This window comes from Streptomyces sp. NPDC046887 (assembly GCF_040644755.1).
Taxonomy (GTDB): Bacteria; Actinomycetota; Actinomycetes; order Streptomycetales; family Streptomycetaceae; genus Streptomyces; species Streptomyces lichenis.
Genome location: NZ_JBEYXH010000042.1, coordinates 1 through 56,393, shown reverse-complemented (window position 1 = coordinate 56,393; position 56,393 = coordinate 1). Strand labels below are relative to the sequence as shown.

Below are 56,393 nucleotides of genomic sequence, written 5' to 3'. Positions count from 1 at the left end.
TTTAGGGTTACCAGTACGCCTGTCCGCTGGACTCTTCTCCGAACAGGACACTAAGTCGACAAGTGGCGCGCGTTCAACGAACACGCCGAACCTCCCGTTTTTCTTTTCACCCTATGTGATCACCCGGAGCGCTGACCAACCAGGGTGCTGGCCAGGGCATATGTGCGTCAACCGCGCGAAGCGGCCGGGGCGGTCGGAGCACTGACGTCGAACGTCCGCGCACGGGGTTCGGCCTTCATCAGGGCGGTCAGCGCACGGGACTTGGGCTCGCCGTTCCCGGCGCTGCCCCACACCACCCGGCGCCCCCGGGTGAGTTCCAGAGTGACCGCGTCATAGGAGGTCACCCGCAGCAACCGGGTGTCCTTGGCCACGGCCTCGGGCAGCGCGCCCGCCACCGCCACGGCGGACACGGTGAGTTCCTCCCGGCCGAAGCGGCGCAGGCTGGCGGAGTCGGCCGGCTTCAGCTCCAGCAGCGGTACGCCGGCGGGTGCCCGCTTCACGGTGGCGTACCGGGAGCCGGTGGCGTCGATCTCGGTGTAGCCGCCGCGCGAGGGGGCAAGGAGCACCGGGGTCCGCTCGGTGACGGTGAGTTCGACGGTGTCCGGCCAGGAGCGGGTCACCTCCACCGTGTCGATCCGGGGCAGCTTCCGGACCAGCCGGCCGGCGATGGCCTCGGTGTCCACCGAGGCGAGCGGGGCGCCCCGGGGGACGTCGGCGGCGGCCTCCACCTGCGCGGGGGTGAGCACCCGGGTGCCGGAGACCGCGGTGGCCTCCACCCGCAGCCAGGAGGAGCCGTACACCACCCAGGCCCCGCCGCCGGCCAGGGCGAGCGCGGCGAGGCCGAGCAGCAGCACCCGGGGCGGCGGCAGCCGGCGGCGGGGGGCGGGGCGGGAGGGCCGGGCCGGCGCCGGGGCGCCCTTCTTCGGCCTGCGGGCGCCACGTTCGGCGGTACTCGGTCCGGCCATGCTCCCTGCCTCCTCCTGCGTGCGGCCGACCGGGGCTAGCCCCGGCGGGCGGCGATCGCCTCGCGGACCATGCCGACGAGCAGCTCGTCGGCGTCCCGGCGGCCGAACTCGGCGGCCGAGCGGGACATCTCGTACAGCCGGTGCGGGTCGGCCAGCACCGGCAGCACGTTGCCCTGGACCCACTGGGGCGTCAGCTCGGCGTCGTCGACCAGCAGTCCGCCGCCGGCCTTGACCACCGGCTGGGCGTTGAGCCGCTGCTCGCCGTTGCCGATGGGCAGCGGGACGTACGCGGCGGGGAGCCCGACGGCGGAGAGTTCGGCGACGGTCATCGCGCCCGCGCGGCAGAGCATCATGTCGGCCGCGGCGTACGCGAGGTCCATCCGGTCCACATACGGTACCGGGACGTACGGGGGCATCCCGGGCATGTTCTCGACGTACGGCAGTTCGTTCTTCGGGCCGACGGCGTGCAGGATCTGGATCCCGGAGCGCTGGAGGATCGGGGCGGCCTGCTGGATGACCTCGTTGAGCCGGCGGGCGCCCTGGGAGCCGCCGGAGACCAGCAGGGTCGGCAGGTTGGGGTCGAGCCCGAAGGCGGCGCGCGCCTCGGGGCGGACCCGGGCCCGGTCCAGGGTGGCGATGGAGTAGCGCAGCGGGATGCCGATGTAGCGGGAGTTGCGCAGCTTGCTGTCCGGGGTGGCGACGGCGACCCCGGCCGCGTACCGGGAGCCGATCTTGTTGGCGAGCCCGGGGCGGGCGTTGGCCTCGTGGACCACGATCGGCACGCCGAGCCGCTTGGCGGCGAGGTAGCCGGGCAGCGCCACATAGCCGCCGAAGCCGACCACGCAGTCGGCCTTGGTGCGCTCCAGCACCTGCTCGGCGGCCCGGATGGTGCCGCGCAGCCGGCCGGGGACGGTGATCAGCTCCGGCGTGGGCTTGCGGGGCAGCGGCACGGCGGGGATGAGCGCCAGCTCGTAGCCCCGCTCGGGCACGAGCCGGGTCTCCAGGCCGCGCTCGGTCCCGAGGGCCGTGATCCCCACGGTGGGGTCCTGCCTGCGCAGGGCGTCCGCGAGGGCGAGCGCCGGCTCGATGTGGCCGGCGGTCCCCCCACCGGCGAGTACGACATGCACCGAAATTCACCGCTCTCCGGACGGACGCTTCTTGACGCGCCGTCGCATCGACTTCCAACTCACCCCGGCCCGGCCGCCCTGCCTGGGCCGGCGCAGGGCGAGGGCCGCTCTCGCCGCCGGCTCGTCTCGCGCGAAGGCGATCAGCAGTCCGATGGCGAACATGGTCGGCAGCAGGGCGGAGCCCCCGTAGGAGAACAGCGGGAGGGGGACGCCGGCGATGGGCAGCAGCCCGAGCACCGCACCGATGTTGACCACGGCCTGGGCCGTGATCCAGGTGGTCACTCCTCCCGCGGCGTACCTCACGAAGGGGTCCTCCGTGCGTCCGGCCACGCGGATACCCGCATAGCCTAGAGCCGCGAACAGGGCGAGCACCGACAGCGTCCCCGCCAGTCCCAGTTCCTCCCCGGTGATGGCGAAAATGAAGTCGGTGTGCGGTTCGGGGAGTTGGCCCCATTTCTCCACACTCGCCCCGAGTCCGGAACCGAACCATCCGCCGGACGCCAGCGCATAGATCCCGTGCACGGCCTGCCAGCAGGCGTCCCCGGGCCCGGGGTCGGCGGCGCCGATGCAGCCGAGCCGGGCCATCCGGTTGCTGCTGGTGCCGATCAGCGCGGCACCGAGCACGGCGGCTACCAGCAGCACCCCGACGAACATCCGGGTGGGCGCCCCGGCCAGCCAGAGCAGCCCGAAGAGGATCGCGGTGAGGATGATCGCGGTGCCCATGTCGCCGCCGAGCATGATCAGCCCGAGCAGCAGGAAGGCGACCGGGACCAGCGGCACCAGCATGTGCTTCCACTGGCCCAGCAGCCGCCGGTCCTGCTTGCGGGCGAGCAGGTCGGCGCCCCACAGGATCAGCGCCAGCTTGCCGAACTCACTGGGCTGGAGCTGGAAGGGGCCACCGAGGGAGATCCAGTTCTGGTTGCCGTTGACCGCGTGCCCTATCCCGGGGATCTGCACCAGCACCATCAGGAAGACCGCGCCGACCAGCAGCGGGTAGGACAGCGCCCGGTGCAGCCGGACCGGCATCCGGGAGGCCATGAGCAGCAGTCCGGCGCCGATCGCGGCGGCGAAGAACTGCTTGCGGAAGAAGTAGGAGTCGGGCAGCGAGAAGTTCAGCGCCTGGATCTGGGAGGCCGAGTAGACCATCACCAGCCCGAGGACGGTGATCAGCAGGCTGGCGCCGAGGATCACGTAGTACGCGGTGAGCGGCCGGTCCCAGGCCCGCCGGGCCCGCTCGTAGGCGGCGCGCAGCCCGCCGCCGCGCGGGGGCCGGCCGGGGGCCGGGCGGCGGGGGCGGCGGACGGTGGCGGGGGTGCGTGCTCCGGCGGTGCGGCCGCGCAGGGCGATGCCCGCCCAGCGGGGCGGGTACGCGGTGTGGTCGGCCCGCATGTCGCTGTCCCCTCCGGTGGTGTCCGGTCCGGTGGTGTCCCGGCGCCCTGGCCGCGGCGGCCCCACGGCCCGACGGTCAGGCGCGTTCGGCGGCGAGTGCGCGGACGGCGTCCGCGAACGCCTCGCCCCGCTTGGTGTAGTTGGTGAACATGTCCATCGACGCGCAGGCCGGGGCGAGGAGCACGGTGTCCCCGGTCCGGGCGAGCCGGGCGGCCTCGGCGACCGCCTCGGACATCGCCCCAGTGTCGGTCCGGTCGAGGTCGACCACCGGGACCTCGGGGGCGTGTCGCGCCAGGGCTTCGCGGATGAGGGCGCGGTCGGCGCCCATCAGCACGGCGGCCCGCAGCCGGGGCGCGGAACGCTGGACCAGTTCGTCGAAGGTGGCGCCCTTGGCGAGGCCTCCGGCGATCCAGACGATGCCCTGGTAGGCGGCGAGGGAGGCTTCGGCGGCGTGGGTGTTGGTGGCCTTGGAGTCGTCCACATAGGCCACGCCGTCCACGTCGGCGACATGCTCGATGCGGTGGGCGTCGGGCCGGAAGGCGCGCAGGCCCTCGCGGACCGCGCCGGCCGGGACGCCGAAGGCGCGGGCCAGGGCGGCGGCGGCGAGCGCGTTGGCGATGTTGTGCGGGGCGGGCGGGTTCACGTCGGAGACCTGGGCGAGCTCCTGGGCCTGCTGCTGCCGGTTCTCCACGAACGCCCGGTCCACCAGCAGGTCGTCCACGATGCCGAGCTGGGACGGCCCGGGGGTCCCGAGGGTGAAGCCGATGGCCCGGCAGCCCTCCTCGACGTCGGCCTCCCGGACCAGGTCCTCGGTGGCCTTGTCGGCGGCGTTGTAGACGCAGGCGACGGTGTTGCCCGCGTAGATCCGGCCCTTGTCGGCGGCGTACGCCTCCATGGAGCCGTGCCAGTCCAGGTGGTCGGGGGCGAGGTTGAGCACGGCCGCGGAGTGGGCGCGCAGCGAGGGCGCCCAGTGCAGCTGGTAGCTGGACAGCTCGACCGCCAGCACGTCGTACCGCGGCTCGCCGAGCACGGCGTCCAGCAGTGAGACGCCGATGTTGCCGACGGCCGCGGTGCGCAGCCCGGCGGCCTCAAGGATGGAGGCCAGCATCCGTACGGTGGTGGTCTTGCCGTTGGTGCCGGTGACCGCCAGCCAGGGCGCGGCGTCCGGGCCGCGCAGCCGCCAGGCCAGCTCCACATCGCCCCACACCTCGACGCCGGCCGCCTCGGCGGCGGCGAACAGCGGCTTGTCGGGGCGCCAGCCGGGGGCGGTGACGATGAGTTCGGTGCCCTCCGGCAGGGTGTCGCCGTCCCCGAGGCGTACCGCGATGCCTTCGGCCCGCAGCTCTTCCGCCTGCGTACGGGAGCGCTCGTCGTCGCCGTCGTTGACGACCGTGACGTGCGCGCCGAGACCGGCCAGGGCGCGGGCGGCGGGGATGCCGCTCACGCCGAGGCCGGCGACGGTGACGTGCGTGCCCTGCCAGGAGGTGGTGCTCACTTGTCGGCTGCCCATCCCGCGTAGAAGAGGCCGAGGCCCACGATGACGCACATGCCCTGGATGATCCAGAACCGGACCACCACCAGGACCTCGGACCAGCCCTTGAGTTCGAAGTGGTGCTGGAGCGGCGCCATCCGGAAGACCCGCTTGCCGGTCATCCGGAAGGAACCGACCTGGATGACGACGGAGAGGGTGATCAACACGAACAGGCCGCCCAGCAGCGCGAGCAGCAGCTCGGTGCGGGAGCAGATCGCGAGGCCGGCCAGCGCGCCGCCGAGGGCGAGCGAGCCGGTGTCCCCCATGAAGATCTTGGCGGGTGAGGTGTTCCACCACAGGAAGCCGAAGCAGGCGCCCATCAGCGCGGAGGCGACCACCGCGAGGTCCAGCGGGTCGCGGACCTCGAAGCAGGCGTTGGGGTTGGTCAGCTCCAGGGCGTTGGCGCAGGACTCCTGGAACTGCCAGAGCCCGATGAAGGTGTACGCGCCGAAGACCATCACCGAGGCGCCGGTGGCCAGGCCGTCCAGACCGTCCGTCAGGTTCACGCCGTTGGACATGGCGAGGATCATGAACAGCGCCCACACCACGAACAGCACCGGGCCGATGGACCAGCCGAAGTCGGTGATGAAGGACAGCTTGGTGGAGGCCGGGGTCTGGCCGCGGGTGTCGGCGAACTGGAGCGCCAGCACCGCGAAGGCGATGCCGACGATCAGCTGGCCGGCCATCTTCGCCTTGGCCCTAAGGCCCAGCGAGCGCTGCTTGACGATCTTGATGTAGTCGTCCAGGAAGCCGACCAGGCCCATGCCGGCCATCAGGAACAGCACCAGCAGGCCGGAGTAGGACACCTCCCCGCCGGTGATGACCTTGGCCAGCGCGTACGCGATGAGGGTGGCGAGGATGAAGGAGATACCGCCCATGGTGGGCGTGCCCTTCTTGCTGCCGTGGGTGCGCGGGCCGTCGTCGCGGATGAACTGCCCGTATCCCTTGCGGGCCAGGAGCTTGATCAGCAGCGGGGTGCCGATCAGGGTGAGGAAGAGCCCGATGGCCCCCGCGAAGAGGATCTGCCTCATCGGCCGGCAACCTCGCCCTCGGCGGTCTCCAGCAGCGCCTGGGCGACCCGCTCCAGACCGACCGACCTGGACGCCTTCACCAGCACGACGTCTCCCGGGCGCAGTTCCCTGCGCAGCAGGTCGACCGCCGCCTGTGCGTCGGACACGTGCACCGACTCCTCACCCCACGAACCCTCGTTGTATGCGCCCAGTTGCAGCCAGGACGCTTCCCTGCCCCCGACCGCGACGAGCTTGCCGACATTGAGCCGGACGGCGAGCCGTCCGACCGCGTCGTGCTCGGCGAGCGCCTCGTCGCCCAGCTCGGCCATGGTGCCGAGCACCGCCCACGTACGGCGCCCCCGGCCCATGGCCACCAGCGCGCGCAGCGCGGCCCGCATGGATTCGGGGTTGGCGTTGTAGGCGTCGTTGACGATCGTCACACCGTCCGGACGCTCGGTGACCTCCATACGCCAGCGGGAGAGGGTGCCTGCCCCGGAGAGCGCGGTGGCGATCTCCTCGGCGGACATGCCCAGCTCATGGGCGACGGCGGCCGCGGCGAGCGCGTTCGACACGTGGTGCTCACCGTACAGGCGCAAGGTCACGTCGCTGCACCCGGTGGGTGTCCGAAGCCGGAACGAGGGCTGCCCGGCATCGCTGAGGTGCACGTTCTCGGCCCGTACGTCCGCTTCGTCGGCCTCGCCGAAGAGCAGGACGCGGGCCTTGGTGCGGGAGGCCATGGCCTTGACGAGGGGGTCGTCGGCGTTGAGGACGGCGGTGCCGCCGTCCTCGGCGGCCGGCAGGGACTCGACCATTTCGCCCTTGGCCTGGGCGATCTGCTCGCGGCCGCCGAACTCGCCGATGTGGGCGGAGCCGACGTTGAGCACCAGCCCGATGGAGGGCGGGGTGAGTTCGGTGAGGTAGCGGATATGGCCGATTCCGCGCGCTCCCATCTCCAGCACCAGGTGCTCGGTGGTGGCGTCGGCGGTGAGCGCGGTGAGCGGCAGGCCGATCTCGTTGTTGAGGGAGCCGGGGGTCCAGACCGTGGGGCCCTTGCGCTGGAGCACCTGGGCGATGAGGTCCTTGGTGCTGGTCTTGCCGGCCGAGCCGGTCAGCGCGACCACGCGGGTGCCGAGCCGGGCGACCACCGCGCGGGCGAGCGCGCCGAGGGCTCTCTGCACGTCGTCCACGACGATGGCGGGCACGCCGAGCGGCCGGGTGGCGAGCACGGCGACGGCGCCCGCGTCGACGGCGCCGGCGGCGTAGTCGTGGCCGTCGACGTTCTCACCGGCGAAGGCGGCGAACAGCGAGCCGGGTCCGACCTTGCGGGAGTCGATCACGACCGGACCGGTGACCTTCAGCTCCGGGTCCGGTATGTCGTGCGGCTGCCCGCCGGTGAGGGTGGCGACCTCGGCGAGGGAGAGGGCGATCACTAGGTCATCCCTGGGTGTTCGGGTGGGGTGAGGCGGGGGTCTGGAGGTGCGCCTGGATGGCGTAGCGCAGGACCTCGCGGTCGTCGAAGGGGCGGATGACCCCGGCGATGTCCTGGCCCTGCTCGTGGCCCTTGCCGGCGACCAGCACGGTGTCACCGGGCTTCGCACGTGCGACGACGGCCGCGATGGCGTCGGCCCGGTCCTCCTCCACGATCACGTCGCCGCGTTCGTGGGTGGGCACCTCGGCGGCGCCGGCCAGCATGGCGGCGAGGATCGCCAGGGGGTCCTCGGAGCGGGGGTTGTCGGAGGTGAGCACGGCGGTGTCGGCGAGCCGCGCGGCGGCGGCGCCCATCGGGCCGCGCTTGGTGGTGTCGCGGTCGCCGCCGCAGCCGAGCACGATGTGCAGCCGGCCCTCGGTGACCTTGCGCAGCGAGCGCAGCACCGACTCGACGGCGTCGGTCTTGTGCGCGTAGTCGACCAGCGCCAGATAGGGCTGCCCGGCGTCGACGCGCTCCAGCCGGCCGGGGACGCCGGGTACGGCGGCCACCCCGTCGGCGGCGGTCTGGGGGTCGATTCCGGCCACCGCCAGGACGGTGATCGCGGCGAGGGTGTTGGCCACGTTGAACGGGCCGGGCAGCGGGGCGGCGGCGTTGATCCGCCGGCCGTCGGGGGCGAGAACGGTGAACGTGGAGCCGGTGGCGCCCACTTCGACGTCCTCGGCACGCCAGTCGGCGTCCGGGTGGCCCTCCGCGGAGAAGGTGGTGATCGGCACGGAGGCCTCCTTCACCAGCCGCTGGCCGTACTCGTCGTCGAGGTTGACGACCCCTCGGCGGGAGCGGCGCGGGGTGAACAGCTGCGCCTTGGCCTGGAAGTAGTCCTCCATGCCGGAGTGGAACTCCATGTGCTCCGGGCTGAGGTTGTTGAAGACGGCGACGTCGAAGACGCAGCCGTCGACCCGGCCGAGCACCAGGGCGTGGCTGGAGACCTCCATGGCGACGGCCTCGGTGCCGCGTTCGCGCATCACCGCGAAGAGCGCCTGGAGATCGGTGGCCTCGGGGGTGGTGCGCTCGGACTTGATGCGCTCGTCGCCGATGCGCATCTCGACGGTGCCGATCAGCCCGGTGGACCGGCCGGCCGCCTTCAGTCCGCCCTCGACCAGATAGGCCGTGGTGGTCTTGCCGGAGGTGCCGGTGATGCCGATCTGCAGCAGGTCCTCGCCGGGCCGGCCGTAGATGTCGGCGGCCAGCTCGCCCATCCGGCCGCGCGGCTGCTCGGTGACGAGCACCGGCAGCCCGGTGGCGGCGGCGCGTTCGGCGCCGGTGGGATCGGTGAGCACGGCGACCGCGCCCAGGTCGGCGGCCTGCCCGGCGAAGTCGGCACCATGGGCGCGGGCGCCCGGCAGCGCGGCGTACACGTCTCCGGGGCGTACCGCCCGGGAGTCGTGGGTGATGCCGGTCACCTGGGCGTCGCCGGGGGCCGTCGTCCCCAGCTTCGCGGCGAGTTCGCCCAGGGGTACGGGGCGGGTGCGGTCCGGCCGGGGCGCTCCGGGGCGGGTGGCGGGCGCGTCCGCGGGGGTGGTTCGGGACTGATCAGCGTGTGGCACGGCGGTGAGCGTACCGGGCGGGGGCGGCATCGGGCCAAAAGAGGCCGCCGGGGCGGCGTGGCCGGGGGCCCCTCCGGTGGGGGAGGCTGCTTCCCCGGTGGGGGCGGCGGAGGGCGGGCCTCCGGCCTCGTTCACGGTCGGCTGCCGCGGCCGGTCTCCGGGCTGGTCGGCTGATCGGGGGGTGAGGGTTGTCACTGGTGGCTCCCGCCCGGCTCACTGGCCGGGTTCGAACGTGACCGGCATCCGCGGGGGTTGCTTGCCGGTCGGTGCGATGTACAGGGTCTTGAGGGCGAACTCCATGACCTTCTTGTAGACGGGGCCGCAGATCTGGCCGCCGAAGTAGCTGCCCTTGGTGGGGTTCTGGATGGCGCAGTAGACGGTGAGGCGGGGCTGGTCGGCGGGGGCGAAGCCGGCGAAGGAGGCGGTGTAGCCCTTGTAGCGGCCGAGTTCGGGGTCGACGCGGTTGGCGGTGCCGGTCTTGCCGGCGACCCGGTAGCCGGGGATGGCGGCCTTGGTGCCGGTGCCCTCCCGGTCGTCGACCACGGACTCCAGCATGGCGGCCAGGGTGGTGGCGGTCTTCTCGCTGACCACCCGGGTCTTCCTGGGCGCGGGCGCCGGGGTGAAGCGCCCGTCGGGGCCCCGGGTGCCGCGGACCAGGGTGGGTTCGACGCGCTGGCCGCCGTTGGCGATGGTGGAGTAGACGGAGGCGGCCTGCATGGCGCTGACGGACAGGCCCTGGCCGAAGGGGATCGTGTACTGCTGGGAGGTGGACCACTTCCCGGGGTCGGCCAGGATGCCGGGGGTCTCGCCCGGGTAGTCGAGCCCGGTGGGCCGGCCGATGCCGAACTTCCGCAGATAGGAGTGGAGGACCCGGTTGGACTCGGCCTGGTTCTTCCCCAGCTGGCCGGTGGCGAGGATGGTGCCGATGTTGCTGGACTTGGCGAGCACCCCGTTGAGCGTGAGGTACCAGGTGGGGTGGTCGATGTCGTCCTTGAACAGCCGGTCGCCGCGGTGCAGCCGGTTGGGCACGGTGACATGGGTGGAGGGGGTGGCGGCGCCCTCCTCCAGCACGGCGGCCATGGACATCACCTTGGAGGTGGAGCCCGGCTCGTAGGCGTCCTGGAGGGCGGCGTTGCCCATGGCGGCGGAGTCGGCCTGGGAGAGGTCGTTGGGGTCGAACCCGGGCGAGTTGGCCATGGCCAGCACCTCGCCGGTGCGGGTGTCCTGGACGACGACATAGCCGCGGTCGGCGGCGGACTCCTCGACCTGGCGGCTGATGGCCTGCTGGGCGGCCCACTGGATGTCCCGGTCGATGGTCAGCTCGATGTCCGACCCGGGCACGGCCGGGGTCTCGTTGGCGCCGGCGGTGGGCACCCGGCGGCCCCCGGACTGGGCGTACTTGACCTTGCCGTCCCGGCCGGCCAGCTGCTCGTCCAGCATGGACTCCAGGCCGCCTCCCCCGCGGCCCTCGGCGTTGACATAGCCCAGTATCCCGGCGGCCAGCGCCCCGTTGGGGTAGACCCGCTTGCTGCTGGGCTCGTTGAAGACGCCGGCCAGCACGCTGACCCCGCTGCCGCCCTTCGCCTTGCCCTCACGGGCCTTGCGGGCGTAGACGCTCTTGAGGTCCCGGATCTGGTTCCAGACCTGCGGGGTCTGGCGGCGGGCGAGCAGCGCGTAGCGGGAGCCGGGCGCCTTGAGCTTCTTCACCAGCTCCCCGGAGTCCTGGCCGAGGATCGGGGCGAGCAGCGCGGCGGCCTGCTCGGGCGCGTCCGGGGCCTTGGCCTCCTGGGGCGTGAACATCTTGGGGTCGGCGGTGATGTCGTAGGCGTCGACGCTGGTGGCGAGGGCCACCCCGGCCCGGTCGGTGATCTCGCCGCGCTCGGCGGAGAGGGTGATCTCCTGGTAGCGGTTCTTCCCGGCCTTGGCCGCGTAGGCGTCGGCGTCCAGCGCCTGCACCTGGAGCAGCCGGACCGTGAAGACCAGCATGACCAGGGTCAGTCCGAGGCTGACCAGCCGCAGCCGGGGGCGCGGGTTGCCGAGCCGCAGGGTGCCGGGGCGGCCCGGCCGGGGCCGGCGGGCGGCCGGGCGGGACACCCGGGCCGGGGCGGGTACCCGGCGGCGCGGGGGCTGGGTGGTCGGCACTGCGTCACCTGCCGGGCGTGGTCGGGAGGGCGGACGGGGCGGCGGGGCCGGGGGCGGCCTCTGGGGCGGGTGGGGCTTGTGGGGCCGGTCCGGTCGGCGGTGCAGGAACGGGCGCGGACGGGGGTACGGCGCCGGGCGCCGGTACCGGCCGCTGGCCGCCGGTCTGCGGGGCGGTGGCGGTGCCCGGTGGAGCCTCCGGGGCACCTGTGCCGAGGAGCGCGGCCGGGTCGGCGGGGGGCGGGGACGGCTCGGCGGTGGCCCGGCTGGGCTTGCCCCGTACGGTGCCGTCGGGGTCGAGGAAGGCGGGGCTGCCGCCGGGCACCATGCCGAGCTGGCGGGCCCGGCGCTCCAGCGCGTCGGGGGCGGAGCGGCCGTCCACCTCGCGCTGGAGTTCCTGCTCCTCGTCGGTCAGCCCGGTGGTCCGCTTCTTCAGCTCGCTGAGCTCGAACGAGCCCTGGTTGAGCGAGGAGTTGAGCAGCAGCAGGGTGATCAGCCCGCCGCCGAGCAGGACCACCACCAGCAGGACGAAGGGGGTACGCGCGGCGGTGCTCGGCCCGGACGGCAGCAGCCGCGCCAGTCGGCCGGCCCGCCCCCCGAGGGGTCCAGCTGTGGTCACCGCTCCTCCTTACTCCGCCTCACCGTCAGGGGCGCTCACCGATGGTCCTCCCTGATCCGCTCGGCGCCGCGCAGCCGGGCCGGGGCGGCGCGCCGGTTCTCGGCGATCTCCTCCTCGGTGGGGAGTTCGGCGCCGCGGGTGAGCAGCTTCAGCCGGGGCTGGTACTGCTCGGGGACGACCGGCAGTCCGGGCGGCGCGGTGGTGGCGGCGCCGGCCGAGAGCACCTGCTTGACCAGCCGGTCCTCCAGGGAGTGGTACGACAGGACGGCGATCCGCCCGCCGACCGCGAGCGCCGCGACGGCGGCCGGGATGGCGCTCTCCAGCACCGACAGCTCGCCGTTGACCTCGATGCGCAGAGCCTGGAAGGTGCGCTTGGCGGGGTTGCCGCCGGTGCGCTTGGCGGCCTGCGGCAGGGCCTCGCGGATGAGCTCGACCAGCCGGGCGCTGCGGGTGAAGGGCTCCTTCTCGCGCTCCCGCACGATGGCCGAGACGATCCGCTTGGCCTGCTTCTCCTCGCCGTAGGCGCGCAGGATGCGGACCAGTTCGCCGGGCGGGTAGGTGTTGAGGACCTCGGCGGCGCTGACGCCGGCCGTCTGGTCCATCCGCATGTCGAGCGGGGCGTCCTGGGCGTAGGCGAAGCCGCGGTCGGCCTCGTCCAGCTGCATGGAGGAGACGCCGAGGTCGAACAGGACGCCCTGGACGCGGGGCAGGCCGAGCCGGCCGAGGACCTCGGGCAGCTCGTCGTAGACGGCGTGCACCAGGGTGGCGCGCTCCCCGAAGGGGGCGAGCCGCTCACCGGCCAGCCGCAGCGCCTCCTTGTCCCGGTCCAGGGCGACCAGCCGGGCCTCGGGGAAGCGGGTGAGCAGCGCCTCGCTGTGCCCGCCGAGGCCGAGGGTGCAGTCGACGACGACGGCGCCCGGCCGCCCCATCGCGGGGGCGAGCATGTCCAGGCACCGCTGGAGCATCACCGGGACATGTCGGGACGGGGGGGTCACAGCGCCCTCTCAGGGATCGGGCCCGGCCGTTACGCCTGCGGGTCGGCGCCCGAGGGAGCCCGTGGCCGGCGCCGGAAGGGTCGGCCGGTCCGGCGAGCGGGAGCCGAGCCGTGCGTATCGCCGCGCACACGGGGGAGAAACCGCGGATTCGCTGGGATTCGCTCGATTGTCTCCGTAAGAACTGCGCGTCACTCTAGTCCACCGCCCCGCACGGTCAATCAACCGCCTCTCGCGTGGCGGCCGCCCTCACCTGGCGGTCCCCCCGCGGGCCCGAAGGGCGGCGCGGTCCCGTCGGGCCGCGCGCCCGGTGCGCGCCCCCACCCGCTCCCGTACCTCCTGTGTGTTGGCTCACAGCGGGGGCGCGTTGAGGTTCTTTGTCCGCATCCCACACCGCGCCGCCCACGAAGCTGACCAGTAACGTCTGTGCCATGTCGACTCCTGCTTCCGCGCACTCCGCACCCTCCGCGGCACCCGACGCCGGCACGGTCACGGACCGCCTCGTCGAAGCCAACCGGGCCTACGCCGGCGAGTTCACCGACCCCGGCATGGACGCCCGGCCGGTCCTGAAGGTCGCCGTGGTGGCCTGCATGGACGCCCGTCTCGACCTGCACGCCGCCCTCGGCCTCGAACTGGGCGACTGCCACACCATCCGCAACGCCGGCGGCGTGGTCACCGACGACGTGATCCGCTCGCTCACCATCAGCCAGCGCGCGCTGGGCACCCGCAGCGTGGTGCTGGTGCACCACACCGGCTGCGGCCTGGAGCAGCTGACCGAGGACTTCCGGCACGACATCGAGCGCGAGGTCGGCCAGCGTCCGGCCTGGGCGGTGGAGGCGTTCCGGGACGTGGACCAGGACGTGCGCCAGTCGATGCAGCGGGTGCGCACCTCGCCGTTCCTGCTCAGCACCGAGGATGTGCGCGGCTTCGTCTTCGACGTGAAGACCGGCCTGCTGCGCGAGATCACCCCGGCCGTCTGAGCCGGCGGCCGGCGCACACGGCACTCCGGAGGCCCGGTCCGATCATCGGACCGGGCCTCTGGCGTAGGAGTGTTCCCAGCTCGGGTGACCGTTCCAGCCACCGCAAACGCGGCGCACCCGGCAAATCGCCCGCGGTTGTCCACAGGCGAGTGACACGGACGGGCCAGGGCAACAAGAATGCTCGAAAGGCACCGCCCTTCGAGTGATCCGGGTCCGGTGTCCGTGTTTCTGGATGGGCCGGTGCCGTCAGCCTCGCACCCGCCCATGGACGGGCCGAGGAGGGCCGTGTGACGACCTACGACGACCGAGCGAGCCTCACCGATCTCACCACCACGGCGGACCGGATCCGCCGCTCGGTGGAGAGCGTGATCGAGGGCAAGCCCGAGGTCGTTCGGCTCTCGCTGACCGTGCTGCTGGCCGAGGGACACCTGCTGATAGAGGACGTTCCCGGGGTGGGCAAGACCATGCTCGCCAAGGCGCTGGCCCGGTCGATCGACTGCTCGGTGCGACGCATCCAGTTCACCCCGGACCTGCTGCCGTCGGACATCACCGGGGTGTCGATCTACGACCAGCAGCGCCGGGACTTCGAGTTCAAGCCGGGCGCGATCTTCTCCCAGATCGTGATCGGCGACGAGATCAACCGCGCCTCCCCCAAGACCCAGTCGGCGCTGCTGGAGTCGATGGAGGAGCGGCAGGTCACCATCGACGGGCAGAGCTACGAGCTGCCCAGCCCCTTCATGGTGGTGGCCACCCAGAACCCGGTCGAGATGGAGGGCACCTATCCGCTGCCGGAGGCGCAGCGGGACCGCTTCATGGCCCGGGTCTCCATCGGGTACCCGAGCCCCGAGGCCGAGCTGCGGATGCTCGACACCCACGGAGCGCTCTCGCCCCTGGACGACCTCCAGCCGGTGGCGCACGCGCACGAGGTGCTCAAGCTGGTGGAGGCGGTGCGCGGGGTGCATGTGGCGGAGGCGGTGCGGCGGTACGCGGTGGAGCTGGTCGCCGCCACCCGCACCCACCCCGATCTGCGGCTCGGCGCCTCGCCGCGGGCCACCCTGCATCTGCTGCGGGCCGCGAAGGCGTCCGCCGCGCTGGACGGCCGGGAGTACGCGCTGCCGGACGACGTGCAGGCCCTGGCCTCCGCCGTGCTGGCGCACCGGCTGCTGCCGACCGCCCAGGCCCAGCTGAACCGGCGCACCTCCGAGCAGGTGGTGCACGACATCATCCAGCGCACCCCGGTGCCCTCGGCCGCGCCGCCGGCGGCCCCGCTCTTCGGCCGGCAGCACCCCGGGGCGCGGCGGCCGTGATGGCGGCCGTACGCCGGGGCGCCGCCACCCGGACCGGTGAGGCCGGGACGGAAGCGGCCGGGATGGGTGAGGCCGCCCGGGCCGGTGAGGCCGGGACCGGTGGGGCCGCCCGGGCCGGTAAGGCGCGGACCGGCGGAGCGCCCGGCGGGCTGCGGACGGCCCTGCGCGGACTGACCACCCGCGGGCGGTCGTTCCTGGCGGCCGGGATCGCCGCCGGGGTGTGCGCCTATGTCCTCGGCCAGAGCGACCTGCTGCGGGTCGGGGTGCTGCTCGCGGTGCTGCCGCTGGTGTGCGCCGCGGTGCTCTACCGCACCCGCCACCAGGTGGCGGCGGCCCGGCGGCTGACACCTCGCCGGGTGGCGGCCGGCGAGGAGGCCCGGGTGCATCTGCGGCTGGACAACGTCTCCCGGGTGACCACCGGTCTGCTGATGCTCCAGGACCAGGTGCCCTACGTCCTCGGCCCGCGCCCCCGCTTCGTGCTGGAGCGGGTGGAGGCGGGCGGCCGGCGCGAGGTGTCCTACCGGGTCCGCTCCGATCTGCGCGGCCGCTATCCGCTGGGCCCGCTCCAGCTGCGGCTGACCGACCCGTTCGGGATGTGCGAGCTGACCCGGGCGTTCAGCGCCCATGACGACCTGATCGTGGTCCCGCGTACCGAGCCGCTGCCGCCGGTGCGGCTGGCCGGCGACGGCGCCGGGTACGGCGACGGGCGGCAGCGTTCGCTGGCCCTGGCCGGCGAGGACGACGTGATCCCGCGCGGCTACCGGCACGGCGACGACCTGCGCCGGGTGCACTGGCGCTCCACCGCCCGGCACGGCGAGCTGATGGTGCGCCGGGAGGAGCAGCCGCAGCGGGCCCGCTGCACGGTGCTGCTGGACACCCGGCGGACCGCCTACCGGGGCGCCGGGCCGGGCTCGGCGTTCGAGTGGGCGGTGTCCGGGGCGGCCTCGGCGGTGGTGCACATGCTGGGGCGCGGTTTCGCGGTGCGGCTGCTCACCGACGAGGGCAACGCGCTGCCCTCGGAGAGCGTGGACGACTTCGCCGCCGCGGCACAGGACTCCGCCGAGGCGGCCGGGCTGATGCTGGACACCCTGGCCGTGCTGGACCACTCCGAGGGCTCGGGGCTGTCCCGGGCGTACGACGCGCTGCGCGGCGGCGGTGAGGGGCTTCTGGTGGCGTTCGTGGGCGATCTGGACGAGGAGCAGGCGGCGGTGGCGGCCCGGATGCGGCACCGCGGCGGCGGCGCCGTGGCGTTCGTGCTGGACAGCCGCGCCTGGGCACACGGCGGCACCGGCGGCGACGCGCTCGCGGAGCGGCTGCGCACCCTGAACGAGGCCGGCTGGTCGGCGGTGGCGGTACCCCCCGGCGCGCCCCTGGCCGAGCTGTGGCGGCACATGGGCACAGGCGGCCTGGGCGGCGGCCCGGCGGTGCCCGGCCCGGCGGCGTCCTCGGCGTCGTCGGCGTCTACGGCAGCTACGACGGCGGGCGGGACGGTTCCCGGTGGATCGGTCTTCTCCGCCGGTACGCGGGGAGGTGGTCGGTCATGAGGGGGCGGGTGCGGCTGGTGCTCGCGGCGTACGCGGCGACGCTGCTGGCGTCGGGTGCCCTGCTGCCGCTGATCTCCTCGGAACGCTGGCTGCTGGAGGCGGCGGCCCTGCTCGCGGTGGTGTCCGCCACCGGTGTGCTGGTGCGGCTGCTGTCGGCGGCCCGGGTGCTCACGGTGGCCGCGCAGGGCGTGGTGGTCCTGCTGCTGCTCACCGTGGTGTTCGCCCGGGAGCGGGCGGTCGCCGGGTTCCTGCCGGGGCCGGATGTGGTGGCCCGGTGGAGCGCCCTGCTGACCGAGGGCGCCGAGGACGTGGGGCGGTACGCGATACCGGCGCCGCCGACGGAGGGCATCCGGCTGATGCTGGTCGGCGGGGTGCTGCTGGTGGGGCTGGTGGTGGACGCGCTGGCGGTGACGCTGCGCACCGCCGCGCCCGCGGGGCTGCCGCTGCTGGCGCTGTACTCGGTGGCCGCGGGGTTGTCCGGCGGCGAGGCGGTCTGGATGTGGTTCCTGCTGGCGGCGGGCGGCTATCTGCTGCTCCTGCTGGCCGAGGGACGCGACCGGCTGGCCGGCTGGGGCCGGGTGCTGGGCGGCGCCGAGTCCGCGCGGCCGGTCGGCGGCTCCGGTCCGTTCGCGGGCCGCACCGGGCCGCCGGTGCGCTTCGGGCGGCGGATCGGCGTGCTGGCGCTCGGCGCCGCGCTGGCGGTGCCGGCCGCGCTGCCGTCGCTGGACGGCGGGCTGCTGGGCGGGGTCGGCGGCCAGGGCGGTTCCGGCGGCGGGGGCACCATCTCGGCGGTCAACCCGCTGGTGTCGCTCCAGGACAACCTGGTCCAGCCGGAGGACCGGGAGGTGATCCGCTACGCCACCAACGCGAAGGACACCTCCGGGATGTATCTGCGCATGGTCGCCATGGACGAGTTCGACGGCACCACCTGGCGCACCTCCCGGCGCGGCATCGAGGACGTGCCGGAGGTGCTGCCCCGCCCCGACGGGCTGAGCGGGGCGGTCGCCACCCGGGAGGTCACCACCGAGCTGGTCGTCAGCGACTACTTCGAGCCGAACTGGCTGCCCATGCCGTTCCCGGCCTCCCGGGTGGACATCGACGGCCGCTGGCGGTTCGAACCGGCCGGCCGGCTGATCGTCGGCGACAAGGGCCAGACCGCGCAGGGTGAGAAGTACACGGTACGCAGCCTGGTGACCGAGCCGACCCGCGAGCAGCTGGCCGCCGCGGCAGCGGCGCCCGAGGAGCTGCGCCGCGAGTACACGCGGGTGCCGGACTCGCTGCCCGCCGATGTGAAGGTCACCGCGCTGGAGGTCACCCGGGGCGCGGCCAACGACTACGAGCGCGCGGTGAAGCTCCAGGACTGGTTCACCGCGGAGGGCGGCTTCCGCTACGACGTGAAGGTGTCCTCCGGCACCGGCGTGGAGGCCATCTCCCGCTTCCTCAAGCAGCGCGAGGGCTTCTGCGTCCACTTCTCCTTCGCCATGGCGGCGATGTCCCGGACGCTGGGCATCCCGGCCCGGGTGGCGGTCGGCTTCACCCCGGGCACCCCGCAGTCCGGCGGTCTGATGTCGGTCGGCATCCGGGACGCCCACGCCTGGCCGGAGCTGTACTTCGAGGGCGTGGGCTGGACCCGCTTCGAGCCGACGCCGTCCCGGGGCAGCGTGCCGGAGTACACCCGGGCGGTGTCCCCGGCCGATGAGGCCCCGGTCCCGGACCGGCCGCAGGAGTCCGAGGCGGCGATGCCGTCCCGCGCCCCGGAGCGGGAGGAGAGCTGCCCGCCCGGGGTCACCGGGATCGCGGGCTGCGGCCCGGAGAAGGAGCAGGACGCGGCACCGGCCGCCGACTCCGGCTTCCCCTGGTGGCCGGTCCTGCCGATCGCGGGCGGGGTGGCGCTGCTCATGGTGCTGGCGCTCCTGCCCCTGCTGTGGCGGATCCGGATACGGGCGCGGCGGCTGGACGACTCGGCCGGGCGCACCGAGCAGGACGCGGCCGCCCGGACCCTGGCCGCATGGCAGGAGGTGGAGGACACCGCCTGGGATCACGGCATCCCACCGGACGGCGCCCACACCCCGCGCCGGGCGGCGGAGCGGATCGTCCGGCAGGGCCGCCTGGAAGGTGAACCGGCCGCCGCGGTGCACCGGCTGGCCGGTGCGGTGGAGCAGGTCCTCTACGCCCCGCACCCGCGCCCCGCGGGCTCCCTGGCGGATGACGCGGCCCGGGTCCGTACCGGGCTGACCGCCTCCGCCGACCGCTCCACCCGGATACGCGCCCTGCTCCTGCCCCGGTCCTCGGCCCGGGTGCTGTGGGCACTGGCCGACCGCCGCCGGGCCCTGGCCGCCCGCTGGTCCCGGACCCGCCGCCGCCTGACCACCCGCCTGGCCACCGCCACCCGCCCCCTGGCCCTCCCGGGCCGCCGGCGGGGGTAGCCCACGGGAAGGGTGCACCGGGACGAGCCTGCCCCGGTGCACCCTCGGGCGGGGCCTCCATCGGCGGCCCCAGCGTCCGGGCGCACAGGGGGAGCGGCTCGCGCGGGAGGCTTCGGCCGCCATCGCCGCGTCCCCGGTGGCGCGGTCGGTGGCCGCGGGCGCACACGTCTGCGGGGCGGCCACCGAAGTGGCCGCCCCACAGGCGAAGTCATGGTGCCGAAGGCCGTACGGGCGGGAGCCGCCCATACCGTCAGCCGACGGGCGCCGTCACCGGCGTGATGCGCGCCCCGGGCTCACTGGCCCTGTTCGTCGCGGCGGCGCTGCCAGCGCTCCTCGATCCGGTTCATCATGGAGCGGCGCTGCCGGGACTGCCGGCCGCCACCGCCCTGCTGTCCGCCCTGGCCGGGCGCGGCCTGGGCCTCGCCGGGCTTGGGGGCCTTGCGCCATCCGGTGACCGCGAGGACCGCACACCCCAGCATGACGAGGAAGCCCACCACGCTGATCCAGATCTGCTGGGCGACCATTCCGGCCATGAGGAGGGCGATACCCACCAGGAAGCCTGCGACCGCTTGGTAGACCCGTCGCCGGGTGTACGTACGCAGCCCGCTTCCCTCGAGCGCTGTCGCGAACTTGGGATCTTCGGCGTACAGCGCTCGCTCCATCTGCTCGAGCATGCGCTGCTCGTGCTCCGAGAGCGGCACGGAGTCCTCCTCGTCGTCGGTCGCTGGGGGCGACCGGTATGCGGCCCTTCCAGGATAGGCAGGGAATCGCCCCCGTGAAACCCGCCCTCGTGCCTTTCACCGCTGGGACCGCCATGCCGGTACGGCCGGTGAGGTTGTGGTTCCCCGTCCTGCGTTCCGTCATGCCCGAGTGGTGTCCCTCGATCATACGGGGCTTCGGGCCGGCACGGGTGGCGTGTGGCGTACTCCATGTGCGGCTGCGCCGCAGGTCGGCGCCGGTCGCCGGGCGCGGTGAGGGTCAGCCCCGGCGTTCACCCAGTACGTGCAGCTGGGTGGCGACCGAGCGGAAGGCGGGCAGCTCGGCGGCGGCCGCCTCCAGCTTCAGCAGGGCCTCCACGGCTCCCGGCTCGGTGTCGACCAGCACTCCGGGCACCAGGTCGGCGAAGACCCGCACCCCGTGCACCGCCCCCACCTCGACGCCCGCCGCCTCCGCGGCCTCGGTCAGCTGCTCGGCGGTGAAGCGGCGCGGCACCGGGTCGCCCTCGCCCCAGCGGCCGGCCGGGTCCTCCAGGGCACGGCGGGCCTCGGTGAAGTGCCCGGCGACCGCCCGGGCCAGCACCGCGCCGCCGAGCCCGGCGGCCAGCAGGCTCAGGATGCCGTCGGACCGCAGCGCGGCGACCGCGTTGCGCACGCCCTCGGCGGGGTCGTCCACATACTCCAGGACCCCGTGGCAGAGCACCGCGTCGAAGCCGCCGCGCTCGACCACGTCGAACAGCCCGTGGACATCGCCCTGCACTCCGCGCACCCGGTCGGCCACCCCGGCCTCGGCGGCCCGGCGCTCCAGCGCGAACAGCGCGTTGGGGCTGGGGTCCACCACGGTGACCCGATGGCCGAGGGCGGCCACGGGCACCGCGAAGTTGCCGCTACCGCCGCCGGTGTCCAGGACGTCCAGGCTGTCCTTGCCGGTGGCCTTGACCCGGCGGTCGAGAGCTTCCGCCAGGACGTCCCACACCACGGCGGTACGGAGGGAGGCGCGGGGGCGCTGGGGGTCCGACACGGCAGTTGACTCCTCGGGACAGATTGCGGACTCCCCCACCCTATGGCCTGCGGGGCCTGGTCCGATCACCCGTCCTGGGCGGCTCCCCCGCGCGGCGCCGGCACCGGGCGCGGTGCCACCGGCTCCGGCCGCAGCAGCCGCTCCACGATGCGCAGGAACCGCCCGGCGTCGCGGATCAGGTCGTCGGCCTCGCGGCGGTCGGCCGCGCCGTCTATGCCCGCCTCGGCCCGGGCCCGCCGGTCCGCCCCCGCGGCGAACAGGGCGCTCCACTCGGCCAGCTCGGGCGCCGACTCCGGCAGCACCTCCCAGGCGCTGCGGATCCGCTGCCGCCCGCGCGGGGTGGGCTCGGGGCGGCCGCGGGCGGCCAGCACGGCGGCGGCGGTGCGCAGCGCGGCCAGATGGGCCGCGGCGTACCGCTCGTTGGACGTCTCCAGCACGGCGGCCTCGTCCAGCCCGGCGTGGGCCTGGGCGAGCAGATCGAGGGCGGCGGGCGGCGCCGTGGAGCGGCGTACCACCGGATGGACATCGTTCGCCGTGGCGCGGGAACCAGCGGACATGACGAACCTCCTGTCGTCGTGTGACGGCACTGTGGCCGACTGTGTCCATCGTGCCCGCCCCCACTGACAATCCACCTTGACCAGCGGTTTTGCCTCAACTCCCGGTTCGGAGTAGTTTTTGAACTGACCAGTCAGTTCAAAAAGGGGTGGGGGTGCAGGCCGGTGGCGGGACGGACCGGAGGCGGCCGCATACGCGGTACGCGCGGCGCGCTGGCGAAGAAGGGCGGCGGCCCATCGGCGCGGACCGGCGAAAAGCCGGACGCGAGGCCGGAGTCGGGGCCGAACGCGGGGCCGGAGTCGGGGCCGAACGCGGGGCCGGAGTCGGGACCGGGGTCGGGACCGGGTGCGACGGTCGTCGCCCGGGGCTTCGGGCTCAAGGGCCCGCGCGGCTGGGCCTTCCAGGACGTGGACGTGGCGGCACCGGCCGGGGCACTGCTCGCCGTCGAGGGGCCGTCCGGCTCCGGCCGCACCTGCCTGCTGCTCGCCCTCACCGGCCGGATGCGCGCCACCGCGGGCCACGCCGAGGTGGGCGGGGTGCCGCTGCCGAAGAAGATGGGCAAGGTGCGCCGGATCAGCGCGCTCGGCCCCGTATGCGGGGTCAGCGACCTCGACCCGGCGTTCACCGTCGCCGAGCATCTGCGCGAACGGGCCCTGCTCCAGCGCCGCTTCACCGGCTCCCCGCTCGACCTGCTGCGGCCGCGCGCCACCCGGGCCGCCGCCCGGGCCCGTATCGCCGCCGCCCTGGCGGCCGCCGGGCTCGACCCCGCCGCCCTGCCCAAGGGCGAGCGGACCTCCGTACGGGATCTGGAACGGCTGGAGGCCTTGCGGCTGTCCATCGCCCTCGCGCTGATGGCGCAGCCGCGCCTGCTCGCCGTGGACGACACCGACCTGAAGCTCTCCGGCACCGACCGCGAGGCGGCCTGGGAGCTGCTGCGGTCCATCGCGGCGTCCGGCATCACGGTGCTCGCGGTGTGCAGTGAGGCGCCCGCCGACGCCCTGGTCGTCCGTACCGTGACCGACCGCCCGGACACCGGCCGCACCGACGCCGGCATCGAGGCCACCGAGGACACCGACGCCGCCGACGACGCCGCATCCGAACCGCACCCGCGGCAGACCCAAGAGACGACGTCACAGAAGTCGCAGAAGACACAGACCCAGGACGAGGAGGGGGCGGCCGATGCGTTCGCCGAGACTGGCCGCGCTTGAGCTGAGGCGGTTCGGCCGCGGGAAGCTGCCGCGCGCCGCGCTGGTCGCCATCCTGCTGCTGCCGCTGCTGTACGGCGCGCTGTACCTGTGGTCGTTCTGGGACCCGTACGGCCGGCTGGACAAGCTGCCGGTCGCGCTGGTCAACGAGGACAAGGGCGCCAAGACCGGCGGCGAGAAGCTCAACGCGGGCGACGAGATCACCAAGAAGCTGCGGGACAGCAAGGTCTTCGAGTGGCACGAGGTGAGCGACGAGGAGGCCCGGGAGGGCGTCGAGGAGGGCCGCTACTACCTGTCGCTGACCATGCCGAAGGACTTCAGCGAGCGGATCGCCTCCAGTTCCGGTGACTCCCCGGAGACCGGGGCCCTACGGGTGCGGACCAACGACTCCAACAACTACATCGTCGGCCAGATCTCCCGCACGGTGTTCTCCGAGATCCGCACCGCCGCCTCCACCAAGTCGTCCCGCTCCTTCCTGGACCGGATCTTCATCTCCTTCTCCGACATCCATGACGCCACGGAGAAGGCCGCCCAGGGCGCCGACGACCTCAAGAACGGCACCGAGAAGGCGAAGAAGGGCTCCAAGGACCTCTCCGACGGGCTGGCGGACGCCAAGAAGGGCAGTGGCGAACTGGCCGGCGGCATCACCCGGCTCACCTCCGGCGCCGCCGAACTGAAGTCCGGCTCCCGGCAGGTGGCCGACGGCACCCAGCTGCTCGCCGACCGGGTCAACCGCGCGGCCGGCGAGGCCGGCCCGTACCTCAAGGACAACGGCGCGCAGATCGGCCGGTCCGCCCAACTGGTCGCCGACTTCTCGCAGGGGCTGCGGAACAACCTCGACGTGATCGTGAAGTGGGGGCCCACCGGCCGGGAGAACGCCCACCAGGCCTCCGACGATCTGAACACCGTGTACCGGGAGCTGTGCGTCGACAAGACCCTGCTCGGCAAGGCCAAGGCCGTCACCGGCGGCGCGGGCAGCGGCAAGACCCCCGGCGCGGACGGATCGAGCGGCACCGCCGGTACGGCCGGTACGGGCGACTCGGCCGGCACCGGCGGCCAGCTCCCCGAGGTGCCCGGCGTACCGGTGACCGAGGGTCTCACCCAGGCCGATGTCGACGCCCAGGTCTGCCCCAAGCTGGCCAAGGCCAAGACGGCGGCCGCCGACACCGCGCGGATCGCCGACGACGTACACGAACTGGCCAAGGATTCCAACGGCGACATCAAGAAGCTGGACGCGCAGCTCAAGGACGTCCAGACCAAGGCCCAGGCGCTCGCCCGGCGCGCCCCGCACCTGGACGAGGACCTGGCGTACGCGGTCGGCAAGGTGAACGAGCTCAACGACGGCGCCCACAAGGTGGCCGACGGCGCCGGCACCCTCTACGGCGGGCTGGCCACCGCCCAGTCCGGCTCGGCCGACCTGGACAGCGGCGTCGGCCGGCTCAAGCAGGGCGCGGGCGATCTGGACAGCGGACTGTTCCGGCTGGTGGACGGCTCGACCGAGCTGGCCGGCGGGCTCAACGACGGCGTGGGCAAGATCCCCGACTACGGCAAGGACGAGCGGGACCGGCGCACCGAGGTGATGGCCGACCCGGTGAAGCTCGCCTCGCAGTCGCTGTACAAGGCGCCCAACTACGGCACCGGCTTCGCCCCGTACTTCATCCCGCTCTCCCTCTGGGTCGGCGCCATGGTGGCGTACATGCTGATCCAGCCGCTCAACCGGCGCGCGCTCGCCGCCGGGGCCTCGGCCTGGCGGATCGCGCTGGCCGGCTGGCTGCCGGTGGCCGCGATCGGGCTGGTCCAGGTGGCCGCGCTGATGTCGGTATTGCACTGGGGGCTCGGCCTGGAGATGGCCAGGTCGGCCGCGACCGTGGGCTTCCTCGCCCTGGTGACCTGCTGCTTCGCCGCGATCATCCAGTGGCTGAACGCCCGCTTCGGGGCCGCCGGACGCATCCTGGTGCTGGCGCTGCTGATGCTCCAGCTGACCTCCGCGGGCGGCACCTACCCGGTGCAGACCAGCCCCGACTTCTTCAACGCCATCCACTCCTGGCTGCCGATGACCTATGTGGTCGAGGCGCTGCGCCGGCTGATCAGCGGCGGCGGGATGGGGCCGGTCTGGACGGCCACGGCGGTGCTCGCCGCGTTCACCGCCGGTGCGCTGGCGCTGACCGCGATCTCCGCCCACCGGCGCCAGGTGTGGACCCTGGACAAGCTGCACCCCGAGCTGAGCCTGTGAGAATCGACACCATGGAAACCCGCAGCAGCACCAGACGGCAGGCCACCCGCACCAAGCTGTACGAGGCCGCCGTGACCCTCATCGCCGAGCAGGGTTTCTCGGCCACGACCGTGGACGAGATCGCGGAACGCGCCGGGGTGGCCAAGGGCACCGTCTACTACAACTTCAAGAGCAAGAGCGAGCTGTTCGAGGAGTTGCTGCGGCACGGGGTGGGGCTGCTGACCGCCTCCCTGCGCCAGGCCGCCGACGACACGGTGGCCGGGGGCGGGACCCGGGTGGAGGCCCTGGACGCGATGATCCGCGCCGGGCTGGTCTTCATCCACCGCTACCCCGCCTTCACCCAGCTGTACGTGGCCGAGCTGTGGCGCACCAACCGGGCCTGGCAGTCCACCCTGCTGGTCGTCCGTCAGGAGGCGGTCGCGGTGGTGGAGACGGTGCTACGGGGCGGGGTGAACGAGGGCGAGCTGAGCGAGGAGATCGACATCCCGCTCACGGCCGCCGCGCTGGTCGGCATGGTGCTGGTGGCCGCGCTGGACTGGCAGGCCTTCCAGCCGGAGCGCTCACTCGACGATGTCCACGGCGCCCTGTCCCTCCTCCTCCACGGCCGCGTCAGCGGCCACTGACCCCGGTCCGGTCCCTATCGGAGACCGGAAACGGAGACCGCAAACGGCGGAGGCGGAGGCCATAAACGGCGACGGCGAGCGCAAACGGCGGCGCCGGGGTGGCGGGCTCTCCCCCAAGAGCCCCACCACCCCGGCGCCGCCGGTCTTCCCCCGTTCTCTCCCCCCGTTCCCCCGTCCCCGTGATGTCCCCGCTCCCCCGTTCGCGGAGCGTTCCCCCGTCCCCCGTCCCGCGCCTCCCTCGTTCCCCGTCGCGGGTGGGAGAGCCCGGCCCCCGTGATGTCCCCCGTGGTCCATGGGCTCTCCTTTGTGCACCCCCGTTCCGGCGGGTACGCGGTCCCGGTTCCGCCGCCCCGTGCCGGCGGTCCCGGAGCCGCGCCCCTTTCCGTGGGCTCCACTCTTCCCTCCCAGCGGCCGCCGGCCCATCCGCCCCGCTACTCATCCCGCCTGCTGAGTACGGATACTCAGACACCGCCCCCGCGCTGGCCTGGCCGGCCGGCGGGGGCGCTGACCGGAGCGGATAAGGTCCCTGGCATGGCACGGATTGCGGTGATCGGCGCGGGAATGGGCGCCATGGCGGCGGCCGCGCGGCTGGCGGTGGCCGGCCACACGGTGGCGGTGTACGAGCGCGCGGAGACCTACGGCGGTGCGGTCGGCAGGTTCGAGCGGGACGGCTTCGCCTTCGACACCGGACCCGGTCTGCTGCATCTGCCCGCGGTCTACCGGGACCTGTTCGTCAAGACCGGCCGGGAGCCGCTGGAGCGGTGCGTGCAGCTGACCCAGGTCGACCCGGCGAGCCGCCATCTCTTCCACGACGGCACCGCCCTCGCCCTGCCCAACGCCTCCCGCTCCGGCACCGTCGCCGCGCTGGACGCCACGCTCGGCGCGGGGGCCGGGGAGCGCTGGAGCGCGTTCCTGGGCCGCGCCCGGGACGCCTGGGAGCGCTCGCGGCGGCCGCTGCTGGAGGAGCCGCTGCCCGCCGATGTGTCGCCGTACGCCCGCGACCCGTACCCGGCCCCGCGCACCGGGCTGCTGCGCCGGAGCGCGCGCACGCTCGCCGAGGTGGGCCGGCGGGAGCTCGGGGACGCGCGGCTGGCGGCCCTGCTGGAGTGGTACGCCCTGGCGTACGGGTTCCCCCCGGGGACCGCCCCCGCGTCCGCCGCCGTGCTGCCGTACCTGGAACAGACCTTCGGCACCTGGTATGTGGCCGGGGGGCTGCGGGCGCTGGCGGACGCGGTGTACGAGCGGTGCCGTGAGCGGCGGGTGAAGTTCTCCTTCGGCACGGCGGTGACGGACGTGGTCGAGCGGGACGGCCGGGCCGTGGGCGTGGTGCTCGCGGACGGCCGGGTGGTGGACGCGGACCATGTGGTCGCGGGTGCCCCGCTGCCGGCGCTCTACGGGGAGCAGGTGATCGGCTGGGACGACCAGGACGAGTGGCCGCGGTTCCAGCAGGGTGTGCCGACGGGCCGGGTGACGGTCTGTCTGGCGCTGCGCGGGGCCCGGGAGGAGGGCGCGGCGCATCGGACGGTGGTGCACTCCGCCGACCGGGACGGTGAGTCGGCCGCGCTGGCCGGGGGGCGGCTGGCCGCGCGGCCGACGGTGACGGTGCTGCGCCCGGACGACGCGCGGCTGCGGCCGGACGCGGAGCATGAGGCGGTGACGGTGACGGCCACCGTCCCGGCGGCCGAGGGGCTGTGGGGCGGCGGGCCGGGGGCCCTGGGTGGGGTGGGGGGCTCGGCTGTGGAGGGGTTTGTGGGGGCGATGATCGGTGCCGCGGAGGCGGCTGTGCCGGGGCTGCGGGAGCGGTTGCTGTGGCGGCAGGTGCGGACGCCGGCCGACACCTTGCGGGAGACGGGCAGTTGCCGGGTGCCGGGTCCGGCGCTGGCGGGTGCGGGGGGCTCGCTGCTGCCCGCCGCCAACCCGGCGCCGCTGGCCGGGCTGTACTTCGCCGGAGGCTGGTCCCACCCGGGCGGCGGGCTGGCGCACGCCGGGATGTCGGGCGCCCTGGTGGCCGGGCTGATCGTGGAGGGGGCCGGGTTCCGCGGGTCGCGGTGACCGGGCAGGGTGGGGGCTGGGCGGTGCCCCCGGGGAGGGTCAGTAGCGGTAGGGCTGCTGGTCGCCGTGGGGGTGAGGGTAGGTGGGGTCGTAGCCGGGGGCCGGGGGCTGCTCGTCGCCTTCGCGCTGCTGCGGGACCCAGACGCCGCCGGGCGGGGTGTCGGTGCCGTAGGGGTCGGCGGGCGGCTGCGGGGCGTGGTAGCCGCCGTAGTTGTCGTAGCCCTGGCCGCTGGGTGCGGCGGAGGTGCCGATGTACGGGTCGGAGTAGGCGGCGTAGCCCTGCTCGCCGGACCCGGAGCCGTAGTCGTAGGTGGGGGCGGCGGCGGGGGGCGGGTAGCTGCCGTAGCCGGCGAAGGGGTCCTGGTGGGGCGGCTGGGGCTCGGCGGCGGACTGGCCGCGGTCCCCGCCGGCGGTGCCGTACACCCCGTACAGCCGGCCGGTCTCGTCCGGGAGCGGCTCGGGCTGGTAGACGGCGGTGGTCTCGGCGGCCGACGGCTGGTTCGGGTCGGGGGCGTAGCCGGTGCCGTAGGGGGCGTAGGGGTCGGTGGGAGTGTGGGGGGCTTCGTCCTGGCCGTACGGGGCGGGGGTGCCGTAGGGGTCGGCGGGCGTCTGCTCGTAGGCGAGGCCCGAGACCTCCAGGGTGGGGCCGGCGTCCGCGACGGCGGCGCCCGCCTTGCGGCGGCGGCTGGCTCCGGGGCGGCCGCCCACGGCCCAGCCGGTGGAGAAGCCGCGCCGGAAGGAGAGCGTGACATAGGTCTGGCCGACCGCGAAGGCGATGGCGCCGGCGGCGATCACCACGACCGACGGCAGCAGTACGCCGAGCACCACGGTGAGGAAGCCGCCGAAGGCGAGCAACCGCCAGCGCAGCCGCGCCTTGTACTGCAGCAGCACTTCTCCCAGCAGCCACAGCGCGACCACGCCGAATGCGATGTAGAGGACCGTCCAGCCCATGCCCGCTCCTCCCCTGCGGTCACACCGCCCGGGATGGTGGCGGGATGTGACCGGTCAGGACTGCTCGTGCAGTCCGAGATTCTCGTGGATCTCCAGTGTCGCGGTGGAGTTGTTCAGCGTGATGAAGTGCAGCCCCGGTACGCCCTCGGACAGCAGCCGCGCGCAGAACTCCGTCGCGAACTCGATTCCGATCGAGCGTACAGCGGCCGGATCGTCCTTGACGGAGAGGATGCGCTGTTTCACGTCGTCGGGGAAGCGGGCGGTACTGAGCGAGGGCAGCCGGTCGAGCTGCCGGACGCTGGTGACGGGCATGACCTCGGGGATGATCGGGGTCTCGCAGCCGGCCTTCTCGGCGCTGTCGCGCAGCCGGAGGTAGGTCTCCGGGTCGAAGAACATCTGGGTGATGGCGTAGTCGGCGCCGGCCTTGCACTTGGCGGTGAAGTGGCGGATGTCGGTGTCCCAGTCCTCGGACCGGGGGTGCATCTCGGGGAAGGCGGCGACGCCCACGCAGAAGTCGCCGGACTCCTTGATCAGCCGGACCAGGTCGGCGGCGTAGTGCACACCGTCGGGGTGCGGCACCCAGTCGCCGAGCGGGTCGCCGGGCGGGTCGCCGCGCAGGGCCAGCATGTTGCGGATCCCGGCGTCGGCGTACTGGCCGAGGACATGCCGCAGTTCGGCGACCGACTGGTCCACCGCCGTCAGATGGGCGACGGGGGTGAGGATGGTGTCGGCGGCGATCTCCTGGGTGGCCTTGACCGTGCCGGAGCGGGTGGTGCCACCGGCCCCGTAGGTCACGGAGACGAAGCTCGGCGCCACCGCCTCGACCCGGCGCAGCGCGTTCCACAGTCCGCGCTCGCCCTTCTCGGTGCGTGGCGCGTAGAACTCGAAGGAGTAGGACGGCCGTCCGGTGGCGAGGATGTCGCGGACGGTGCGTGCGCGGTCCGGGCGGGTGGAAGCGGTACCGAGGGCCATACGGGCAGGTTAGCCAGGGCCCCGGCGTCACCCAACCAGACCAGAGGGAATTGGACTGAATTGTCTGAATCTTGTCCATTGGGTGGACAGTCATGGACACCGTTGGCGCAGTTCAGCCGGTGGGTCGGGGTCGGCCGGCGGGTCGGGAGCTGCCGGGGTCAGGCGGAGCGTTCGCGGATGCGCTGGGCGAGGTCCGCGGCGGCGGCGGCCGGGTCGTCGGCCTCGGTGAGGGCGCGGACCACGACGATCCGGCGCGCCCCGGCGTCCAGCACCTGGTCGAGATTGCCCGCGTCGATGCCGCCGATGGCGAACCAGGGGCGGGGCTGGGCGAGCCCGGCGGCGTACCGGACCAGGTCCAGCCCTGGGGCGTACCGGCCGGGCTTGGTGGGGGTGGGCCAGCAGGGGCCGGTGCAGAAGTAGTCCACGCCCGGCTCCGCGGCGGCCGCGTCCACCTCGGCCTGGGCGTGGGTGGAGCGCCCGATCAGCACCTCGTCGCCGAGCAGCGTCCGGGCGGCGGGCACCGGCAGGTCGCCCTGGCCGAGGTGGAGTACGTCGGAGGCGGCGGCGTGGGCGATGTCGGCGCGGTCGTTCACCGCGAGCAGCCGGCCGTGCCGCCGACAGGCCTCGGCGAGGACGGCGAGGTGCTCCAGCTCCTCGCCGGCCTCCATGCCCTTGTCACGCAGCTGGACGATGTCCACGCCCGCGGCGAGCACCGCGTCCAGGAACTCGGGCAGATCGCCCTGGCGCTTGCGGGCGTCGGTGCAGAGGTAGAGGCGGGCGTCGGCGAGGCGGGCGCGTGCGGTGGGCATCGGTGTTCTCCCCCGGGGATGAGTGCATGGGCACGGTGGGTGCGGGGGCACGGCGGGCCGTGCGGGCACCGGTGGTGCGGTGGCATGCGGAAGCGGGCCCCCGGGCGGGCCGGGGTCCTGTCGGGCCCGTGCCATGGTCGCACCCCCGTCGGCCGCCCCCGTCGGCCGCCCCGTCGGCCGGGCGGGCCGCCGCCGGTCCGGGCCCGTCCGTCCGTCCGTCCAGGCCATGAGACCCGCCGCCCGTCCAGGACGTGAGACGGGGCCGTCCGGGCGGTGGGATGTCAGCCCCGCGGGGCGGAGGCCCTGGCCCCGGGGCGGGGTCCCGGGGCCAGGGCGCGAGGGGGCAGAGGGCGAGGGGGCGCGTGGGTCAGACCGCGAGGGCCTGGGCTCGGCGCTTGACCTCGGTGCCGCGGTTCTCGCTGAGGGCCTGGGCGGGGGTGCCGGGGAGGGTGGGGTCGGGGGTGAAGAGCCACTCCAGCATCTCCTCGTCGGTGAAGCCGTCGTCCCGCAGCAGCGTCAGGGTGCCCGCCAGGCCCTTGACGACCTTGTCGCCGTTGATGAAGGCGGCGGGGACCTGGAGCGCGCGGTTCTCCCCGCGGCGTACGGCGATGAGCTGGCCCTCCTTGACCAGCTGCCGTACGCGCGTCACCTCCACGTCGAGCATCTCCGCGATGTCGGGGAGGTAGAGCCAGGAGGGGATGAGAGCATCGGTCTTTGCGTCAATCTCGGTCACGGGACAAGCCTGCCATCCGCCACTGACAGCCGGTAGCGGGGCTACGCCGGACCGGCCCCACCGGGTCAGCCGGCGAGCGCGGTCTTGAGCGGGCGGGAGGCGTCCGCGACCAGGGCGGCGTCCAGGGGCGCGGCCGACTCGACGAGCTTGCGGCCCTGGGCCAGGTCGCGCGGGCGGCCCACCGCCAGCAGCGCCACCAGGGCGCCGTCCCTCAGCCACGCCACCGACCAGGCGGGCTCCGCCGGGTCGCCCCGCCACACCATGGTGTCGGCGGCCTCGTGGTGGCCGATGTACTGGACGAACCGGCCGAACTGCTCGGACCAGAAGTATGGGACCGGGTCGTAGGGCGGGGGCTCCTCGGCGCCGGTGAGGGCGCCGGTGATGGCGGCGGCGACCGTACGCGGCCCCTGGAGGGCGTTGTCCCAGTGGTGGACCATCAGCCGCTTGCCGTAGCGGGCGGAGGGGTACGAGGCGCAGTCGCCGACCGCGTACACATCGGGCGCGGAGGTGCGCAGCCGGTCGTCGGCGGTGACCGAGCCGTCGGGGCCGAGCGCGATCCCGGAGCCGGCCAGCCAGTCGGTGGCCGGGCGGGCGCCGATGCCGACGACGACGGCGTCCGCGGGGAGCAGTCTGCCGTCGTCGAGGGCGACCTCGCCGGGCTCGATGTGCGCCACCCGGGCCCGGGTGAGCAGGGTGGTGCCGCTCTCCGCGTACCACTCGGCCATGGGGGTGCCGACCTCGGTCGGGAAGGCGCCGCCGAGAGGGCGGTCGGCGGCCTCGACCACGGTGACCACGCAGCCGGCGCCCCGGGCGGCGGTGGCGAACTCGGCGCCGATCCAGCCGGCGCCGACCACCACCACGTCATGCCGCTTCTCCAGGACGGGCCGCAGCCGGGCGGCGTCGTCCAGGGTGCGCAGCAGGTGCACGCCGGGGACGCCCTCGGCGCCGGGCAGGGCGAGCGGCCGGGCGCCGGTGGCGAGGACGAGGGTGTCGTAGGGCACCGGGCCCTCGGCGGTGTCGAGTTCATGCGCCTCGGGGCGTACCGCGGTGACCTCCAGGCCGAGCCGCAGTTCGATGCCGAGGGCGGCGAAGTCCACCTCGAAGGCGGAGCCCTCGGCGGTGCCGAGCAGGATCGCCTTGGACAACGGGGGCCGGTCGTACGGCTGGTGGGGTTCGGCGCCGATCATCAGCACCTCGCCGGTGAAGCCCTGGTCCCGCAGGGCCACCGCGGTCTGCACCCCCGCCATGCCGGCGCCCGCGATCACCACGCGCCGCTCCGCGTCCATGCGCGCTCCCCTCCGGGCCGCCGGTGCGGCCTGTCGTCCGCCTGCTCACCGGGCAACCTTACAAACGCGTCGCCCGCCGTTACGGCGCGTCGGCCGCCGGGGTTAGGCTGGCGGACGCAGAGCACACGCGGGAGCCCGGTCGCACCGGGCTGAGAGGGAGGCTGAGGCGGCCTCCGACCGTACGAACCTGATCCGGGTCATGCCGGCGAAGGGAGGGGCTGGGAGCCCATGCACACGGAGACAGTCATGCCACCGGCCGCGCGGGTCGGGCCGGGCGCGGATGTGCTGGTGATCGGCGGCGGGATCATCGGGCTGGTCACGGCCTGGCGGGCGGCGCAGCGCGGTCTCGCGGTCGCGGTGGCCGATCCGGAGCCGGGCGGCGGGGCGGCCCGGGTGGCGGCCGGGATGCTGGCGGCGGTGACCGAGCTGCACTACGGCGAGGAGCAGCTGCTGGCGCTCAATCTGGCCTCGGCGCGCCGCTATCCGGAGTTCGTCGCCGAGCTGGAGGAGGCGTCCGGGCGGGAGGTGGGGCACCGCTCCTGCGGGACGCTGGCGGTGGCGCTGGACGCCGACGACCGGGCGGAGCTGCGCGAGCTGCACGCCCTGCATCTGCGCACGGGGCTGGACTCGGAGTGGCTGACCGGCCGGGAGTGCCGCCGGCTGGAGCCGATGCTGGCGCCCGGGGTGCGGGGCGGGCTGCGGGTCGGCGACGACCACCAGGTGGATCCGCGCCGGTTGGGCGCGGCGCTGGTGGCGGCCTGCGAGCGGGCCGGGGTGGTCTTCCACCGGTCGTTCGCCGAGCGGCTGACGGTGGTACGGGACCGGGCTGCCGGGGCGGTCCTGGCGGACGGCACCTCGGTGGCGGCCGGGCAGGTGGTGCTGGCCGCGGGCAGCCTGAGCGGCCGGCTGGGCGGCGTACCGGAGGATGCCCTTCCGCCGGTACGGCCGGTCAAGGGCCAGGTGGTGCGCCTCGCCGTGCCTCCGGCGTACGCCCCCTTCCTCAGCCGCAATCTGCGGGCGGTGGTCCGGGGCTGCCATATCTATCTGGTGCCGCGCGAGACCGGGGAGCTGGTGATCGGCGCCACCAGCGAGGAGCAGGGCTGGGACACCACGGTGACCGCCGGCGGGGTGTACGAGCTGCTGCGGGACGCGCATGAGCTGCTGCCGGGCATCACGGAGCTGCCGCTGGTGGAGACCGGGGCCGGGTTGCGGCCGGGCTCCCCGGACAACGCGCCGCTGCTCGGCCCGACCGCGCTGCCGGGGCTGCACATCGCCACCGGGCACTACCGCAACGGGGTGCTGCTGACCCCCGTGACGGGCGAGGTGATGGCGGAACTGCTGGTCACCGGGGAGCTACCGGAGGCGGCCCGGGCCTTTCTGCCGACCCGGTTCGCGGCGCTTCCGGCTGCCGCCGGGGTGGGCACCGTCGGGGCGGGCGCTCCAGTTTCGGCCGGCGCCTCCGCCGCCCCCCTCCCCCGCTGAACCCACTGAACCCACTGACCCTCCGAGGAGTGCCATGAACACCCCCGTGAACACCCCTACGAGCGCAGCAACCCTCGACGCGCCCGCGAGCGCGCCCGGCGGCGACGCCGTGACCGTCTCCGTGAACGGCGAGACCCGGCGGCTGGCCGGGGCCACCACCCTGGACGTACTCGTGACGACCCTCACCACCGCTCCCTCCGGCGTCGCCGCCGCCGTCAACGAGACCGTCGTCCCCCGGGGCGCCTGGTCCGGGACGGTGCTCGGCGAGGGCGACCGGGTCGAGGTGCTGACCGCGGTGCAGGGGGGCTGAGCGCGATGGCCGACGACCGTCTGACCATCGCCGGGACCGTGTTCGACTCCCGGCTGATCATGGGCACCGGCGGGGCGCCCAGCCTGGATGTGCTGGAGCGTTCGCTGGCGGCCAGCGGGACCGAGCTGACCACAGTGGCGATGCGCCGCCTCGACCCGACCGTGCAGGGCTCGGTGCTCTCGGTGCTGGAGCGCCTGGGCATCCGGGTACTGCCGAACACGGCCGGTTGCTTCACCGCCGGCGAGGCGGTGCTGACCGCCCGGCTGGCGCGGGAGGCGCTGGGCACCGACTGGGTCAAGCTGGAGGTGGTCGCCGACGAGCGGACCCTGCTGCCCGACCCGGTGGAGCTGCTGGACGCGGCCGAGACGCTGGTGGACGACGGCTTCACGGTGCTTCCGTACACCAATGACGATCCGGTGCTGGCCCGGAAGCTGGAGGATGTGGGCTGTGCGGCGGTGATGCCGCTGGGCTCGCCGATCGGCTCCGGCCTCGGCATCCGCAACCCGCACAACTTCCAGCTGATCACCGAGCGGGCCGGGGTCCCGGTGATCCTGGACGCGGGGGCGGGCACCGCCTCGGACGCGGCGCTGGCGATGGAGCTGGGCTGTGCGGCGGTGATGCTGGCCTCCGCGGTGACCCGGGCGCAGGAGCCGGTGCTGATGGCGGAGGCCATGCGGCACGCGGTGGAGGCCGGGCGGCTGGCCCGCCGGGCGGGCCGTATCCCGCGGCGCCACTTCGCCGAGGCCTCCTCGCCGGTGGAGGGCCGGGCCGACTTCGATCCGGAGCGCCCGGCGTTCTGAGCCCCGCCGTTTCCCGTGGGCGGCGACGGGCGGAGGGAAACCTTCCGGCCACCGGCTGTCACAGCTCGGCCCCAGTGCCCGAGCGGGGCGCCGGGGCGGTCGGGGCCGTCCGCACCTCCTCGTAGACTCGTCCGGGTGGATACGACCCTGCACGACCCGCTCGTGGGCCAGCTGCTCGACGGCCGCTACCGAGTCGACGCGCGCATCGCCGTCGGTGGCATGGCCACGGTCTACCGGGCCGTCGACACCCGTCTGGACCGGGTGCTCGCCCTGAAGGTGATGCACCCCTCGCTCGCGACCGACGCCGCCTTCGTGGACCGCTTCATCCGGGAGGCCAAGTCCGTCGCCCGCCTCGCGCACCCCAATGTGGTCGGCGTCTTCGACCAGGGCGCGGAGGGCGCGTATGTGTACCTGGCGATGGAGTACGTCGAGGGGTGCACCCTGCGGGACGTGCTGCGCGGCCGGGGTGCGCTGCGGCCGCGGGCGGCGCTGGACATCCTGGAGCCGGTGCTGGCCGCACTGGGCGCCGCGCACCGGGCCGGGTTCGTCCACCGGGACATGAAGCCGGAGAACGTGCTGATAGGCGACGACGGCCGGGTCAAGGTGGCCGATTTCGGTCTGGTGCGGGCCATGGGCGCCGTCACCGACACCACCGGTTCGCTGCTGGGCACGGTCTCCTATCTGGCGCCCGAGCAGATCGAGCACGGCACCGCGGACACTCGGGCCGATGTGTACGCCTGCGGGGTGGTGCTGTACGAGATGCTGACCGGCGCCAAGCCGCACACCGGGGACACCCCCGCGCAGGTCCTGTACCAGCACCTCAACACCGACGTACCGGCTCCGTCCGGGTCCGTGCCGGGGCTGGCGGCCGAGCTGGACGCCCTGGTGGCGCATGCCACCGCCCGGGATCCCGAGACCCGTCCGCATGACGCGGCGGCGCTGCTGGGGCTGACCCGCCAGGCGCGTGCCGCGCTCGGCGCGGAGCAGCTGGACCTGGTGCCGCCGGGCGCCCGGGAGGAGCCGGCCGATTCGGCCGATCCGGCCGATTCCCCCGGGACGGTCGGTCCGGAGGACCGGACCAGCGCGATCGCCCGTCCGGAGCGGACGAGTGTGCTCTCCCGCCCGGGCCCGGGCGGTGAACCCGAGGACGTGCAGCACACCAGCCGGCTGGCCGCGCCGCCGCTTCCGCCTCGGTCCGGCGGTCGGTCCGCCGTCTCCGCGGCCGGGGCGCGGGCGCGTCGGCTGCTAACCGCCGGTCCGCGCCGCGGGCTGGTCGCCGCGCTGGTCGCGGTGCTGGTGTTCCTCGGTGTCGGCGCGGGGGTCTGGTACATCAACTCGGGCCAGTTCACCCGGGTGCCGACGGTCCTCGGACAGAGCCAGGCCGAGGCGGAGAAGCGGCTCGCGGACGCCGGGCTGGGCGTCCGGGCGGTCAAGCGGGACTTCAGCGGCTCGTACGACCGGGGCGAGGTGATGGCCGCCGATCCCGCGCCCGGTGAGCGCATCCGGGGCAACGGCAAGGTGACGCTCACCGTGTCCCGGGGCCCGGAGATCGTGAAGGTGCCCAATGTGCGCGGCCTTGACCTGGAGGCGGCCAAGCGGGAGCTGACCGCCGCCGGGCTGGCCCCGGGGGCGGTCGGCCTGCAGTTCAGCGAGGAGGTCGAGCGGGGCGCGGTGATCTCGACCGACCCCGAGCCGGGCAGCAAGCGGAAGCCGGACTCCGCGGTCGCCCTGGTGGTCAGCAAGGGCGCGGCGGTGGAGGTGCCCGATCTGACCGGGGCGAGCCCGGAGGATGCTCGGAGCACTCTGGAGGACGCCGGGCTGAAGGTGAAGGTGGCCGAGGAGCGCACGCATTCCACCGAGGACACCGGCACCGTCGCCGCCCAGTCCCCCGCCTCCGGCGGTGAGGCCGCCGAGGGTGACACCGTCACGCTGACCCTCTCCAAGGGGCCGCGGATGGTGGAGGTCCCGGATGTCACCGGCAGCAACGTGGACGAGGCGACCCGGGAGCTGGAGGGCGCCGGGTTCGAGGTGAAGGTCGAGAAGAGCTTCCCGTTCCTCGGCGACACCGTGGACGGCCAGTCCACGGCCGGCGGCGAGCAGGCCCCGGAGGGCTCCACCATCACCATCACGACCAAGGGACTCTGAGCGCACGTGCACCACCAGCCCAGCCCCGTCGGCGGCCATGTGCCGGTGGCCGGCGGCCTCGCCAAGACCGGTCTGTCCTACGCCCGGGAGATCGGCGCCGAGGCCGTGCAGGTCTTCGTCGCCAACCCCCGGGGCTGGGCCACCCCGGCCGGGAACCCGGCGCAGGACGAGCTGTTCCGCGCCGAGTGCGCGGCCGCCGGCATCCCGGCGTACGTCCATGCCCCGTATCTGATCAACTTCGGCTCGCACACCGAGGCGACGGTGGACTCCTCGGTGGTGTCGCTGCGCCACTCGCTGCGCCGGGCCCGGGAGATCGGGGCGCTGGGCGTGGTGGTGCACACCGGCTCGGCGACCGGGGGCCGCTCCCGGGAGACGGCGCTGGCGCAGGTACGGGAGCGGATGCTGCCGCTGCTGGACGAGCTGACCCAGGAGGACGACCCGTATCTGCTGCTGGAGTCCACCGCCGGACAGGGCGCCTCGCTCTGCTCACTGGCGGAGGACTTCGGCCCGTACTTCGAGGCGCTGGACCGCCATCCGCGGCTGGGGGTCTGCCTGGACACCTGCCATGTGTTCGCCGCGGGGCACGACCTGGCCGCCGAGGGTGGGGTGGAGCGGACCCTGGACGCGCTGGTCGCCGAGGTAGGCGAGGGGCGGCTGCGGCTGGTCCACGCCAATGACTCCAAGGACGTGACGGGGGCCCGCAAGGACCGCCATGTCAACATCGGTTCCGGCCATATCGGCGAGGAGCCGTTCGCCGCCCTGATGCGCCACCCGGCAGCCGCCGGCGTCCCCCTGGTCATCGAGACCCCCGGCGGCACGGAGGGCCACGCGGCCGACGTGGCCCGACTGAAGCGGCTGCGCTGAGGACGGCTGCGCGCGACGGCAGGGTGCAGACTGGCTAGACCGCGCCGCCATGCTCGCCCAACACCGTCTCCCTGTCGATAGCCTGAAGAGCCCTTGGCGACATAGTCAAGAAACGGCAAACCGCTTCTGACTGCCCAGGTCGCGAAGCGTGGTCCCTGCGCAAGCGGGGGTGGTCCGCGACAGTAACGGCCGGTGTCCCGGTATCCATCGTGGTCCCTGCGCAAGCGGGGGTGGTCCGGCCACCAAGGATGAGCGGGCCCGCAAGGCCGCGTGGTCCCTGCGCGAGCGGGGGTGGTCCGGCGGGGTGCAGCGTGGGCTCGCCGCCGATCAGGTGGTCCCTGCGCGAGCGGGGGTGGTCCGCCTGCCGCTCGCGGCGCTGGCGGCCGGAGGCCGTGGTCCCTGCGCGAGCGGGGGTGGTCCGGCGCAGGAGGCCGCCATCGTCAAGGCGCTGGCATGGTCCCTGCGCGAGCGGGGGGTCCCTGCCCGGCGTGTGGCTGCTACGGCCGCGCGCCTGAGGCGGCCGCGCTGAAGGGGTACGGGGACGGGGGGGCCGCCCCGTCCCCATACGCCGATCGGTATCTGGCTGGCAGAACATCCCACGGGAATACCCCCTAGGGGTATAGCGTTAGGTCGCAGTGGCGGTGGTCATCCGCCTACGTTCGACGAACCCCGGGGGTCATCATGGAGCGTCGGCACGACCAGCACACCGGACATGCCGGCCACACCGGCCACACCGCCAAGACCCCCGTCAGCTGGGCCATGGCCGCTACCGCGACCCTGCACTGCCTGACCGGCTGCGCCATCGGGGAGGTGCTGGGGATGGTGGTGGGCACCGCGCTGGGGTGGGGGAACCTGCCGACGATGGTGCTCGCGATCGTGCTGGCGTTCTTCTTCGGCTATGCGCTCACTCTGCGCGGCGTACTCAAGGCGGGGCTGGGGTTCCGGGCGGCGGTGAAGGTGGCGCTGGCCGCGGACACGCTGTCCATCGCCGTGATGGAGCTGATCGACAACGGGGTGCTGGCGCTCTGGCCGGGGGCCATGGACGCGCATCTGACGGACGGGCTGTTCTGGGGCGCCCTGGCCATCGCGCTGGCGCTCGCCTTCCTGCTCACCACGCCGGTCAATCGCTGGATGATCGGGCGGGGTAAGGGGCACGCGGTGGTGCATCAGTACCACCGGTGAGCCCACCGCAGGGAAGCAGTCAGAGCTCGGGGCCGTCTCCGGGGCCTTCCTGGTAGGAGTAGCGCTGCTCGCTCCAGGGGTCGCCGATGTTGTGGTAGCCGCGCTCCTCCCAGAAGCCCCGGCGGTCGGCGGTCATGTACTCGACGCCGCGGACCCACTTGGGCCCCTTCCAGGCGTACAGGTGCGGCACGACCAGGCGGAGGGGGAAGCCGTGCTCGGCGGTGAGCAGTTCGCCGTCCTTGTGGGTGGCGAAAATCGTGCGGTCCGAGGCGAAGTCGGGGAGCCGCAGATTGGCGCTGTAGCCGTACTCGGCCCACACCATGACATGGGTGACGCCGGGCGCCGGGGGTGCTATGTCCAGGAGGGTGCGGGCGGGCACGCCGCCCCATTCGGCGCCGGTCATGCTGAACTTCGTCACGCAGTGCAGATCGGCCTCGACCGTGGAGAACGGCAGTGCCGAGAACTCCTCGTGGTTCCAGGTGCGCTTGTCCCCGTCGGCGGTGGCGCCGAAGACCCGGAACTCCCAGCGCTCCGGGCGGAACTTGGGGACGGGGCCGTAGTGGGTGACCGGCCAGCCGCGCTGGAGCCGCTGCCCCGGTGGAAGCTCGGACCCTCCCGCCGCCCGGTGTTCCTCGCTTCCTGGCTGAACCATGTCTCAATGGTGACAGACGGGGAAGGGTGGTCATGACCAGGTCGCAGCCCTAACCGGTCAAGTCCTACTAAGCCTGCACTTACTGGACGGCCCCGCGTGGCGGTGCGAGGATGCGCGGCATCCGCACTGATCACTTCACGTGGAAGGAGCCCCGGCGATGCAGGGCGACCCGGAGGTCATCGAGTTCCTCAACGAGCAGCTCACCGCTGAGCTGACGGCGATCAACCAGTACTTCCTGCACGCCAAGATGCAGGACCACCTGGGGTACACGAAGCTCGCCAGGTACACCCGGGCGGAGTCCTTCGACGAGATGCGCCACGCGGAGACGCTGACCGACCGCATCCTCTTCCTGGACGGGCTGCCGAACTACCAGCGGCTGTTCCACGTCCGGGTGGGCCAGACCGTCACCGAGATGTTCCAGGCGGACCGGCAGATCGAGGTCGAGGCCATCGACCGGCTGCGCCGCGGGATCGAGGTCATGCGCGCCAAGGGCGACATCACCTCGGCCAACATCTTCGAGGCCATCCTCGCCGACGAGGAGCACCACATCGACTATCTGGACACCCAGCTCGACCTGGTCGAGAAGCTCGGCGAGTCGCTGTACATCGCTCAGCAGATCGAGCAGGTCCAGCCCGACGGGGCCTGAGGCGAACGGTCGGCGAAGACGGAGACGCCGCTTAGGCGGCTTCGGGGAGCGGCTGCGGTACAGGAGCGTCGGCGGCGTCGGCGGTGAGCACGGGCCTGCCGCGGTCGGCCAGCTCGCGGCGCGGGCAGCTGCCGCGGCCCAGGATGGACTGGATGGTCCGTACGCAGGAGCCGCAGTCGGTCCCGGCCTTGGACGCCGAGGCGATCTGGCGGGGGGTGCAGGCGCCGGCCTCCGCGTGCTGCTTGACCTGCTTCTCGGTGACACCGAAGCACGAGCACACGTACACGCCGTCCACCTCCTGCCGGATCGGGTTCATCGGGGTCTGCGGTGCGTCTCCCCGATTGATCGGTGAGGCTAACCTAACCTTACCCATAGCCGAGGTTGCGCAAAAGCCCGGTGAACGCCGATGGGGCGCGGATCACAGATCCGCGCCCCATCGGTATCGAGCAGGGGTTCCTACTGGTCGCGGTACATCTCGGCGACCAGGAAGGCGAGGTCCAGCGACTGGCTCCGGTTGAGCCGGGGGTCGCAGGCCGTCTCATAGCGCTGGTGCAGGTCGTCGACGAAGATCTCGTCGCCGCCGCCCACGCACTCGGTGACGTCGTCGCCGGTCAGCTCCACATGGATGCCGCCGGGGTGGGTGCCGAGGCCCTTGTGGACCTCGAAGAAGCCCTTGACCTCGTCCAGTACGTCGTCGAAGCGGCGGGTCTTGTGCCCGGAGGCGGCCTCGAAGGTGTTGCCGTGCATCGGGTCGGTGACCCAGGCGACGGTGGCGCCCGAGGCGGTGACCTTCTCCACCAGCTCCGGCAGCTTGTCGCGGACCTTGTCGGCGCCCATGCGGACGATGAAGGTCAGCCGGCCGGGCTCGCGCTCCGGGTCGAGGCGGTCCACGTAGGTCAGCGCCTCGTCCACGGTGGTGGTCGGGCCGAGCTTGATGCCGATCGGGTTGCGGATCCGGGAGGCGAACTCGATGTGCGCCCCGTCCAGCTGGCGGGTGCGCTCGCCGATCCACACCATGTGGCCGGAGGTGTCGTACAGCTGGCCGGTCCGCGAGTCGACGCGGGTCAGCGCCGTCTCGTAGTCCAGCAGCAGCGCCTCGTGGGAGGCGAAGAACTCCACCGTGCGGAACTCGGCCGGGTCGGTGCCGCAGGCCTTCATGAAGTTCAGCGCGTTGTCGATCTCGCGGGCGAGCTGCTCGTAGCGCTGGCCGGAGGGCGAGGACTTCACGAAGTCCTGGTTCCAGGCGTGCACCTGGCGCAGGTCCGCGTAACCGCCGGTGGTGAAGGCGCGCACCAGGTTCAGCGTGGACGCCGAGGCCTGGTACATCCGCTTGAGCCGCTGCGGGTCGGGGACCCGGGCCGCCTCGGTGAAGGCGAAGCCGTTGACCGAGTCGCCCCGGTAGGTCGGCAGGGTCACCCCGTCGCGGGTCTCGGTCGGCTTGGAGCGCGGCTTGGAGTACTGGCCGGCGATCCGGCCGACCTTCACCACCGGCACCGAGGCCGCGTAGGTGAGCACCGCGCCCATCTGGAGGAGGGTCTTCAGCTTGTTGCGGATGTGGTCGGCCGAGACGCCGTCGAAGGCCTCGGCGCAGTCGCCGCCCTGGAGGAGGAACGCCTCGCCCCTGGCGACGGATCCCAGCCGGGCGCGCAGCTGGTCGCACTCGCCGGCGAAGACGAGCGGCGGATACGATTCGAGGTCCGCGATGGCTTCGCGCAGGGCCTCGGCATCCGGGTACTCGGGCTGCTGCGCCGCGGGAAGGTCGCGCCAGGTGTTGCCACCGACTGCGGTGGTCTTAGCGTTCACGGTCACCTGCCCCACCTTACGGGGTCAACGGGGGCGTCCATCCGCTCGCTCATCAGATGAGACGAGTTCGTGGGGTAGGGTTCGCGCCATGTTCGCTCCGATGTCGGCTGCGCCGATGAACCGCACCTGGTGGTGGACCGCCCTCCCGGCGGCCCACTGACCGGCGCGTACGCGAACAGCGAGACGCACGACCGCGAAGGCCGCCCGAGGGGCGGCCTTCGGCGTGTGCGCCGGGTGATGGGTCGCCCCTCCTGTCAGGAGGACCGCCCTATGAACGCTCATCCGTCGACCACCGCGCATCTGCTCGCCCGCCTGCTGGACCCCGCGTCGGGGCCGTTCGCGCTGCTCAGACGGCGTACGCCCGGTCGCGACCAGGACACCGTGGAAGTGCTCACCGGACCGGTGCACACCGCCCGGCGGCTGGCCGAGCTGCCCGTCGGGGACCGCCCGGCGCTCGCCCTGGTGCCCTTCCGCCAACTGGCCGAAAGAGGGTTCGAGGTCCGCGACGATGCCACCCCGTTGTCGGTGCTGACCGCGGAGGAGCGGTACGAACTGCCGCTGGCGGAGGTGCTGGCCGGGCTGCCCGTACACGCCGTCCGGGTGGAGGACGGCGGCTTCGATGTCTCGGACCGTGAGTATGAGCGGACCGTACGACGGGTGGTGGACGAGGAGATCGGCCGCGGTGAGGGGGCCAACTTCGTCATCCGGCGCACCTACACCGGACGGCTGCCGGGCTTCGGCCGGGCGGACGCGCTGGCGCTGTTCCGGCGGCTGCTGGAGGGCGAGCGCGGGGCGTACTGGACCTTCGTGGTGCACACCGGGGAGCGCACCCTGGTCGGCGCCAGCCCGGAGGTGCATGTGCGGATGTCGGGCGGCACGGTGGTGATGAACCCGATCAGCGGGACGTTCCGCCATCCGGACGGGGACCCGACGGCCGAGCAGCTGCTGGACTTCCTCGCCGACCGCAAGGAGACCGACGAGCTCTCCATGGTGGTGGACGAGGAGCTGAAGATGATGTGCGCGGTCGGCGACATGGGCGGCACCGTGGTCGGGCCGCGGCTGCGGGAGATGGCGCATCTGACCCACACCGAGTACGAGCTGCGCGGCCGCTCCTCGCTGGACGTGCGCGAGGTCCTGCGGCAGACCATGTTCGCGGCGACCGTCACCGGCTCGCCGGTGCAGAACGCCTGCCGGGTGATCGAGCGGTACGAGGAGGGGGGCCGCGGCTACTACGCGGGGGCGCTGGCGCTGCTGGGCACCGAACCGGGCGGGGCGCAGACGCTGGACTCGCCGATCCTGATCCGTACCGCCGACATCTCGGCCGCCGGGGAGCTGCGGGTGCCGGTCGGGGCGACCCTGGTGCGCCACTCCGACCCGGCCTCGGAGGTGGCGGAGACCCATGCCAAGGCGGCCGGGGTGCTGGCCGCGCTGGGGGTGCGGCCGGGGCGGGCAGCGGGCGGAGGTGCGGCGGGGCGGCCCCGGCTGTCCGACGACCCCCGGGTACGGGCGGCGCTGGACGCCCGGCGCGGTGGGCTGGCGCCGTTCTGGCTGCGGATGCAGCAGCGGCCGGCCGAGCGGGCCGGGCACGCCCTGGTGGTGGACGGCGAGGACACCTTCACCGCGATGCTGGCGCATCTGCTGCGCTCGGCGGGGATGGAGGTGGAGGTGCGGCCGTTCGACGAGCCGGGGCTGCGGGAGGCGGCGCTCACCCATACCGGCCCGGTGGTGCTGGGCCCGGGTCCGGGTGATCCGGGGGACGCGGCCGATCCGAGGATGCGGCTGCTGCGCGGGCTGGCGGCGGAGCTGCTGGACGGTGGTCACCCGGTGGCGGGACGCCCGGTGCTCGGGGTGTGCCTGGGCCATGAGCTGATCGCCGCCGAGCTGGGCCTGTCGCTGGTGCGCAAGCGGGAGACGTTGCAGGGCGCCCAGCGGCGGATCGACCTGTTCGGCGCGGAGGAGACGGTCGGCTTCTACAACAGCTTCACCGCCCGCTGCGACGAGCGGGAGGCGGCGGCGCTGGCGCTGCGCGGGGTGGAGGTGAGCCGGGATACGGGGAGCGGCGAGGTGCACGCGCTGCGCGGCCCGGGCTTCGCCGGGGTGCAGTTCCATCCGGAGTCGGTGCTGACCCTGCGCGGGGCGGAGGTGGTACGGGAGCTGGTGGCGGCGCTGGACGCCAGCCCGCGCTGAGGAGCAGCCCCCGGGGGCGGGGCCCTCGGGGGGCTACTCCCCCCGGGGGTCAGGCGTCGTCCAGGCCGGCCTCTATGGCGTAGCGGACCAGCTCCACCCGGTTGTGCAGCTGGAGCTTGCCGAGGGTGTTCTGCACATGGTTCTGGACGGTGCGGTGCGAGATGACCAGGCGTTCGGCGATCTGCTTGTAGCTCAGCCCCTTGGCGACCAGCCGCAGCACCTCGGTCTCCCGCTCGGTGAGCTGCGGGGCTGCGGTCTTGGCGTCGCCGCTGCCGCCGGGGGCGGGGGCGGGCTCGGTGGCCAGGCGGCGGTACTCGCCGAGGACCAGCCCGGCGAGCCCCGGGGTGAAGACCGGGTCCCCGGCGGCCGTGCGGCGCACCGCGTCCAGCAGTTCGGCGGTGCTGGCCGACTTCACCAGATAGCCGGTGGCGCCGGACTTCACCGCCTCCAGGACATCGGCGTGCTCGCCGCTGGCGGAGAGCACCAGCACCCTGGGCCCGGTGCCGCCGCCGACCAGTTCCTTGCAGACCTGCACCCCGGGCTTGGCGGGCAGGTTGAGGTCGAGCACCAGCACATCGGGGCTGGTGGCGCGGGCGCGGCGGACGGCCTGCTCGCCGTCCCCGGCGGTGGCCACCACATCGAAACCGGCCTCGGCCAGGTCCCGGGCGACCGCGTCCCGCCACATCGGATGGTCGTCGACCACCATCACCCGGATGGTGCCCCGCGTCTGCATCTCCGTCTGCTCGCTCATGCCTGCTGTGCCTTCCCCCGCCGGGCCTTCGCGGCCCGTGGAACCCTCAACTCGACCTCGGTGCCCTGGCCGGGTACGGAGACCAGCTCGGCGCTGCCGCCCAGCTCCCGCAACCGGCCCCGGATGGACAGGGCCACTCCCATGCGGCCCTCGCCCTCCGCCTGGACCAGCCGCCCCTCGGGGATGCCCGGTCCGTCGTCCCGTACCGTGACGATCACCTCGTCCGGCCAGTCCTCCACGAGTATCCAGGCCCGGGCCTCGGCTCCGGCGTGCAGGCGTACGTTGTCCAGCGCGGCGCCGACCGCGGCGGCGGCCTCCCGGGCGGCCGGGGCGGGCAGCGGTACCGCGGCGCCCGGCTCGGCGACGGTGACCCGGGCCCCGGCGAACGGCGCCAGCAGCAGCCGGAGATCGAGGGTCCCGTCCTCTTCTGTACGGGCCTGGGCCGGAAGGGCGGCGTCCGGTTCGTCCACCACCCGGACCACCGCGCCCTGCGAGGTGTCCTCCGAGACATAGGAGGGGCGGGCCAGTCCGCCGGCGACCAGGGTGCGCAGCGCCACCTCCTGCTCCCCGGCCATCCGGCCCAGCTCGGCGGCCTCGCCGCCCAGCGCCGTGCCGCGGCGCTGGACCATGGCCAGCACCTGGAGCACGGAGTCGTGGATGTCGCGGGCCAGGCGCTCGCGTTCCCGGGTGGCCGCCTCGATCTCCAGGGCCCGGGCGAGGGTCCGCTCGGAGGCGCGGGCCACCTCCACCACGTAGCCGATGGCGATGGAGGCGATCCACACCAGCAGCACGTTGTGCAGGGTGTCCTGGCTGGGGTGGCCGCGTTCGGCGATGTTGGCGACGGCGACCGGGGTGGAGGCGAACGCGGCCCATCGCCAGCCGCCCTTGATGGCGTAGGCGAGGACCGAGCCGGCGGTCCAGATGCTCGGCAGGGTCGGGCCGTCGAAGGTCTGGGCGTGGATGTCGGCGAGCGGGGTGAGCATGATCCCGGTCAGTGCGATGACCAGATCGGCGGCGAGGAACGGCCGGGTGCAGCGGGCCGCGCCGGACACCTGGGGCAGGGTCGCCAGCGTCCAGACGACCAGCACCGCGAGGAAGACGGCAGCGACCCAGGGGCGCTCGAACTTGTCCCGGGTGGAGACGAAGAGCAGCACGGCGTACACCATGGTGAGCAGCCGGTAGGCGGTCAGCGCCCGCCACAGCGGCTGCTCGACGGACATGCGGACGACCCGCTCGCGCTTGGGCACGCTGTCCCCTCCCCGCTCCCCCGTCGCCCGTGTCCGGGCTACTGCTCCTTGCCGCCGGTGGCCTTGGCCTCGCGGGCGGCTTCCCTCGCCGCCTCCTTGGCGGCGTCCCTGGCGGCCTTCTCGGCGTCCGCGATCTGCCGCTTGGCGGCGGTGGCGTAGACGTCCACGTACTCCTGGCCGGACAGCTTCATGATCTCGTACATCACCTCGTCGGTGACCGAGCGCAGGATGAAGCGGTCGCCGTCCATGCCGTGGTAGCGGCTGAAGTCCAGCGGCTTGCCGATGCGGATGCCGGGGCGCATCAGCTTGGGCACGACCTTGCCGGGCGGCTGGATCTTCTCGGTGTCGATCATGGCGACCGGGATCACCGGGGCGCCGGTGGCGAGCGCCACCCGGGCCAGGCCGCCGGGCTTGCCGCGGTAGAGCCGGCCGTCCGGAGAGCGGGTGCCCTCGGGGTAGATCCCGAACAGCTCGCCGCGCTCCACGACCTCGATGCCGCTCTGGATGGCGGCCTCGCCGGCGCCCCGGGCGCCGGAGCGGTCCACCGGGAGCTGGCCGACGCCCTTGAAGAACGCGGCGGTCAGCTTGCCCTTCAGTCCGGGCGAGGTGAAGTACTCGGCCTTGGCGATGAAGGTGACCTTGCGGTCCAGCACGGCGGGCAGGAAGAAGGAGTCCGAGAAGGAGAGGTGGTTGCTGGCGAGGATCGCCGGCCCCTCGGCGGGAATGTTCTCCAGCCCCTCCACCCAGGGCCGGAAGGCGAGCTTGAGCGAGCCTCCGATGGAGAACTTCATTGCGCCGTAGATCAACTCGGGTGCCTCCTGTTGTGCGTCGATCAGACCTTAACCCGTGCCGTTGACGCCCTCGCCCACGGCGGGCACCGGGGCGCGGACCGCAGGTGGGCCGCGCGGGGGTGCGCGGGGCGCGTGGGAAGGGGGTGAGGTGGGCCCGCGGGGCGGGGCGCGTGGTTCGTGGGGCCTCGGGCCGCCGGGGCGCTCGCATCGGTACGCGGTGGGGTGCGCGTGGTCCGTGCGCGGCCTGGGGCCGCCGGGGTGCCCGGCCGGGCTCCGGTGGGCGCGCGGTGGCGTGCGCGGGGCGTGCGGGGAGGGGGTCGGTGGGGCGGCGGCTCTGGTCGGTGTCATCGCGGTCGCGTACGGTGAGGTACGCCCCGGGCACGGCGTGCCCTGCCCGGTCGTTGCCCTCCCGGGTGGCCGTTCCTTCGGCCGCCCTTCCCGTGACCCGCATGCGAACGGAGACCCCCTGTGCCGGTGCTCCCCGGAGCCGAGCCGTTCCGCCACGAGGGCGGAGAGGTCGGCGTACTGCTCTGCCACGGCTTCACCGGTTCGCCGCAGTCGCTGCGCCCGTGGGCCCGCCATCTGGCCGACCGCGGGCTGACCGTGTCGCTGCCGCTGCTGCCGGGGCACGGCACCCGCTGGCAGGACATGCAGCTCACCGGCTGGCAGGACTGGTACGCGGAGGTGGACCGCGAGCTGCGGGCGCTGACCGCCCGGTGCGCCAAGGTCTTCGTCCTCGGGCTGTCCATGGGCGGGGCGCTGGCACTGCGGCTGGCCGCCAGGCACGGGGACGCGGTGGCGGGCGTGGCGGTGGTGAACCCGGCGAACAAGGTGCACGGTGCGGGGGTGCGGGTGCTGCCGGTGGTCCGCCACCTGGTGCCCTCGCAGCCCGGTCTGGTCGGGGACATCGCCAAGGAAGGCGTGCGGGAGCTGGGCTACGACCGGGTGCCGCTGCACGCGGCGTACTCGCTGGTGCGCTTCCTGCGCATGGTGGACACCGAGCTGCCGCAGGTCACCCAGCCGGTGCTGCTGATGCACAGCGCGGTGGACCATGTGGTGCCGCCGGTGGACTCGGCGCGGGTGCTCAGCCGGATCTCGTCGGTGGACGTGACCGAGGTGGTGCTGGAACAGAGCTACCACGTGGCCACGTTGGACCATGACGCGGAGCGGATCTTCGAGGAGAGTCACGCGTTCATCGGCCGGCTCGCTCCGGGCGCCGGCCCGACGGGGTCGCCGGCGGCGGCCCGGGGAGGGAGTACGTCCGGTGGCTGAGCAGCACGACGCGGACAAGCGCGACGAGCAGCCGTTCGACGAGGAGGCGGCCTGGGCCGCGATCGTGGCCGGCTACGGCGCCGAGCCGGCCGACCCGCCCGGCGCCAAGCCGTTCAAGCCGATCGAGGACCTGGCGCTGCCCGGCGACGAGGTCAACGGCGTCCCCGAGGGGCCGGCCCCCGAAGAGGAGAAGGACCCCGGGAAGGACCTCGGCAAGGACACCGGCAAGGCGGCGGACAAGCCGCTGGGCAGCTCGGTGGTCTTCGCCCCGGGGGTCGGCATGGCCGGCCCGCGGGACTACGAGGTGGCCGAGGCCAAGGAGGACGACCTCGGCGCGGGCGACGAGGGGCACTTCGTACCGCCGGAGCCGCCGCCGCTGCCGGAGAGCGACCCGGCGGCCCGGTTCGCCTGGCTCGGGGTGGTCGGCGGGCCGGTGCTGCTGCTGCTCGCCGCGGTCCTGGAGTGGGAGATGACCTGGTGGCTCACCACGGTGTGCGTCGGCGGGTTCCTGGGCGGGCTGGCGACCCTGGTGGCCCGGATGCGCCCCGGCGATGACGAGGAGGACGAGGACCCGGGTCGGGGTGCGGTGGTGTAGCCGCCGCTGGGAGCGTACGAGGGCGGGGAGGCGGATTGCCGCCGCTGGGACCCTACGGGGGGGGTCGGTGGTGTGGCGCCGTCGCTAGGACGGTACGGGGGCGGGGAGGCGGAGCGCGGCCAGCACGGGCAGATGGTCGGTGGCCGCGCGCAGGTCGGCGTCGCGCACGCCGGGCAGTCCGCGCGGCACCCCGCAGCCCAGCACCTCCACGCCCCCGGTGGTGAAGACCGCGTCGATGCGGCGGCGCGGGTCGTCCGGCGAGAAGGTCAGCTCGCCGCCCCAGGGCCTGGCCGTCCGGCAGTCGGTCAGCCCGGCCGCGAGGCGCTGGAAGGCGCGGCCGCCGGGCAGGTCGTTGATGTCCCCCGCCAGCACCCCGTACGGCACGTCCAGCGCGGCCAGCGCGTCCATGGCCAGCCCGGCCTGCTCGTACCGCTCGTCGGCGCGCAGGCTCAGGTGGACGCAGACCGCGCCGAGCCGGGCCCGGCCGAAGCGGACGACCGCGGTGGCCAGGCCCCGGCGGTGCTCGCCGAGAGTGAGCGGCAGCAGCACGTCCTCGGTGCGCTCCACGGTGGCGCGCAGGGAGCAGAGCAGCAGCGGCCCGGCGGCGGTGGCCCCGCCGGAGAGCACCATCAGCTCGCTCTTGGCGGCGAGCCGGGCGGCGTGCTTGCGCCAGCGGAAGAAGCGCGGCGCCTCCTGGACGAAGACCAGGTCGGGGGCGCAGGCGCGGATCACCCGGGCGAGCGCGTCCTCGTCGTCCCGCAGGGAGCGGACGTTGTAGCTGAGCACCCGGACGACGGCCGAACCGTCCGGCTCGGTGCGGGAGTTCGGCAGGTCGGTCAGCTCGGTGATCGGCATGGGGGCACGATACGACGGTGCCCGCCGCGTCCAGGTGAGGACGCGGCGGGCACGGGGTCGGCGGGGCGCCCGGGACCGGGCGGCCGAAGGGCGCGGACGCGGCCGGAAGGCGCGTACGGTACGGGCCTTCCGGCCGGGGTCCGCCGGAGGCGGGTGCTCAGCCCTGGCGGGCGAGGTCGGCGGCGCCGACCAGTCCGGCCTTGCCGCCGAGCTGGGCGGCGAGCACCTGGGCGTGCGGGCGCCACTGGCCGCCGATCAGCCAGCGCCGGAAGGACTTGCGGATGGGGCCGAGGACCAGCTCGCCCTCGTCGGAGACCCCGCCGCCGACGATGAACGCCGAGGGGTCGAAGAGCGAGGCCAGGTCGGCCAGGCCGGCGCCGGCCCAGCGGGCCAGCTCGCGGAAGGAGTCCACGGCGACCGGGCAGCCCTGCCGGGCGGCCTCGGAGACGTGCTTGCCCTGGATGCCGTCGGGGGTGCCGTCGCCCAGGCCGAGGAGGATGGACGCGTTCTCAGGCGTGGCGTTGGCGCGCTGCTTGGCGTAGCGGACCAGGGCGCGGCCGGAGGCGTACTGCTCCCAGCAGCCCTGGCTGCCGCAGCCGCACAGCAGGCCGTCCGGGACGACCCGGATGTGGCCGAACTCGGCGGCCACGCCGAACCGGCCGCGGCGCAGCTTGTTGCCGATGATGATGCCGCCGCCGAGACCGGTGCCGAGGGTGATGCAGATGACGTCGTCATGGCCCTTGCCGGCGCCGAAGCGGTACTCGCCCCAGGCGGCGGCGTTGGCGTCGTTCTCGACCACGACCGGCAGCCCGACGCGCTGCTCGACCTTGTCCTTCAGCGGCTCGTGCCGCCAGTCGATGTTGGGCGCGAAGAGCACGGTGGCGCGCTTGTCGTCCACGTACCCGGCCGCGCCGATGCCGACGGCCTCGACCTCGTACCCCTTGCCGGCCTCGGAGACGGCGTCGCAGATCGCGTCCACGATGCCCTCCGCGGTCTGCGGGGTGGGCACCCGGTGGATGTCGAGGATGCTGCCCTCCTCGTCGACCACTCCGGCCGCGATCTTGGTGCCGCCGATGTCGACGCCGATGGTGAGTCCCATGTGTCCCTCAGTTTTCGGTCGAGCCCCGCTACGGCCCACCGTACCCGAGGGCGGGTGCCGCCCCGTCAGCCCAGGGCGGGTTCCCGGGGGCGGTCAGTCGAGGTCGATGGGCTCGCCCGGTTCGGGGCCGTCGTCGTCGCGGCGGACCGGGCCGGGGCCGTCCTCACCGCGGCGCACCGGGCCGGGTCCGCGGTCGCCGGGGCGGGCGGGTCCGGGGTCGGCGTCCCGGTCCGGCCGGCCGGTGGCGGGGCCGGCGGTCCAGCGGCCCTCCTGGCCCTCGACGGCGGAGCGGTAGGCGGCCAGCAGCTCGTTGCCGGCGGCGGCGAGGTGGTCGAAGACCCGGGGGTTGCGCTCGATGACCGGCTCGACGGCGGCCTTGGCCTGGTCGGCGAAGTGCCGCAGAGCGCTCTGGGCGCCCGCGCCGAGCAGCGGGGTGCGCAGCGAGGCGACCTTGTCGGCGACCGCGTCGACCAGTTTGCGCAGCTCGTCGGCGGCGGCGCCGGGCGGCGGGGGGCTGGTCCCGCGGCGGCGGGCCTTCTCGGCGGCGAGGTCCTCGGCGCAGGCCTCGGCCCAGGCGTCGGCGTCGGGACGCTGGGTGGCATCGCTCATGGCGTACTCCTGCGGCGCGTTCTCCTGCGGCGTGGCGTGGCACCCGCGCGTGGTGCCCAGTGCTCGTCTGGCACTGACGGCGCACTGACGACGTTACCGCGAACCGGGCCCGGGCCGGTCGCCGCCGGACGGCCATACCGCGGGGTCGGGGGTGAAGCGGACGCGCAGCACCCCGTCGGCCAGCCCGGCCCCGGCGACGGTGCAGCGGCGCAGGGCGGCGGGCAGCTCCACGATCCGGCGGAACGGGCCGAGGCCGATCACCAGTTCGCCGCCGCGGCGGACCAGGCTCAGTCCGGGCTTGTCGGCGCCGGGCAGCGGGATGCGCCACACCAGGGTGCCATCGTCCTCCCGCAGGTCCTCGATCGTCCACTCCTCGGCGGGGGTGGCGGGCACCGGGTCGGGCGGGGGCGCCGGGAGGGCGTCCGGGGTCTCGGGCTCCGTCCCCAGGTGCGGGAGTTCGTGCACCGGCTCGGTGCCGAGCAGGGCGGGCAGCTCCTTGAGGGCGGTCTGCTGCCCGGCGGCCAGGGCGGTGAGGAGGGGGTCGGCGGAGGTGGTGGGCAGCACCCGGTTGGCGACGGCGGTGTCCAGGGCGATCCGGTGCAGGGCGAGCCCGGCGCGGGCGGTGCGCAGGGCGCGCAGCGCGGCCGGGGTGGGTTCGGCGACCAGCCGGACGCTGGTGGCCGGGGAGGCCAGCAGCTCCTGGACGGTGGCGAGGTCGGCGTCGCGCCGGGCCGCCGTCTCGTACAGCCAGGTCGAGGGGAGCGGGACGCCGGCGAGCCGGCCGAGCACCGGGCGCAGCGCGCGGGCGGCCTGCCGCTCCTGGGGCAGCAGCCGGCGCAGATAGCGGCGCAGCTGCTCGGGCAGGGCGAGCAGCGCGACGGCCTCGGGCAGCGGCGGCAGATCCACCACCAGCAGCTCGGGGGCGTCCTCGGCCTCCGCCGCGTCCCCGGACGGGGCTTCGTCGGCGGCCCGGACGGTATCCCCGGGGAGCGCGGGATCGGCGGCCTGGGCGGTGGCCTCGGGAAAGGTGACCCGGGCGGCCCGGGCGGCCTCGGCTTCGTCGGCGGCCCGGGCGGCCTCGGCCAGGGCGGCGAGCAGGGCGAAGGCGGTGGAGCCGGGCAGTTCGGTCAGCTCCTCGCTCGCCAGCGGGGTCGCGCCGAACAGGTCCAGGGCGGGTCCGCAGCGGCGCTGGAGGTCCAGGAACTCGGCGCGGAAGTGGGCGGCGGGCTCCAGCAGCCGTACGGCGGGCCCCCGGTCCGCCGCACCGAGGGCGGCGGCGGTCTCGGCGTCGGCGGTGATCAGCAGGGTGCGTACGCCGTCGGCGGCGGCCCGGGCGGCGGTCGCGGCCGCAACGGTGCTGCGCCCGGCGCCGCCGGGGCCGGTGACCAGGAGGGTGCGCATGATCGGCGGTCCGGGCCCGGGGCTCAGCGGTCGGTGGACTCGACGCGCTTCTTCAGCCCGGCCAGTGCCCGGTCGATGATGACCTTCTCGGCCTTGCGCTTGATCATGCCCAGCATCGGGATCTTGACGTCCACGGTGAGCTGGTAGGTGACCTCGGTGCGGGTGCCGCCGTCCAGCGGGGCGAGCCGGTAGGAGCCGTCCAGGGCGCGCAGCATCTGGGACTTGACCAGGGTCCAGCCCACCTCGTGCGCGCCGGTCCAGGTGTACGCGAGGGTGTGGTCGTCCTTGATGGCGCCGGCGTCCAGGAGCAGCCGGACCTGGCGGGCGCGGCCGGTGTCGTCCTTCTCCAGGACCTCGGCCTCCTTCACCTCGCCGGTCCACTCCGGGTAGCGGGCGAAGTCCGCGATCACGCCCATGACATCGGCCGGCGCCGCCTCGATCGTGATGCTGGAGCTGGTGTGTTCCGCCATCGCTGTGGCTCCTCCGTGGCGCCTTCTACGGGTATGTGCACTGCAGGCTATCGCGTGGCCGTGCCCGCTATCGCCGGGCACCGCTCACCGGCGCCGCCGTGGGGCGCCGCTCACCACTGGAGGGTGTAGGGGCGGCCGGTGGAGGCGAAGTGGCCGACGTTCACACACTCGGTGGCGCCGATCCGCATCCGCTGGGCCAGTGGCTGGTGGACATGGCCGAACAGGGCGTAGCGGGGGCGGGTGCGGTGGATGGCGTCGAGCAGGGCGCGGCTGCCGCGCTCGAAGCGGCGGGCGACGGTGTCGTAGGTGAGCTCGGGGACGTCGGGCGGGATATGGGTGCACAGCACGTCCACCTCGCCGAGCGCCTCCACCTTGGCCGCGTACTCCTCGTCGCTGATCTCGTAGGGCGTGCGCATCGGGGTGCGCAGTCCGCCGCCGACGAACCCGAGGACCAGGCCGCCCAGTTCGATCCGCTCACCGTCCAGGACGGTGGTGCCGGGCCCGGCGTGCTCGGGCCACAGGGCAGGGATGTCGACGTTGCCGTAGGTGGCGTAGGTGGGGGTGGGGAAGGCGGCGAACAGCTCCTTGTACTGGCGGCGCACCGCGTCCTCGATGGCGGCGGCCCGGTCGACGCCGAGCTCGGCCCAGAGGTCGGCGGCGAGGGTGCGGGCCTCGTCGAAGCGGCGGGCGGTGCGGAGCTTGACGATGCGGTCGGCGTTCTCGACGCCGAACAGGTCGGGGAAGATCCCGCGGCTGTGGTCGTGGTAGTCGAGGAAGAGGACCAGGTCGCCGAGGCAGATCAGGGCGTCGGCGCCCTCGCCGGCCCGGGCGAGGTCGCGGGCGTTGCCGTGGACGTCGCTGACCACATTCAGTCGCATGGCACCCCACCCTATGGCCCCGTCTCGCCGTGGTGGCGAGGGGCCGTCGGACCTGCGGTTACTTCTCGGTCGTCCACCTGGTGGACTACTGTGCGCGGAGCACCGAAGCCAGGGGTGTGACGCAGGGAACATCTGACCGGCGCCCCTATCCGGAACCGAGTACCGGTGGGTAACGTCCGGGCAGTCCAGTCGTGCCGGGGCGACTCCCACAGTGCCGTGGCGCCGGCGCCCGATGAGGAGCAGCAGTCTTGCGCGAGTTCAGCCTTCCGGCCCTGTACGAGGTCCCCGCGGACGGCAATCTGACCGATCTCATCCGCCGCAACGCCGCTCAGCACCCGGATACGGCCGTCCTGGGGCGCAAGGTGGAGGGCGGGTGGAGAGACGTCACCGCCGTCGAGTTCCTCGCCGAGGTACGGGCCGCCGCCAAGGGGCTGATCGCGGCGGGGGTGCGGCCCGGCGACCGGGTGGGGCTGATCTCCCGGACCCGCTACGAGTGGGTGCAGCTGGACTTCGCGATCTGGAGCGCGGGCGCGGTGACCGTGCCGGTGTACGAGACAAGCTCGCCGGAGCAGGTGCAGTGGATCCTCGGCGACTCGGGCGCGGTCGCGGTGATCGTGGAGAGCGAGGCGCACGCGGCGGCCGTGGAGTCGGTCCGCGGCGAGCTGCCGGAGCTGCGGCACGTCTGGCGGCTGGACGCGGCCGGGGTGGACGAGCTGGTCGCCGCCGGGGCCGAGGTCCCGGACGCGGCGGTGGACGAGGCCACCGCGGCGGCGAAGGCCGACGACATCGCCACCATCGTCTACACCTCGGGCACCACCGGCCGCCCCAAGGGCTGTGTGCTGAGCCACCGCAACTTCTTCGCCGAGTGCGGCAATGTGGTGGAGCGGCTGAAGCCGCTGTTCCGCACCGGCGAGTGCTCGGTGCTGCTCTTCCTGCCCGCCGCGCATGTCTTCGGGCGGCTGGTGGAGGTGGCCGCGGTGCTGGCGCCGATCCGGCTCGGCTGCGCCCCCGACATCAAGACCCTCACCGACGAGCTGGCCTCGTTCCAGCCGACCCTGATCCTGGGGGTGCCCCGGGTCTTCGAGAAGGTCTACAACGGCGCCCGGGCCAAGGCGCAGGCCGACGGCAAGGGCGCGATCTTCGACAAGGCGGCGGCCACCGCCATCGCGTACAGCCGGGCCCTCTCCACCCCCCAGGGCCCTTCGCTCGCCCTGAAGCTGAAGCACTTCGTCTTCGACAAGCTGGTGTACGGCAAGCTGCGCGCCGTCCTGGGCGGGCGCTGCGAGGCCGCGATCTCCGGCGGCGCGCCGCTCGGGGAGCGGCTGGGCCACTTCTACCGGGGCATCGGCTTCACGGTGCTGGAGGGGTACGGGCTGACGGAGACCTGCGCGGCCACCGCCTTCAACCCGTACGACCGTACGAAGATCGGCACGGTCGGCCAGCCGCTGCCGGGTTCGGTGGTGCGGATCGCCGACGACGGCGAGGTGCTGGTCCACGGGGAGCATGTCTTCAGCGGCTACTGGAAGAACGAGAAGGCCACCGCGGAGGCGCTGGCCGACGGCTGGTTCCACACCGGGGACATCGGCACCCTGGACGAGGACGGCTATCTCGCGATCACCGGGCGGAAGAAGGAGATCCTGGTGACCGCGGGCGGCAAGAACGTCGCCCCGGCGGTGATCGAGGACCGCATCCGGGGGCACGCCCTGGTCGCCGAGTGCATGGTGGTCGGCGACGGCCGCCCGTTCGTCGGCGCGCTGGTCACCCTGGACGAGGAGTTCCTGGCCCGCTGGGCCGCCGACCACGGCAAGCCGGCCGGCGCCACGGCCGCCTCGCTGCGGGAGGACCCGGAGCTGCTGGCCGAGGTGCAGCGGGCGGTGGACGACGGCAACGCGGCCGTCTCCAAGGCGGAGTCGGTGCGCAGCTTCCGGGTGCTGGCCCACCAGTTCACCGAGGAGGCCGGGCACATCACCCCGTCGCTGAAGCTGAAGCGGAACGTGGTGGCGAAGGACTTCGCCGACGAGATCGAGGCGATCTACGGGGCGTAGGCCGCGGGCGTACGAGGAGGGGGGCCGCCCTGGTGGGACCCCCCGGCCGGCAAGGTCTACGCGCACCCCTGGCGGGAGGTCCGGCTCACCG

49 protein-coding genes, 1 CRISPR repeat array and 1 riboswitch are annotated in these 56,393 nt (G+C 73.9%); of the genes, 19 read left to right on the top strand and 30 right to left on the bottom strand.

Features of this window, described 5'->3' with window-relative positions:
• Positions 1-167 precede the first annotated feature (167 nt).
• From ABZ945_RS28640 to rsmH, 10 genes are all read right to left on the bottom strand, one after another.
• Positions 168-965 (bottom strand): FtsQ-type POTRA domain-containing protein, encoded by a 798-nt coding sequence (locus ABZ945_RS28640; protein WP_361275258.1) that lies wholly within the window; start codon positions 963-965, stop codon positions 168-170.
• 35 nt (positions 966-1,000) lie between these two features.
• Positions 1,001-2,092, bottom strand: coding sequence for an undecaprenyldiphospho-muramoylpentapeptide beta-N-acetylglucosaminyltransferase (gene murG, locus ABZ945_RS28635; protein ID WP_361275255.1), 1,092 nt, complete (start codon positions 2,090-2,092; stop codon positions 1,001-1,003).
• A gap of 6 nt (positions 2,093-2,098) precedes the next feature.
• Entirely contained in the window at positions 2,099-3,481 is a 1,383-nt protein-coding gene (gene ftsW, locus ABZ945_RS28630; protein WP_361275252.1) for a putative lipid II flippase FtsW, read from the bottom strand.
• 76 nt (positions 3,482-3,557) lie between these two features.
• Positions 3,558-4,976: a UDP-N-acetylmuramoyl-L-alanine--D-glutamate ligase gene (murD, locus tag ABZ945_RS28625; protein WP_361275249.1), complete on the bottom strand. Its 1,419-nt coding sequence runs from the start codon at positions 4,974-4,976 to the stop codon at positions 3,558-3,560.
• Entirely contained in the window at positions 4,973-6,043 is a 1,071-nt protein-coding gene (gene mraY / locus ABZ945_RS28620) for a phospho-N-acetylmuramoyl-pentapeptide-transferase (protein ID WP_248636256.1), read from the bottom strand. The genes murD and mraY overlap by 4 nt, the downstream gene beginning before the upstream one ends.
• On the bottom strand, positions 6,040-7,452 hold the full coding sequence (murF, locus tag ABZ945_RS28615) for a UDP-N-acetylmuramoyl-tripeptide--D-alanyl-D-alanine ligase (RefSeq protein WP_361275247.1): 1,413 nt from the start codon (positions 7,450-7,452) through the stop codon (positions 6,040-6,042). Before murF ends, mraY begins: the two co-directional genes overlap by 4 nt.
• A 4-nt stretch (positions 7,453-7,456) precedes the next feature.
• Complete coding sequence (locus tag ABZ945_RS28610; protein WP_361275244.1) at positions 7,457-9,085, bottom strand: UDP-N-acetylmuramoyl-L-alanyl-D-glutamate--2,6-diaminopimelate ligase; 1,629 nt, start codon at positions 9,083-9,085, stop codon at positions 7,457-7,459.
• Between the two features lie 183 nt (positions 9,086-9,268).
• Positions 9,269-11,197, bottom strand: coding sequence for a penicillin-binding protein 2 (locus tag ABZ945_RS28605; protein WP_361275241.1), 1,929 nt, complete (start codon positions 11,195-11,197; stop codon positions 9,269-9,271).
• A 4-nt stretch (positions 11,198-11,201) separates the two neighbouring features.
• Entirely contained in the window at positions 11,202-11,813 is a 612-nt protein-coding gene (locus ABZ945_RS28600) for a hypothetical protein (RefSeq protein WP_361275239.1), read from the bottom strand.
• Between the two features lie 35 nt (positions 11,814-11,848).
• A complete protein-coding gene (rsmH, locus tag ABZ945_RS28595; RefSeq protein ID WP_361275237.1) occupies positions 11,849-12,808 on the bottom strand; it encodes a 16S rRNA (cytosine(1402)-N(4))-methyltransferase RsmH in 960 nt (319 codons plus the stop codon).
• A gap of 428 nt (positions 12,809-13,236) precedes the next feature.
• On the opposite strand from rsmH, the gene ABZ945_RS28590 reads away from it, so the two are divergent.
• The 4 genes from ABZ945_RS28590 (at position 13,237) to ABZ945_RS28575 (ending at position 19,062) form a co-directional block, all read left to right on the top strand.
• Positions 13,237-13,785: a carbonic anhydrase gene (locus ABZ945_RS28590; protein ID WP_361275235.1), complete on the top strand. Its 549-nt coding sequence runs from the start codon at positions 13,237-13,239 to the stop codon at positions 13,783-13,785.
• 287 nt (positions 13,786-14,072) lie between these two features.
• Complete coding sequence (locus ABZ945_RS28585; protein WP_361275232.1) at positions 14,073-15,092, top strand: MoxR family ATPase; 1,020 nt, start codon at positions 14,073-14,075, stop codon at positions 15,090-15,092.
• The gene (locus ABZ945_RS28580; RefSeq protein WP_361275229.1) at positions 15,092-16,636 is read left to right on the top strand and encodes a DUF58 domain-containing protein; all 1,545 of its coding nucleotides are present in this window, start codon (positions 15,092-15,094) and stop codon (positions 16,634-16,636) included. The genes ABZ945_RS28585 and ABZ945_RS28580 overlap by 1 nt, the downstream gene beginning before the upstream one ends.
• A complete protein-coding gene (locus tag ABZ945_RS28575) occupies positions 16,633-19,062 on the top strand; it encodes a DUF3488 and transglutaminase-like domain-containing protein (protein WP_361275226.1) in 2,430 nt (809 codons plus the stop codon). Before ABZ945_RS28580 ends, ABZ945_RS28575 begins: the two co-directional genes overlap by 4 nt.
• A gap of 293 nt (positions 19,063-19,355) precedes the next feature.
• Here ABZ945_RS28575 and ABZ945_RS28570 read toward each other — a convergent pair whose 3' ends face one another.
• The 3 genes from ABZ945_RS28570 to ABZ945_RS28560 form a co-directional block, all read right to left on the bottom strand.
• Positions 19,356-19,763 (bottom strand): DUF3040 domain-containing protein, encoded by a 408-nt coding sequence (locus tag ABZ945_RS28570; RefSeq protein WP_361275224.1) that lies wholly within the window; start codon positions 19,761-19,763, stop codon positions 19,356-19,358.
• 277 nt (positions 19,764-20,040) lie between these two features.
• Positions 20,041-20,799: a methyltransferase gene (locus ABZ945_RS28565; protein WP_361275221.1), complete on the bottom strand. Its 759-nt coding sequence runs from the start codon at positions 20,797-20,799 to the stop codon at positions 20,041-20,043.
• 65 nt (positions 20,800-20,864) lie between these two features.
• A complete protein-coding gene (locus ABZ945_RS28560; RefSeq protein WP_361275219.1) occupies positions 20,865-21,356 on the bottom strand; it encodes an SAV_6107 family HEPN domain-containing protein in 492 nt (163 codons plus the stop codon).
• Positions 21,357-21,518: 162 nt separating this feature from the next.
• On the opposite strand from ABZ945_RS28560, the gene ABZ945_RS28555 reads away from it, so the two are divergent.
• The 4 genes from ABZ945_RS28555 to ABZ945_RS28540 all read left to right on the top strand — a co-directional run bounded on the left by ABZ945_RS28555 (position 21,519) and on the right by ABZ945_RS28540 (position 27,467).
• Positions 21,519-22,562 (top strand): ATP-binding cassette domain-containing protein, encoded by a 1,044-nt coding sequence (locus ABZ945_RS28555; protein ID WP_361275216.1) that lies wholly within the window; start codon positions 21,519-21,521, stop codon positions 22,560-22,562.
• Entirely contained in the window at positions 22,534-24,792 is a 2,259-nt protein-coding gene (locus ABZ945_RS28550; protein WP_361275214.1) for a YhgE/Pip domain-containing protein, read from the top strand. Before ABZ945_RS28555 ends, ABZ945_RS28550 begins: the two co-directional genes overlap by 29 nt.
• Positions 24,793-24,803: 11 nt before the next feature.
• Positions 24,804-25,415, top strand: a complete 612-nt coding sequence (locus ABZ945_RS28545) for a TetR/AcrR family transcriptional regulator (protein ID WP_361275212.1) — start codon at positions 24,804-24,806, stop codon at positions 25,413-25,415.
• A 531-nt stretch (positions 25,416-25,946) separates the two neighbouring features.
• Positions 25,947-27,467: an NAD(P)/FAD-dependent oxidoreductase gene (locus ABZ945_RS28540; protein WP_361275210.1), complete on the top strand. Its 1,521-nt coding sequence runs from the start codon at positions 25,947-25,949 to the stop codon at positions 27,465-27,467.
• A gap of 39 nt (positions 27,468-27,506) precedes the next feature.
• Here ABZ945_RS28540 and ABZ945_RS28535 read toward each other — a convergent pair whose 3' ends face one another.
• The 5 genes from ABZ945_RS28535 to ABZ945_RS28515 all read right to left on the bottom strand — a co-directional run bounded on the left by ABZ945_RS28535 (position 27,507) and on the right by ABZ945_RS28515 (position 32,218).
• Positions 27,507-28,418 (bottom strand): hypothetical protein, encoded by a 912-nt coding sequence (locus ABZ945_RS28535; RefSeq protein WP_361275207.1) that lies wholly within the window; start codon positions 28,416-28,418, stop codon positions 27,507-27,509.
• Between the two features lie 54 nt (positions 28,419-28,472).
• Positions 28,473-29,390: a methylenetetrahydrofolate reductase [NAD(P)H] gene (metF, locus tag ABZ945_RS28530; protein ID WP_361275204.1), complete on the bottom strand. Its 918-nt coding sequence runs from the start codon at positions 29,388-29,390 to the stop codon at positions 28,473-28,475.
• 158 nt (positions 29,391-29,548) lie between these two features.
• Positions 29,549-30,199, bottom strand: coding sequence for a thiamine phosphate synthase (thiE, locus tag ABZ945_RS28525; RefSeq protein WP_361275201.1), 651 nt, complete (start codon positions 30,197-30,199; stop codon positions 29,549-29,551).
• Between the two features lie 367 nt (positions 30,200-30,566).
• Positions 30,567-30,932 carry an Rv2175c family DNA-binding protein gene (locus tag ABZ945_RS28520; protein ID WP_361275198.1) on the bottom strand — a complete coding sequence of 122 codons (366 nt, stop codon included), beginning with the start codon at positions 30,930-30,932 and terminating at the stop codon, positions 30,567-30,569.
• 65 nt (positions 30,933-30,997) lie between these two features.
• A complete protein-coding gene (locus ABZ945_RS28515; protein ID WP_361275195.1) occupies positions 30,998-32,218 on the bottom strand; it encodes an FAD-dependent oxidoreductase in 1,221 nt (406 codons plus the stop codon).
• A 117-nt stretch (positions 32,219-32,335) separates the two neighbouring features.
• Positions 32,336-32,449: riboswitch (TPP riboswitch) on the top strand.
• 15 nt (positions 32,450-32,464) lie between these two features.
• Here ABZ945_RS28515 and thiO point away from each other — a divergent pair.
• From thiO to ABZ945_RS28485, 6 genes are all read left to right on the top strand, one after another.
• On the top strand, positions 32,465-33,700 hold the full coding sequence (thiO, locus tag ABZ945_RS28510; RefSeq protein WP_361275192.1) for a glycine oxidase ThiO: 1,236 nt from the start codon (positions 32,465-32,467) through the stop codon (positions 33,698-33,700).
• Positions 33,701-33,734: 34 nt separating this feature from the next.
• Positions 33,735-34,010, top strand: a complete 276-nt coding sequence (gene thiS, locus ABZ945_RS28505; RefSeq protein ID WP_361275189.1) for a sulfur carrier protein ThiS — start codon at positions 33,735-33,737, stop codon at positions 34,008-34,010.
• Between the two features lie 5 nt (positions 34,011-34,015).
• On the top strand, positions 34,016-34,810 hold the full coding sequence (locus ABZ945_RS28500; protein ID WP_361275186.1) for a thiazole synthase: 795 nt from the start codon (positions 34,016-34,018) through the stop codon (positions 34,808-34,810).
• A gap of 135 nt (positions 34,811-34,945) precedes the next feature.
• A complete protein-coding gene (gene pknB, locus ABZ945_RS28495) occupies positions 34,946-36,955 on the top strand; it encodes a Stk1 family PASTA domain-containing Ser/Thr kinase (protein ID WP_361275184.1) in 2,010 nt (669 codons plus the stop codon).
• A 6-nt stretch (positions 36,956-36,961) separates the two neighbouring features.
• Positions 36,962-37,819, top strand: a complete 858-nt coding sequence (locus ABZ945_RS28490; RefSeq protein WP_361275181.1) for a deoxyribonuclease IV — start codon at positions 36,962-36,964, stop codon at positions 37,817-37,819.
• A gap of 147 nt (positions 37,820-37,966) precedes the next feature.
• A CRISPR array of direct repeats spans positions 37,967-38,301; the repeat unit is 30 nt; unit sequence CGTGGTCCCTGCGCGAGCGGGGGTGGTCCG.
• Positions 38,302-38,500: 199 nt separating this feature from the next.
• Positions 38,501-39,001, top strand: coding sequence for a DUF4396 domain-containing protein (locus ABZ945_RS28485; RefSeq protein WP_361275179.1), 501 nt, complete (start codon positions 38,501-38,503; stop codon positions 38,999-39,001).
• Between the two features lie 19 nt (positions 39,002-39,020).
• Here ABZ945_RS28485 and ABZ945_RS28480 read toward each other — a convergent pair whose 3' ends face one another.
• On the bottom strand, positions 39,021-39,653 hold the full coding sequence (locus ABZ945_RS28480; protein WP_361275176.1) for a sulfite oxidase-like oxidoreductase: 633 nt from the start codon (positions 39,651-39,653) through the stop codon (positions 39,021-39,023).
• Between the two features lie 157 nt (positions 39,654-39,810).
• On the opposite strand from ABZ945_RS28480, the gene bfr reads away from it, so the two are divergent.
• The gene (bfr, locus tag ABZ945_RS28475) at positions 39,811-40,299 is read left to right on the top strand and encodes a bacterioferritin (RefSeq protein ID WP_361275173.1); all 489 of its coding nucleotides are present in this window, start codon (positions 39,811-39,813) and stop codon (positions 40,297-40,299) included.
• 31 nt (positions 40,300-40,330) lie between these two features.
• On the opposite strand, the gene ABZ945_RS28470 is transcribed toward bfr, so the two are convergent.
• Positions 40,331-40,615: a (2Fe-2S)-binding protein gene (locus ABZ945_RS28470; RefSeq protein WP_361275170.1), complete on the bottom strand. Its 285-nt coding sequence runs from the start codon at positions 40,613-40,615 to the stop codon at positions 40,331-40,333.
• 140 nt (positions 40,616-40,755) lie between these two features.
• Entirely contained in the window at positions 40,756-42,108 is a 1,353-nt protein-coding gene (locus ABZ945_RS28465) for a class II 3-deoxy-7-phosphoheptulonate synthase (RefSeq protein ID WP_361275167.1), read from the bottom strand.
• A gap of 264 nt (positions 42,109-42,372) precedes the next feature.
• Between ABZ945_RS28465 and ABZ945_RS28460 the strand changes: the two genes are divergently transcribed.
• A complete protein-coding gene (locus tag ABZ945_RS28460) occupies positions 42,373-44,289 on the top strand; it encodes an anthranilate synthase family protein (RefSeq protein WP_361275164.1) in 1,917 nt (638 codons plus the stop codon).
• 49 nt (positions 44,290-44,338) lie between these two features.
• Here ABZ945_RS28460 and ABZ945_RS28455 read toward each other — a convergent pair whose 3' ends face one another.
• The 3 genes from ABZ945_RS28455 to ABZ945_RS28445 are packed head-to-tail and all read right to left on the bottom strand — an operon-like array spanning position 44,339 to position 47,078.
• Positions 44,339-45,040, bottom strand: a complete 702-nt coding sequence (locus tag ABZ945_RS28455) for a response regulator transcription factor (protein WP_361275161.1) — start codon at positions 45,038-45,040, stop codon at positions 44,339-44,341.
• Entirely contained in the window at positions 45,037-46,287 is a 1,251-nt protein-coding gene (locus ABZ945_RS28450; RefSeq protein ID WP_361275158.1) for a DUF5931 domain-containing protein, read from the bottom strand. Before ABZ945_RS28450 ends, ABZ945_RS28455 begins: the two co-directional genes overlap by 4 nt.
• 38 nt (positions 46,288-46,325) lie before the next feature.
• Entirely contained in the window at positions 46,326-47,078 is a 753-nt protein-coding gene (locus ABZ945_RS28445) for a lysophospholipid acyltransferase family protein (RefSeq protein ID WP_361275275.1), read from the bottom strand.
• 468 nt (positions 47,079-47,546) lie between these two features.
• On the opposite strand from ABZ945_RS28445, the gene ABZ945_RS28440 reads away from it, so the two are divergent.
• On the top strand, positions 47,547-48,350 hold the full coding sequence (locus tag ABZ945_RS28440; RefSeq protein ID WP_361275155.1) for an alpha/beta fold hydrolase: 804 nt from the start codon (positions 47,547-47,549) through the stop codon (positions 48,348-48,350).
• Entirely contained in the window at positions 48,343-48,945 is a 603-nt protein-coding gene (locus tag ABZ945_RS28435; protein ID WP_361275153.1) for a hypothetical protein, read from the top strand. The genes ABZ945_RS28440 and ABZ945_RS28435 overlap by 8 nt, the downstream gene beginning before the upstream one ends.
• 84 nt (positions 48,946-49,029) lie before the next feature.
• On the opposite strand, the gene ABZ945_RS28430 is transcribed toward ABZ945_RS28435, so the two are convergent.
• The 6 genes from ABZ945_RS28430 to ABZ945_RS28405 form a co-directional block, all read right to left on the bottom strand.
• On the bottom strand, positions 49,030-49,800 hold the full coding sequence (locus tag ABZ945_RS28430; protein WP_361275150.1) for an endonuclease/exonuclease/phosphatase family protein: 771 nt from the start codon (positions 49,798-49,800) through the stop codon (positions 49,030-49,032).
• A 157-nt stretch (positions 49,801-49,957) separates the two neighbouring features.
• Positions 49,958-50,899, bottom strand: a complete 942-nt coding sequence (locus tag ABZ945_RS28425) for an ROK family glucokinase (protein ID WP_361275148.1) — start codon at positions 50,897-50,899, stop codon at positions 49,958-49,960.
• A 93-nt stretch (positions 50,900-50,992) separates the two neighbouring features.
• Positions 50,993-51,508, bottom strand: a complete 516-nt coding sequence (locus tag ABZ945_RS28420; RefSeq protein WP_361275146.1) for a DUF5304 domain-containing protein — start codon at positions 51,506-51,508, stop codon at positions 50,993-50,995.
• Positions 51,509-51,601: 93 nt separating this feature from the next.
• Entirely contained in the window at positions 51,602-52,909 is a 1,308-nt protein-coding gene (locus tag ABZ945_RS28415) for an ArsA-related P-loop ATPase (protein WP_361275143.1), read from the bottom strand.
• A 23-nt stretch (positions 52,910-52,932) separates the two neighbouring features.
• A complete protein-coding gene (locus tag ABZ945_RS28410; protein ID WP_361275141.1) occupies positions 52,933-53,379 on the bottom strand; it encodes an SRPBCC family protein in 447 nt (148 codons plus the stop codon).
• A gap of 110 nt (positions 53,380-53,489) precedes the next feature.
• Positions 53,490-54,245, bottom strand: a complete 756-nt coding sequence (locus ABZ945_RS28405) for a metallophosphoesterase (RefSeq protein WP_361275273.1) — start codon at positions 54,243-54,245, stop codon at positions 53,490-53,492.
• A gap of 260 nt (positions 54,246-54,505) precedes the next feature.
• Between ABZ945_RS28405 and ABZ945_RS28400 the strand changes: the two genes are divergently transcribed.
• A complete protein-coding gene (locus ABZ945_RS28400) occupies positions 54,506-56,302 on the top strand; it encodes an AMP-dependent synthetase/ligase (protein ID WP_361275138.1) in 1,797 nt (598 codons plus the stop codon).
• The last annotated feature ends 91 nt before the right edge of the window (positions 56,303-56,393 follow it).

What these genes read in the sequence shown, in the direction of transcription:
- ABZ945_RS28445 (WP_361275275.1), bottom strand. Translation starts at nt 47,078, where the DNA reads ATGAAGTTCTCCATCGGAGGCTCGCTCAAGCTCGCCTTCCGGCCCTGG.
- ABZ945_RS28535 (WP_361275207.1), bottom strand. Translation starts at nt 28,418, where the DNA reads ATGGGCTGGACGGTCCTCTACATCGCATTCGGCGTGGTCGCGCTGTGG.
- ABZ945_RS28425 (WP_361275148.1), bottom strand. Translation starts at nt 50,899, where the DNA reads ATGGGACTCACCATCGGCGTCGACATCGGCGGCACCAAGATCGCGGCC.
- bfr (WP_361275173.1), top strand. Translation starts at nt 39,811, where the DNA reads ATGCAGGGCGACCCGGAGGTCATCGAGTTCCTCAACGAGCAGCTCACC.
- ABZ945_RS28470 (WP_361275170.1), bottom strand. Translation starts at nt 40,615, where the DNA reads ATGAACCCGATCCGGCAGGAGGTGGACGGCGTGTACGTGTGCTCGTGC.
- ABZ945_RS28480 (WP_361275176.1), bottom strand. Translation starts at nt 39,653, where the DNA reads ATGGTTCAGCCAGGAAGCGAGGAACACCGGGCGGCGGGAGGGTCCGAG.
- ABZ945_RS28575 (WP_361275226.1), top strand. Translation starts at nt 16,633, where the DNA reads ATGAGGGGGCGGGTGCGGCTGGTGCTCGCGGCGTACGCGGCGACGCTG.
- ABZ945_RS28460 (WP_361275164.1), top strand. Translation starts at nt 42,373, where the DNA reads ATGAACGCTCATCCGTCGACCACCGCGCATCTGCTCGCCCGCCTGCTG.
- ABZ945_RS28560 (WP_361275219.1), bottom strand. Translation starts at nt 21,356, where the DNA reads ATGTCCGCTGGTTCCCGCGCCACGGCGAACGATGTCCATCCGGTGGTA.
- ABZ945_RS28410 (WP_361275141.1), bottom strand. Translation starts at nt 53,379, where the DNA reads ATGGCGGAACACACCAGCTCCAGCATCACGATCGAGGCGGCGCCGGCC.
- thiO (WP_361275192.1), top strand. Translation starts at nt 32,465, where the DNA reads ATGCCACCGGCCGCGCGGGTCGGGCCGGGCGCGGATGTGCTGGTGATC.
- ABZ945_RS28610 (WP_361275244.1), bottom strand. Translation starts at nt 9,085, where the DNA reads ATGCCGCCCCCGCCCGGTACGCTCACCGCCGTGCCACACGCTGATCAG.
- ABZ945_RS28415 (WP_361275143.1), bottom strand. Translation starts at nt 52,909, where the DNA reads ATGCGCACCCTCCTGGTCACCGGCCCCGGCGGCGCCGGGCGCAGCACC.
- ABZ945_RS28540 (WP_361275210.1), top strand. Translation starts at nt 25,947, where the DNA reads ATGGCACGGATTGCGGTGATCGGCGCGGGAATGGGCGCCATGGCGGCG.
- ABZ945_RS28580 (WP_361275229.1), top strand. Translation starts at nt 15,092, where the DNA reads ATGGCGGCCGTACGCCGGGGCGCCGCCACCCGGACCGGTGAGGCCGGG.
- ABZ945_RS28420 (WP_361275146.1), bottom strand. Translation starts at nt 51,508, where the DNA reads ATGAGCGATGCCACCCAGCGTCCCGACGCCGACGCCTGGGCCGAGGCC.
- ABZ945_RS28500 (WP_361275186.1), top strand. Translation starts at nt 34,016, where the DNA reads ATGGCCGACGACCGTCTGACCATCGCCGGGACCGTGTTCGACTCCCGG.
- ABZ945_RS28550 (WP_361275214.1), top strand. Translation starts at nt 22,534, where the DNA reads ATGCGTTCGCCGAGACTGGCCGCGCTTGAGCTGAGGCGGTTCGGCCGC.
- ABZ945_RS28545 (WP_361275212.1), top strand. Translation starts at nt 24,804, where the DNA reads ATGGAAACCCGCAGCAGCACCAGACGGCAGGCCACCCGCACCAAGCTG.
- thiE (WP_361275201.1), bottom strand. Translation starts at nt 30,199, where the DNA reads ATGCCCACCGCACGCGCCCGCCTCGCCGACGCCCGCCTCTACCTCTGC.
- ABZ945_RS28590 (WP_361275235.1), top strand. Translation starts at nt 13,237, where the DNA reads ATGTCGACTCCTGCTTCCGCGCACTCCGCACCCTCCGCGGCACCCGAC.
- ABZ945_RS28455 (WP_361275161.1), bottom strand. Translation starts at nt 45,040, where the DNA reads ATGAGCGAGCAGACGGAGATGCAGACGCGGGGCACCATCCGGGTGATG.
- ABZ945_RS28430 (WP_361275150.1), bottom strand. Translation starts at nt 49,800, where the DNA reads ATGCCGATCACCGAGCTGACCGACCTGCCGAACTCCCGCACCGAGCCG.
- ftsW (WP_361275252.1), bottom strand. Translation starts at nt 3,481, where the DNA reads ATGCGGGCCGACCACACCGCGTACCCGCCCCGCTGGGCGGGCATCGCC.
- ABZ945_RS28485 (WP_361275179.1), top strand. Translation starts at nt 38,501, where the DNA reads ATGGAGCGTCGGCACGACCAGCACACCGGACATGCCGGCCACACCGGC.
- mraY (WP_248636256.1), bottom strand. Translation starts at nt 6,043, where the DNA reads ATGAGGCAGATCCTCTTCGCGGGGGCCATCGGGCTCTTCCTCACCCTG.
- ABZ945_RS28515 (WP_361275195.1), bottom strand. Translation starts at nt 32,218, where the DNA reads ATGGACGCGGAGCGGCGCGTGGTGATCGCGGGCGCCGGCATGGCGGGG.
- ABZ945_RS28640 (WP_361275258.1), bottom strand. Translation starts at nt 965, where the DNA reads ATGGCCGGACCGAGTACCGCCGAACGTGGCGCCCGCAGGCCGAAGAAG.
- metF (WP_361275204.1), bottom strand. Translation starts at nt 29,390, where the DNA reads ATGGCCCTCGGTACCGCTTCCACCCGCCCGGACCGCGCACGCACCGTC.
- thiS (WP_361275189.1), top strand. Translation starts at nt 33,735, where the DNA reads ATGAACACCCCCGTGAACACCCCTACGAGCGCAGCAACCCTCGACGCG.